The following is a 57,671-nucleotide window of genomic DNA, read 5'->3' as shown; positions in this document are numbered from 1 at the left end:
TCCTTGCCGCGGGCGTAATACATGTAGAGGATGCCGGGGGGCATAAAAAGCCCGCGCCGTTTTTCCGTAAACCCGAGAGAGGCATGGCTGCCACGATCACGGACATCGTAGGCTTCTGTTTCGATGATCCGGACGGCAAGCCACTGCTCACCCACTTTGTGACGTATCACTTTGCCCAATAAAGCACGGGCAAGCGCAACAGGAGGTTGGGCGAAGAATGCAGGAGAAAGTATCATAGGCGCAGAGTCCGGTTACGGGGCTACCCATTGTCATCAGGTAGCCCGACGGCATCAAGCCAGCCGGCCACACTGATGACTGACAGGGACTATGACATGCTCAGCTTCGACAAGCACACCGATCGCAAAGGCACCTTTAGCCAGAAGTGGGACAAGTACAAAGGCCAGGACATCCTCCCCATGTGGGTTGCTGACACGGATTTTGAAGTCCCCGAGGCCATTCGCAAGGCCCTGCATGAGCGCGTCGACCATGGGATTTTCGGCTACACCAAACCGCCTGCACAACTTACCCAAGTGATCGTCGAGCGCCTGGCAAAACTCTATCAGTGGGAGGTCAAACCCGAGTGGGTCGTCTACTTGCCGGGGCTTGTTCCCGGTCTTAACCTCGCCTGCCGCAGCCTGATCAGCAAAGAGCAGCGGGTGATTTCTCCCAAGCCTATTTATCCGCCCTTTATGAGTGCCCCACGCCTGTCGGAGCGCGAACTGCTGACCATTCCCATGAAAGAAAATGGGGATCGCTGGGTCATGGATCTGGATGAACTGGCAAAACAGCTGCGTGAAAATGAGCTGCAAGGCAGCCTGCTGTTGTTCTGTAACCCCCACAATCCGGGCGGCACCGTGTACACCCGTGAGGAATTACTGGCACTGGGCAAGCTCTGCGAAGTATTCGACTTAATTGTCTGTAGCGATGAAATCCACTGCGACCTGCTGCTGGAGCCGGGCCTTAAGCATATTCCGTTCGCCAGCTTAAGCGCGGAGCTGGGCGAGCGTACCGTCACGCTGATGGCCCCGAGCAAAACCTTCAATATCGCCGGTCTTGGCTGCTCCTTTGCGCTCATTCCCAATGCGACATTGCGCCAGAAATTTGAACATGCCGGTCGTGGCATTCTGCCGGATGTGAGCCTGCTGGCCCTGACAGCCGCAGAAGCAGCCTACCGCGAAGGCGATGCCTGGCTGGAAGATCAGCTCAACTATCTGCGCCGCAACCGCGATTACTGCATCGAGCGCATCAACAAGATGCCAGGGCTGTCACTCAAACCGATTGAGGCGACTTACCTGGCCTGGATTGATGCCACCGATACCGGCCTTGAGAATCCGCAGAAGTTCTTTGAAGAGCACGGCGTTGGCCTGTCACCGGGTCAGGACTTTGGCAACCCACGCTATGTCCGCCTGAATTTCGGCTGCACCTTCCACACCCTTAAAGAGGGTCTGGATCGCATGGAAAGTGCACTGAAAAACCACAATTAAGGCCTTTAGCCACAAGGGCCAAGCCCCCAGTTATTGAGAATGTCTGGACGCAGGATGACACTGATGAAGAACTCCACAGGAACCGGCTTTCTCTGGGGGCTCCTTGGCCTGATGATGCTTCCCACCCTGGCACTACATGCCTATGCCGAAGACAGCAGTAGCAGTAGCTCCAAGGAGCATATTGAGCACATGCGCGCCAAGCATGAGCATGATCGCTGTCTGGTGAAATTTGATGATGACCAGCCTGAGGTCGTCGCGGATTTTCGCGCACTGGCCGATGAAGTCAAAGTCACGGCGGATACACAAAGTAGCGGCAGTCTTTACTGCGCTGACCCGTCACACGCCGGAGAGGTACTGACGGATCTTCAGGAGGCAGGTTTCAAGCAGATATCCTGGGGAGGAAGCTATCAGGAGCTGCATGAGCAGACTGACAGCATGGATATTGATTAAGACGAGCGGTTATCGTCCTCGGACTCCTGCTCGCGCTTGTGCTGTAGTTCGCGCTGAGACCTGAGTAGCTTGATACTGCGAAGAATCTGCTCTGCGCGCTCGCGCCCTTCGCGGTTATAGAGATAGCCATTGATGCCCTGGGTACAGGGTGGATGATCATCATCGCCCTCCTCCAGACCAATGCAGCGAATCCGGATAATCTCCAGCTCCGGATCATGGTGCAGCGGACAACCCAGAAACATCACCCACTCATCGCGCCGGGTATATCCATCCACCACACCTTGCAGTAACTGCTCAATCTGTACGATCGAGGGGCGGTAACGCGGCACACCCATGCGGGTAAACACCCACAGGCAAAAGACGATAACGATCAGCGTCAGTAAAAACAGCACAACAAAATGCATGGTTCAGCCTCGCTCTGGCAGCGCAAAAGGGCAGCGACTTACAGCATAGGTGATCAGCGGGGTGCCTGACGCATCTGGAAGCTGGCTTCCTTCTGCAGATAGCTGATCGCGCGCTCGATGGCTGGACGCAGCTCTTCTTCCATCGCATCCATATCCGCCCAATGGCGGCGGCGATGCTTGAGATCCAGTTCAGTGAAAGCTTCCTTACGGGGAATATGCTCGGTGCGCGTCCAGACCTCTTCCAGTACTTTCAACTCCTGTCGCTCGAGCATACCGGGATAGGTGGTATCAAGCAGGCCCTTGAGGCGGATACAGCCTTCGGTCAGTTCACACTGGCCATCCTTCATCGCCGAGGTAATCACGCGCACGCTTTCCTGAATGTGTTGCTGTCGTTGCTGCTCCAGCTCGCGCAGCGTCTCTTCCGCATGACGGTTTTGCGCACTGCGCTCACGGTCTTCACGCCAGAGACGAATAGCCAGCGGAGTTAATAGTGCAATGGCAACAAGGCCAACCAGTAAAAGAGTGATCGTCATGGTATCTCCTGAAAAATAAAATCCTGTCTCTCCAAAAACGCGGTATCACACTGACGCGCTTTCGGTGTCCGAAACCTGTGTATTCATCGCCTCGGTCAGCCAGCGCCGACTCTCTTCGGCTTTCGCCAGAGGCGTACCCGAGCGGCCCGCCGAGTAGTGCACGTTGAATACCCGGAAATAATGTCGCAGCACTTCTGCGGCCGGCTCGCGGGCAATATTCAAAAGCTCAATGCCCACCTCAGCGGTACACAAATGATCCTCCTCCGCCGCTTCGCGAAGCTCGTAATCGGAGCTTGCTGCCGGAGTGATTTCAAGAATCGGCAGCTGCTGCAACCAGACACTGTGACGGAACATCCGCCGCGCCTGTCGCCAGGTACCATCAAGAATCACAAACACCGGTGTTTTGCCGTTATCGCGCTCGAAGGGTTTGAGGCGGGCCTGATCCTTGGTTTCATCGGCCGGGAAAATCAGGTACGGCTGATAAGCGGGATCCTGCAGACGCGCCAGCAAACTGGCCGGCGGCTGAGTGCGGTGCCATTCAAAGATCTGGGTCGAAGGCAGTACATCAGCGATCAGACGCCCGGTATTGGAGGGCTTGAACGCCTCTTCCCGATGCATGATCAGCCAGACCTCCACTCCCGCCGGCACCTGATGGCGATAAGCACAAATGCACACTTCTTTGGGCAGCCGGCAACTCTCGCAGCGAACCACGTTGGCGCCACGGGCACGAAAGGCTTTACGCGGAAGGTCTGCGGGCAATTCCACGGCAGGATGGTAGTTGTGCATGTTCAGGCACCGAAACGGCAAGGTAACAGGGGCCAACATGATAGAGAGCCCCCCGCGCCCTGACAATCCTCTTTACTTAACGCCAGGTCCCGTCCAGACCTTTCAATCCGTCAGCGCCTTATTGCGCAGGCGTCAAAATCGCCAGCATATCGGTCACGCCAACATCGACACCGGCCTGCGTCAGCAAGGTTGTCGCCTGTCCGCGATGATGAGTCTGATGATTGAAGAAATGCAGCAGCACCTCCTCAAAGGCAAACGCCTTGGACTCGCCACGGGTGTTGCGATAGTGCATCACCTGAGCAAATGCGGCTTCATTAAGCCCCTGAATCCAGTGAAGGATCATCTCATCCAGTCGCTGACGGTCATGGGCAAGCAGGGCAATATCGGCGTGGTATAACTCATCAAGCCTTTCCGGTGTGCGGAAGCTTTCCAGCGGCAGCAAGGCATCACTGGGCTGATGCTGATGAAAACGCCCAAGCCAGATCAGATCCGCCACCAGCAGATGATTGAGGGTGCCGAGAATCGAGCCAAAAAAGGCACCGCGCTCGGCAGCAATCTCTTCCTCGGAGAGGCTCATCACGGCCCCATAAAGTTTTGCATTCATCCACTGGTTGTACTGCGCCAGCCGCTCAAAGGGTAATGGATGAACGAATGGCTGATCTTCTGAATGGGACATGACGATGCCTCCCTCTGCGTGCTGATAGTGTCAGTGCGCGGTGTCAGAGAAGGAGCCAGACCGCGCTTTTAGTAGAAAGAACCATCGCCTGCGCCCATAAAAAAAGCCAGAACAGGTTCTGGCTTTTTGCGTTGGATCAATCCGGCCCGGTCAAACCGTCAGACTTATTCGCCTGAGCGCCATCCGGACGTGATCGGATAACGGCGGTCACGTCCAAAACCGCGCTGGGTAACGCGCGGACCAATAGCCGCCTGACGACGCTTGTATTCGTTGATATCAACCAGTCGTACCACGCGGTTGACGGTGGTCAGATCAAAACCCTGCGCCGCGATGGCATGAGCGCTGTAATCTTTCTCGATATACAGCTCAAGGATCGCATCTAGCTCTTCGTAAGGTGGCAGGTTATCTTCATCCACCTGATCCGGCGCCAGCTCGGCAGAAGGCGGACGATCGATGACCCGCTGCGGGATGACGGGTGAGAGACGGTTGCGGTACTCCGACAACTGGAATACCAGCGTTTTGGGCACATCCTTGAGGACGTCAAAACCACCGGCCATATCGCCGTAAAGCGTGGCATAACCCACCGCCATCTCACTCTTGTTACCTGTCGTCAGAACCAGATAGCCCAGTTTGTTGGACAGGGCCATCAGCAATACGCCGCGGCAACGGGCCTGCAGGTTTTGCTCGGTGGTATCGACCTGGGTGTTGGCAAAGCTGTCTGACAGGGTTTCCATAAAGCTGTTAAACATCGGCTCGATGGAAAGCACCTGATAGTTAACGCCGAGAGTCTGGGCTTCCGCCGCCGCATCCTCAAGGCTCATGGAGGAGGTATAACGAAACGGCATCATCACCGCAGAAACACGGTCTTTGCCGAGCGCATCGACAGCCACCGCCAGCGTGAGGGCTGAATCAATACCGCCTGACAGCCCCAGCACGATACCTTTAAAGCCATTCTTGTTGACGTAATCCCGCACACTGATCACCAGCGCCTGATACACTGAGGCCAGTTTGTCGGGCTGCTCCGCCAGTGACTGACCGGCGATACGGATTGTGTCATCCAGCGTGAAGTCGACCGGGAACAGGCCTTCTTCGTAACAGGGGCAGGAAGCGACCAGCTGGCCTTCTTCATTCACCACCATGGAGCCGCCGTCAAAGACCAGCTCATCCTGGGCACCCACAAGGTTGGTGTAAACGATCGGACAGCCAGCCTGACGGGCACGTTCGGAGAGCAATTTGCGACGCTCTTCCCACTTGCCGATATGGAAGGGAGAAGCGTTGATATTGATGATCAGCTCCGCACCGGCTTCACGCGCCTGCATAACGGGCTGTGGTTGCCACATGTCTTCGCAGATGGTGATGGCGACAGCGCGCCCCGCCACTTCCACCACGCAGGGCAAGTGGCCGGAGACAAAATAGCGCTTCTCATCAAATACCTGATAATTCGGCAGGCACTGTTTGCGATAGATGCCCTGAATCTGGCCATTGGCGATGTAAGCGGCCATGTTGTAAAGGCCTTCCGGCTCGCGCCAGGGATAGCCAATGATGATACCGATGCCCTGCACTTCATCCTGAAGGCGTTGCAGCGCTTTACTTACCCGCAGTTGCAAACTCGGTCGTAACAGCAGGTCTTCCGGCGGATAGCCAGTCAGAGTCAGTTCCGGGAAGGCCACCACATCGGCACCTAAGCGGTCACGAGCTTCATGGGCAGCATGAATGACTTTCTCGGTATTTCCGGGAATATCACCCACCAGAAAATCGAGCTGCGCCATGACTATGCGCAAACCAGGTTTCATAGGTCAGAATCCTTTTTCCACACCAGGTGCCTAAGGGGGGCTCATTTTCCGGGAAAAAGCCCCGCTTGGCAAAGTCTAAAGCCGTTCATAGAGCATTGAGGCGGCAGAAAAGCCCACCGTTGCCTGCCTAACCGCGGGCGTTGGCCGAGTTCTGGCGGGCGATTTTTGCCCGCTTTTTCATCCATTCGACGACGCGAACCAACAGTAGCGCCGCACCGATGGTGCCATAGAGCGCTGCCTCAAAGTAGCTGGAGCGCACCTGCCAGAGCAAATGAATCCAGGCCAGAATCAGCGCCAGATACACCAGATTGTGCAGCCGCTGCCAGTTCTTGCCGAGACGTTTCATCATGCCGCGGGTCGAGGTCACACCCAGTGCAATCAGAATCAGTAAGGCCGGAGCCCCCACGGTGATATAAGGACGACGTACCAGTTCTTCCCCCAGCTGGGACAAGTTTCCGCCAAGAATAAAGAAGATATAGGCAAGCAGGTGCAAGACCCCATAAAACAGGGCAAAAAGCCCGATCATGCGCCGGTGCGGCATCAGCCAGCCCCAGCCTGCGTAACGTCGAAGCGGGCTTACCGCCAGCGTCACCAGCAGAATCCGTAGTGCCCAGCGACCGGTTTCCCAGACGATGGTTTTGGCAGGATCTGCCCCCAGCTGGTTGGTCAGCGTACACCACACCAGCCACAGAAAAGGGATCAGCCCGAGACCGAAGACAATAAAACGCCGGGGCGTTACAGCTATCATGGCCACCTCATTGGTGATGCACTGCCTGAATCAGGCGGTGTTAAAACACAAGCGCGGGGAAAGCCGCAGAGTACAGGCATCTCCAGAGCGTCTCTGGTTAAAACCGACGCTCCGGAAGCGATTCGCTAACACCTGTTCATTAAAACCCGTTCATTAAAAATAGGTGCGAAGATCCATACCGCTGTACAGACTCGCGACCTGATCGGCATAGCCGTTAAACATCTGGGTCGGGATGATATTGGGACTGAACAGGGACGATGGCAGTCGGCGCTCACTGGCCTGCGACCAACGCGGGTGGTCCACCTTCGGATTAACGTTGGCATAGAAGCCATACTCCTGCGGCGCGATCTGGCTCCAGGTCGTGGGCGGCTCTTTCTCCGTCAGTTCGATCTTGACGATGGACTTGATGCTTTTGAAGCCATATTTCCAGGGTACCACCAGACGAAACGGTGCCCCGGACTGATTCGGCAGCGCCTTGCCATAAAGCCCGACCGCCAGAAGGGTCAGCGGATGCATGGCTTCGTCCATACGCAGACCTTCCACATACGGCCAGTCGATACTGCTGAAATAGCTGCTCTGCTCCGGCATCTGCTTGGGATCTTCCAAGGTGGTAAAAGCCACGTATTTTGCCCGCGAGGTAGGGTTGAAGCGCTTAAGCAGTGTGGCCAGCTGAAAGCCAACCCAGGGAATGACCATCGACCAGGCTTCCACGCAGCGCAGGCGATAAATACGTTCTTCGAGGGTGATGCCCTTGAGCAGATCCTCAAGGTCATACATACCGGGCTTATCGACCTCACCGGCAATCTCGACTTTCCAGGGATAAGGATTGAAATCCCCCGAGCGCTCTGCCGGCTCTTCCTTGCGATAGCCGAATTCATAGAAGTTGTTGTAGTGGGTGACGTTATCGTAAGGCGTCAGCTTCTCATCAGTGGTGATGACCCTGGGGGAAGCTCCGGCAATTTGCTGACGCAACCAGTCCGGACCACGGTCTTTCGCCTGATCGCTGACCTGGGAAGGGGCCGCCAGTACATTACCCGCCATCACACTGGCGCCTAACGCCACGGCACCGCGCATAAAATCACGACGGGCACGATAAATGGATTCCGGGGTAATTTCCGACGCGGGAATATCAGACGCTTTTTTGATCAGCATAATGCCTCCATCGAGCCCCAACTGCAGGTGCCACTCCAACCGTTGCTCATCCAGATGATGATGCAGTGGTGACAGCCTTATTGGGACAACCTTTCTCCGTTTGACCCTAATCAAGGAGAAAAAGTTCATGCTGATTAATCAGTGGAAAGGCAAGTCGACCGCCGCCTGCCTCAACACAGGCAGCGGTCACCAGGGATAACGGCGGGAAAAGGGGGTTTAGCTGCTCAGGAGATTAAGCAGTAACTCACCATCAAGAGAGTTAGTAACTTCCTGATTATTAAGCACTTTATCAGCAAGATCCCGTTTGTCGTGGTGCAGCGCAACGATCTTCTCTTCGATGGTGCCGCTGGTAACCAAACGATACACCGTGACGGGCTGCGTCTGGCCTAAACGGTGAGCGCGGTCGCTGGCCTGATCTTCCACCGCCGGATTCCACCAGGGGTCCAGATGGATGACCGTATCCGCTTCCGTCAGGTTAAGACCGGTGCCTCCCGCCTTGAGACTGATCAGGAACAGCTCGGTTTCACCGGCCTTGAAGCGACGGATCGCCTCCTGACGCGCCTGCGAACTGCAACCACCATCAAGGTAGGAATACTTGGCAGCCATCTCATCCAGACGCTCACGCAGCAGGGACAAGAGACCGATAAACTGACTGAAAATCAGCACACGGTGCTCACCGGCAATGGCTTCTTCCAGCAGGTTCATGGCTTCATCCAGCTTGCTGGAGGCGCCCTGATAACCATCGACGATCAAACGCGGATGGCAGCAAATCTGCCGCAGACGGGTCAGCCCCGTCAGGGTCGCCATCAGGCCGGAGCGGGTACGAATCTGCTCCAGGGTTTGCTGACGCGCGGCTTCGTAAATCTCCCACTCTTCCTCACTGAGAGCGACACGATGGGTAATCTCGGTTTTGGAAGGCAGTTCAGTCAGTACCTGCGATTTCATACGGCGCAGAATGAACGGCGAAACCAAGGTACGAAGGCGCAACATGCTGTCGGCATCACGACCGGCATCGGCGTACTTACGAATAAAGGCATTCTTGGAACCCAGCAGCCCCGGATTGATAAAGGCAAACAGGCTCCAAAGCTCCAGCAGGTTGTTCTCCACCGGCGTCCCTGACAGGGCAATCCGGCTTTCTGCCTTGAGCTGGAACAGCGTCTTGGCGCGCTGGGTGTTGGCATTCTTGATCTGCTGGGCTTCGTCCAGCACCGCAGTTGCCCACTCGCTACTGGCCAGCTCTTCCTCAAGACGGGACACCAGACCATAACTCATGACCACGACTTCACCGGCTTTTGCGCTTTGCAGACCGGCAAAACGGTCTTCCAACGTTTCCAGATCAATCATGTGCAGCTCAGGAGCGAATCGCTCTGCTTCCTGAATCCAGTTAGGCACAACGGATTTGGGCGCCACCACCAGTGCCGGGCCCTTGTCTTTACGAAGGCGCAGCAACGTCAGAGCCTGCAGGGTTTTACCCAGGCCCATATCGTCGGCAAGACAGGCACCAAAGCCGTGGCTGCAGAGATGGCTCATCCAGCGCACACCATCACGCTGATAACTACGCAGCTGTACCAGCATGGATTCATCCAGTTCCGGCTCTTCCTGCCAGCTGGCAGTGATGTCCTGCCAGTGCTGATCCGTCTGCACGCCCACGCTTTGAAGCAACTGCTGCAGCGGATAGGCAATACGCTGCTCGAACTTCATTTCCTCGCCAACCAGCGAATGCAGGGTCTGCAGGTACTGGCGCAGCTGATCACTCATCAGCATGACGTTGTCTTCATCCAGCACCACATAGCCCTGTGCCGCTTGCTGCATCAGCAAACGCAGCGAAGCCACCTGCTGCTGATCAATCGTCACCTGACCATCAATACTGAACCAGTCATGTTCCTGACCGAGACTCAGATGCAGGTGCGGCATATCAATCATTCGCGCCTGCTGGCTGCCGGTACGCCACTGCACCCAACCGGGGTTGGACTGCATGACCGGTTGCAGCGCCTGCAGAAGGTTCAGCGCCTCCTCACCTTCCAGATCCCAGCGGTTGTCATCCTGCAGTGGCAGTTGCAAAGTCTGCACCCACTCTTCACGCAGTTTGGCTTCTGCTTCAAGATCACGGCGATACCAGAGGGTATGATCGCCCCGCGCCTGCACCAGCTTATTACCCTGCGACAGAGGCAGCGGATAAGGCCAATCCAGATCAGGACGGGTCACCAGTTGCAGCACCAGACCGCCGGACTGCCAGTCCAGCAGGAAGCAGGGCTCGCTGTGCCAGCGCTGCAAGCGCACGTTGCCGTGCAGGTTTTCAAGATCGCTGTACCACGCCTGACGCGGCCAGCGGTCGATAATGCCCTGCAGTGTTTCGGTGGCTTCTTCCGGAATCGCACCGGGGGCCGCAAGCAGCGCCCGCAGCAGCCGGTCTGCGGCTTCGGGCAGAATATAGAATTGCCAGATGCCCTCGCCCAGCCGTTCCATGACCACACCACTTTTCAGCAATGCGGGAATGACTTCACAGCGCAGGCCATCGGGCTGTGCGGTAAAGCTCACCAGCGGAGTTTGCGGAATCAGCGATAGCGGTACGCCATCCTGAGTCACCACGCGGTTATGGCGACTCAGGGTCATCAGCAAGCCAGGGGTCAGACGCACCCGCTCGTAGAAATGCTGTGGGCGGATACCGCACTGTGCCAGCAGCAGGTAATCCTGCTCCTCCAGCATGGCACCGAATTGTTCGGGATAGGATTGCAACTGATCCAGCCGCACCTGACGGCCTTTACTCCACTGGCGTTTGCCCTGCTTCTGCACCTTGGCAGAGAGCACCTGATGGTCGGTGTCGACCACCCATACCAGTCGTTCCGCAGGCGGTGCCGGTGGCTCTTCGCGTGAGAGCACATCAACACGCTCAAGCCAGCCCTGCCAGGCCTGCTGCTGATCGCGCAGGTTCATCTGCAACACCGGATGCGCGACTTCCTCCAGCGCCAGTGACTCGGCGACCGCCGCAATCAGGCTATCCAGAGGTGAGATCTCGCGGTGGTCCTTCAGGCGCTTGAGCTCAGGCAGGGTTTTCCAGTCTTCGGCAAACTCAACGGGACGCTCAGACAGAATCACCAGTGCTTCAATCAGCCATTGCAGCTTGATGGGGAAGCCATCACGGCGGAAATACTCGCCAAACAGGCGCTCGGCCTCGGCGTTGGAAAAGAAGGAGTGAGTCTGAGTCGGCGTCGACGGCTGCAGGGAATCACTGTACGCCTTGATCCAGCGACGTGGCTGGGCCAAACGCTCAGGCAGGGTTTCCGCCGCCAGCAATTCAAGCCAGCTGATCAAACCAATGTGGCCTTCATCGCGGACATAGCTCAGCATCTGGCCGGCATGCTGACGGCAGGCTTGTCGATCACTCAGCCCAAGCAGCGCCAGCTCCAGCAAGGAGCGCAATGTCGGCAGATAGCCCTGCGTATGACCGGCGCTTTGCTGCCAGAAATAACGGGACTGGTACAGCGACTGCTCGGCACTCTGGAATTCCAGCTGGCCAAACCAGTGGTCTTCCACGTCCTTGTCCTTGAGCTGGCCAAGGGCATAGTCCTGACGCCAGGCCGATACCAGCGCCCGTCCCAGGCTCTCATCATTCATGGCGGAAACAGAAGAGTCATCCAGCGGCAACACATGGCCACCTTCCATCACATCATTCAGACACAAAATGCTGATCACGGCGCGCTGCCAGAACGCAGGCAATTCGCGCAGGTAGCTCAGAGCCACCGGCGTCTCGACATATTTCTGAATAACGATCTGCAGCGAGGCATCCTCACCGGCCGACTCATCCCCCAGCAAGGCACGCAGCAACAGACGCAAATCCGCATGCAGGTCATCCTCACCCCGGGATTTCAGTAACTGCTGAGGCAACTGCTGTTCGCGCAGGGCCTGAAATGCCTGCCAGACTCCCGCTTCTTCCAGAAAGTAACGCTGACCATCAAAGTAGAGCAGGTCGGCATCCACCATCAGCTCCAGCTCGTGATCAATATCCGCTGGACGCAGGTTGGTGTTCATCGTCTGGGTAAGGTACTGACGAATAGCCATACCAGAGGCTTCCGGAACGGCAAGCACGGCATGGTAGATATGAAGCTGAAGAGTCGCTAGACGCGCCATCGCTGGTGTCTGTTCCTTAATACGTGCAGCGCCCTTAACGGGCGCCGCTGCATACTACGTAGAGGCGGTTCCACGCCTCACTCATTCAATTCAGGGCCTGAAGCCAGAGAAGGCTCAGGATAATTTGCGACGAATCTTGCGAAGGTACAGCAAGGGTCCTGAGATCGCATAGGCCAGAAAAACAGCCCAAAGTACGGTGGGTGGCTGATAGGCGATAACCGCAAAGGCCAGCGCAATCACCATCAGCGTCATGACCGGCACCTTGCCTTTAAGGTCAATCTGCTTGAAGGAGTAATAGCTGACATTACTCACCATCAGAATACCGGCTGCTGCCACAATGAAAGCGCCGAGCAGCGCCATGCTGTGCTTGTCGATACCATAGTCGACACCCACCCAGACCATGCCGGTGACCAGTGCCGCCGCCGAAGGACTTGGCAAGCCGATGAAGTATTTCTTGTCCACTGAACCAATCTGCACATTGAAACGTGCCAGACGCAGCGCCGCCCCGGCGACATAAATAAAGGCAGCAATCCAGCCCAGTTTGCCCAGGGTATCCAGCGACCAGGTAAAGGCCACCAGCGCCGGAGCCACACCAAAGGACACCATGTCCGCCAGACTGTCGTACTCGGCGCCGAACTCGCTCTGGGTATTGGTCATACGCGCCACACGTCCATCCAGACTATCGAGAATCATGGAGACGAAGATGGCGATACAGGCATTAACGTACTCACCGTTCATACCGGCGATAATGGCGTAGAAACCGGAAAACAGTGCGCTGGTGGTAAAGAGGTTAGGCAGCAGATAAATACTGCGATTGCGCTTACGGGGTTGTTCGAATTCCTGATCCTGATGTTCTTCCACTGTGCTCTCCTGAAGCGGCTCATGGGAATCGTCTGATACTGCGGAATGACCGGGCAGCGGCGTGACATTGTCCGATGGCTGTTGGGATGGCAAAGGGGCCATTGGGCGTTCCTTATCAAATAGCGAAGAGGAAACATGATACGTCTCCACAAGCCAAAGGGAAATGCCGAGGTCACTTACTGTCACTTCCGATGGTCGGCCTTCGCCGGCAAGGCGCTGAATGCCGCAGCCAATGCGCAGTATTTGGGGATGAAATACGAAGAGAGAAAGCCCGCAGGTGCCGCACGATAACTCAGAGCATAGCGAGCACAGCTAACCCGGAGCAGAAGCACAGCGGATCTGAAAACATAAAAGCGCCTCATCCAGAGGCGCTTTGTGGTTACGCTACCACCTTGGTGTTTCTTGTCCCCCTAACTTACCGGACAACACGCCGAGGCAGGTTTGGTGCCCAAGCTCGCCGCCTGTGCGGAGGAGCTGAGGAACGTCCCGCTGGCCTTGGAGCCCAGGATGATCCCCTCAGCCGGTGCCGGAGCGCCACCAAACAGCCATTTGACTTCGCCTGAGCCGTGGGAGCTGGCCACCCAGCCCTGCAGCACCAACGGGGCATTCACCGACACGCTGCCAATACTGATCCAGCTACTGCCATCAATCGAGTAATAGCCGGTGGCCTTGTTGCCCTGTGCCTGCACCTCGAGGCGCAACCAGATGGGCGTATTGGCACTCACCCGCGAATGACCATTCACGCCATTGGGAATCACCGCATCGATGGCTGTGCTTTTATCCCCGGCAGCAGAACGACACTGCAGGCGAATCCCGTGGCTGCCAGTGCGCAGTACCGCGCAGTAGGCGGCATTCGCCGCTGTCGAGGCTCGCGCCATCAGCCCGCCCTTGATCCAGCCATCCACATGCGAGGCCGGATTGCCAACAAAGCCGGTGAAGGTTCGATCAGGAGAACCGCTCAGGTTATCGAACTGGAAATAGCCGCTGTCCTCTTTCGACCAGAGATCCCCGGAGTTCACCCGAATGGCAAAGAGCGCTCCCGGCTCGACCAGCGGCTCACCCTGATCCCCACCGAGGAAATCAAAGGGATAGCCGGTCGAGGGGTTATCCGTACGCGCCCACTCATCGCTGAAGGCATTCACCTTATTGGTGGTGAGATGATTCACCTGGGTTTGCCAGCCCTTGCACCAGGAAGACTGGCTATCCAGTCCATAAGCGCGGCTGATAAAACCCTGCTCCTGAATCGCCTGACCGAGCGAGGTATGGGATGAGCTCAGGTTAAACACCACAGCATAAGTAAACTGCAGGATCTGATCCGTGCTACTGATTTCCGGCGCCACAAAGGCCAGCCGCTGGTTCGCGGTCTTGCCGTTGTCGACGTACTGGTTAAGCTGAGAGTCAGGTGAGCTCAAATTGCCGGTGGTGCAAGCGAAGATAAACTTGCCCCGCAACGCCTCCAGCGATGGCCAGCCATGCTGCTGAATTGCCTGCTGCAAATCAGGCTCAGTGCCGATCAGATCCGGCGGCCCCCAGATTGCTTCACGCCCAAGACCTTCCACGAGCAGCTGATCCAGTGCCTCAGGCGTGTGATTGGTCGCCGTGAAATGGTCTTTAAGATCCAGCCAGATGGTCACCACCTCATGATCCGGCACCGCCAGATGAAAGGCGCGCAGCACCGCCAAGGCATCGGAGAGCTGGTTCACCGTTGAGCTCTGATCAACCACTGCGGCATGGTAGACATACCAGTCCCCCTGCAATGTCGGCCAGCCGGACGCATCATTACCGTTGTGGATATCAATCTCCAGCGAGCGAATCCGCCAGTACAACGCCTGATCAATATAGCCTTCGCTACGCTGATAGGAGTTGTGCGAACCTTTCTGGCGCACCGCACTGTAGGCTGCTTCTTCGTTCATCCTGATTCACCTCACGCTGTTTTAAAGTTGGTGGCAGCACCCCAGACGACATAGCCTGCGGGCAGGAAGAAACCGGCCAGAATGTAGCCTGCAATGGCTGTATCGCTGGTCGCCATGGATTTTGCTGTTTGCGGAAGCGTCGCCACCTTGTTCACCGTCTGATCCGAGATAAGCCCTTTACTGGCCGCTTTGGCCGCAATGGCCTCGCGCCCTGCCCAGGCCGATTTACCCAGTGAGGACACACCGCCCGACGCAGCACCGGAGGCAGCGCCACTGAGGGTCGATTTCAGCAATCCCTGATACCAGGGCTGATGCTGGGACACATTAGTCAGCACGGTTTTCAGGTCAGAAGTGATCGCGCTTTTAAGCGCTCCACTGGTGGCATTGATGGCCGCTTTACCCAAAGCCCCGCTCACACCCGTCATACCGGAGGTCATACTGTCTGTGACTGCGCCAAGGCCTTTGCCTAAGCCGCCACTGACCAGACCGGTCGCGGCGCCGATACCCACCGCTTCAAAGAAGCCTTTGGCGGTAAAGTCGCGGCCATGCTGGATGTCATAGCTGAGGCCACTGGTGCCGGCGCCCTGAATGGTCGACCCCAGCACATTGACGCCGATGGTGGACCAGCTGGTGGAGGCGGTTTCAGTGGCAGTTGCGCCTGCGGCCACTTCGGCCGAGGCCGAGGCCCCGGCAGCGGCTGAGCCTTCCGCTCCTGCGGCGGCAGCGCCTGTACCGACTTCAGTTGCGGCTTCTGCGCCCAGGGCTCCGGCAGCAGCTCCTTCTGCAGCAAGTTCACCACCTTCCACCGCAGCGGTGGTTCCCAGCAGAGCAGCATCGGCCGAGGCTGCCGCTGCATCCGAGGCACCACCGGTAAAGAGCGTGAGGCCAATGCCCACGGCGGTGATCGCCACCATCGCAATACCAATTCCCACCTGCGCCCACAGGGAAATTTCCCCGGTCGGATCCACAATGATCAGCGGACTGTTATTGGCGAAGACATAACCGCTGGCGAACTGACGACAGGGGTCGGGAGTCAGGAAGCGGCCAAGTTGCGGGTCATAAAGACGGGTGCGGAAGTCATAAAGCTCAAGCTCGGCATCCCAGAGCTGACCCTGGAATCCATAGGGGACCGGGTCCGAACCATGCACCTGCGACATTTCCCCGAAAGGCAAATAAGTACGGGCGCTGATGAGTTCCTGATCTGCCACCACGCCCCAGACGGAATCGGTGGTATCCGTCAGCAGGTAATAAGTGCGATCAGCCACCCAGGCCAGCAATCCGGTCGGGCCATGCACAACCACTGACCACTGGCCGTTGATCAGACTGGCCACCGGCACTTGTCCGGCGCCCATAAAGTCGACCTGCACCTCGCCACCGGACTGCTGTTTCACCACCCGGCGTTGTGCTGAGCCGTAGGCAAGGCGGGTCGTTTTTCCTTCGCGACTCACTGCCGTGGTCATCCCGGTGGCAGGTTCGTACTCGAATTGACGACCGGAACCTTCCAAAAGCTGACCACGTGCCGAATAGAGTAGCGTCTGCAGCGGAGCACCGGCCATCTCAATACTGCTCAGGCGATTACTGCCCGCCGGGTAGCCGAAGTGACTCGTCTCGCCAGCACGGGTGACCTGCCAGAGATTACCGTTCGGGTCGTAGCTGTCGTAGCTGACATTGGAGGAACCTTCTGCCCGGCTTAAACGCCGCTGTCCGTCATAACCAAAGGTGTCGCGGTAGCTCAGGGTGAAATTACTGAAGGCGAAATCGACATCCCGTTTGGACATCGCGCCATCGGCATCGTAGTCGAGGCTGAAGCCCAGTTTTTGCGAGGCATCGACGGTGGATTGTGTCTGCATCGACAAAATCCAGCCCGGCGAGTTATAGCCCACCACCCGTTGCCAGTCGCCGGTGGTCTGGATGACCGGATAGTTCTCGGCCGAGTAGACAAAGCTCGCCAGATCATCGCTACCGGCCTGCGAACCCAGACGAACGATATTGCCCTGATCATCGTAGCGGTAGAACACCTGCGCCAGTGGCGCACCTTCCGGCAGAATCAGACAGGTGATATCGCCCATCTGGTTGTAGCGATAGCCAAGGGTGCCGCTAGCTTCGGCATCGCCACTCACCTGCTGCGTCACCGCGACAATATTGCCCGCGACATCGTAGCCAAAGGTTTCGAGGATGCGGATTTCTTTGCTTCCGGCGACACTGGCGGGCGCCGCATTGATGGAAGTGGCTTTCCACTTCATGCCCAGCAACGAGGGCTGATCACCCTCACCGTCGTACTCGATGATGACCGTCGAGTGATAACCCGGAACAGCGGCCGAGGGCCAAGCCGGATCATCGGCATGCGCACGCAGTGCCTCACTATCCCAACTGGCAGTGAGAGTGCCTTCTTCGACCATGCGCCCGATGGCATCGTAACGATAGAAGATGAACCACTGCTCCCCCTGCCCCATGGCCGGTTGTACAAAGCGCAGGTTGCCGACGGTGTCATAGATGAACTGCATCTGACCGTTATCCGGGTCCGACAGCGCCAGGGTTTCCTGCAAGGCACTGGCGTGAGTCTCGCGGATGTAGTCTGCCTCACCGCTTTGCGGGCCGGACGTCAGCGCATTAGGCAGTTGCTGACGAATGGACGCGACCGGCCCCTCAGTCGGCGCCGCATAACTGCGCTCACCGGCACTCTGGTTGACCCGGCTGTGCTGATCATCAAAGAACACCGTCGCCACCTGCTGCCCCATCAGATCATTGATCTGGGAGGACAGGGTTTTCACCGCACTGGTGACATCCGACTGCAGGTATTTACCGGAGGGCAGCGCACCATCACCGCTGGTCGCAGCATGATAGGCATACTGCACTGTTTGCCGCTCTGCTTCAGACACCGACAGGTTGATGGCGTACTCGCGTCCCGGCTGGCTGGTTTCCAGTTTCACCGAGCGAGGTGAGGCCTCGTAACGCACGCCCCAGTAGGGATAGCCTTCATCATCGGAACGGCGATAGCCCTGATCCTGCTGGCCGGCGTAGTAATCGGCCAGATCACCCTGCATCACCCAGTCTGAACCGGTGGCCGCCAGAAAGGCTGCAACATCCACAAAGCCTGAGCGATATCCCAGCACCGGCACTTCGGCACCTGAGCCAAAGGAGCCGGGCGCGCTCTTGGTTGTCGCCACCTGACGGTCCAGCCCATCGAAGACCAGTTCACACAGGAGGCTGTCATCGTTATGCAGCTGGTGTACCTGACGCTGACGTCCACCGGCATCATTGTAGGAAAGCCCAAGGCGAATATCGGTAACGCCGGTCAGATGTCGCAAAGCACTGCCGGCACCGCTGAGGGTTAGGCTGACCTGAGCGTTCGCCGGAGTGAGTTTGTTACTGAAAAGCAGCTGACCATCAGCAAAGAACAGCGCCACTCCCTGACCAATCACCATCAGACAGTGAGTCGCAAGGGTGGGCGGTGTGGCCAGCGGCGTCAGCGCCTGACTGCCCAGCGCTCCGGACCAGCTCTGGCCATTCCAGCCAAAACGCAGATTGCCGGCGGCCAGACTGATTTGTGTTGCAGAGCCAGACTCCAGTTCACAATACACGGCGTAGGTTCCCGCTGGCTGACTCTGCCAGCTCAGCGCCGCCGGGTTATTCCCCGTGGCACGCAGCGCACCGTTGCTGACCTGCCATTGACCGGCCTGTTCAGGCTGCCAGCGGGTGGCCCACTGCCCGCCATCACGGAAGTCTTCCAGGATGCCGCCCTCAGTGGTGTGCAGAGTTAATTCAGCATTGGGCGAGGCACGGTCAAAGGCATCGTTGGCATTGCCCTGACGGGAGAGAAAACTCATGGAGATTTCGCGCACCTTGCCAGAGGCACCCACCGATACCGAGGGACGGCCGCTGCGGTCGTAGTAGGTACGACTGGTACGTCCGCTCATGTCCATGGAAGAAAGAATCTGCTGGGAATCAGGATCAAAACTGCGAATCGTGGCGCCAGCGACTTTGGGAGTGATCAGCACGGAGTCCAGATGCACATCACTGCCGGTGCTGTTATCCAGCACAACCTCCAGCGTCAGCGTGCCTTCAGGCAGACCGTCAAGTGCTACGGCCAGAGTGCGATACTGCCAGTCATTACCGGTATCGGCCCAGGGCAAGCTGACAGAGCTCTGCTGCTGGCCATTGATAAGGACGTTTACCGTCATGCCACTGCTGTTGGCAATGAATGAGGCTGGCGTCCGGTAACGGCAGCCCAGTACATAGGTCTGGCGTTTATCCGGAGTGATCACCGTACCCAGATGCGCATTGGCGGAGGCGGGCAAGCGTGCCGAGCGGGTGCCGCTGTAGGCATCATCCTCGTCGTACTGCACACCGGCCAGCGTCCAGCCCTCATCCGATTCGTACGCCTGAAAACCGAGATAGGCACAGCCGTCATGAGAGGCATTGGCAATACGGGCAATCGCCAGTTCTTCCTCAAGATCGTAGAAGGTCGCCGAGGGGTTGCCGAGTCCATCGACATTGGCGGACTCCTGCCCAAAACGGGTACGCCGAGTGGTTCTGGCACTCAGCAACCAGCCCTCTGGCTGCGATCCCGGAGTGTAGGCGGCAAAAGGAAAGTCCGGATTATTACTGCTCAGCACCGCGAAACCCGCTTCAGGGGCGGGCACCATCACACCTTCGCGGTCACTGTCCCAGCTGGCATAGGTGGTGGCATTGGAGGACAACAACGTCTGCTGACCGCCCTGCCCTTGCCAGTTCACAATCAGGGCTTCATCCGCCAGCGCATGAATGGCCACCAGCGAAGGATAAGAGGCGATGTCCACGCCGAAACGGGTCACGCTGATAAAGGACTCCTCGTTACCCGCGCCTGAGAAGTTCTGCGTGGTTACCGTCACCGGCTGGCCGCTATAGGAAAGGGACAAGCCCTGATTCACATACTCGGTGCGGCTAAGGCTGGTCACACCATCACTCATGGAGGTCTTTTGCTTCGCCGTCACCCAGCCACCGCGCAGGGTAATCGCCGGGGCCGAAGCATCACTTGGGCTGGAAGCCACACTCTCGACCACTTCCCAGGTGGTGGAATCACTGGCCACCAGAGTGCCGCTGGCATCATAGGTCTCGGTCGCCAGCAGCATGCCATCGAGCATGTCGTAGTAGTTATCGCCGGTCTGATCGGTGACACCGTTCAGATAGCGGCTGACCACATGACCATCGACGGCATGTGCCGGATCAAGGGTGCCGGGATAGACCGCATTCTGATAGAACTTGACGATAGTGCCGCTGGCATCGGCAGTGGCGGTTGTCGCATCCGGCAGGAACGCCGTGCTGACCGGATCGCCAAAGCCATCATCCATTTCCACCGCCATCACGGTGTAATGCTCAATCGGGCCACTGACGGCATAGCCTGCGTAATGGTGCAGGAACAGCGACTGGGCCTGATCAAAACTGCTGTAATGGGACGGGAAGGCGACAAAAACACCGGGGCCCTGAGGCGATACGCCCGGCCCCATCAGACCTGCATCGCTGCCAGCGGCCAGTTTTTGATCCGCAAAGGGCGTCGGCGCGCCCGCCAGACCGCCATTGGCGATAATCAGGGTCTGAACGGATTTGTCCGCCTGAGACTCAACGGTATAGGTGAGGAAGGCAGGCGCCGCATCCACCAGCGACTGGGACTGATAGACACCATTGGCCGAAGCGGCTTCACTGGCGATATTGGCCGTCGCGCTCTGGCTCATGACCTGCGACCAGTTGGTCGAGGTGCCGCGGAAATATAAGTAAGGCCCCACCACCGCCCAGTCATCGCCGCTGGCGGATGGCCAGTTATCGGCAGAGGTCGACTGATTCGGCAGGCTCTCACCCAATGCGGTCGGCCCGACCCACAAAGCGGGCTGTTCAGGATCAAAAGCCAGCACGTCTGCCTGAGCCTGACCCACGCCGGTGGTTGGCACCGTGACACGAATCACGAAATCCTCGCCATAGGCAAAGCGTGAAGTATGCCCCGCCGGCGGATTCGTGCCGGGGTTCATGGCTGTGCTTTGGCTCCAGCTCTTACCGTTGCGGCGGAACACATTACCGTTGGTCGCCACCAGCGTGTCGTTCAGTACCTGTGGAATCCAGGGCGTTGCCGGGTTACCGCTGCCGAACCAGTCAGTGAATGCGGCATAGGCACTCTGCGCCAGTTGATAGTCACTGTCCCAGTCCAGAATCCACTGCTGATAGCTGTTCTGCTGGCTATTGGCCGACGTACGGTTGGTGACCACGACCAGACTGCTGCCCGGCACCAGCACCGTGTCATTCAACGATGCCACCGACATGCCGTTCAGCGTCACTGTACCGGCACTGTTCCATTGCAGCGAAGCATCCAGCGCAAACAGCGAGAAGCGGCCGTTTCTGTCGAGCACGCCATAGTAATCGCCGCCCGCGGTCAACCAGCTGTATGTCGCCGTATTGACGGTCTGGGTCTCCCAGCTCTGGCTGGACCAGCGCCAGGTCAGCACTTCATAGCTGCCTTTCAGGCTGGAGGTATCCATCTGACTAACCACAAAGAAGGTACTGCCGCCCACAAAGGTCGGTACTGCATTTGTGCTGGCATAGCTCAGGGTTGGCGTATTCAGCGCCGTGGTCACCTGATTAATGGTTGCGGCACGCCACTGTCCGGGTCGGGCGCTATCACGCTCAAACACATAGACCGCCAGATCACCGGAGGTGCGGTTAAAGCGCAGGGTCAGAAAATCCGCTCCGGTCTGCACATTCAGGGTTTCAAGATTAAGGCCTTGGGTGTCGATCAATGGCGAGTCAGCCGAGAGCTGCCAGGTCAGCCACGAGCCAGTCCAGGTCATTACCTGCAGGGACAGTTCCTGTGAGTTCTGGTTGTAGTAACAGACAACGGCGTAGTCACCGCCAAAGAAAACTCGGGGCGTCGCACCTTCAGAAACCTGCGCCGGGCGCGCCACTTCCATGGAACGCTCAGCCAGCACCAGCTGCTGATCATTACTGTAGGTATAACGAGCCACGCCGCCCTGGGGATAGGTCACGGCTTTCAATGCACCGGGCTGACCGCCCTGCGTGTTCATCGCCAGATCGTAGTCAAACCGAAGTCCCGGCGAGGCGGTGCCATCCTGATTGTATTGAACAATCCCTGTCAGAAAGCGCTTATAGGTGTTGCCCTTCAGCTCACCGGCAAAGTCAGTGACATTGGCGACGGGGCTTGAGGCACTGGGGGCGAAGTCAAAACTGAGGCTGAACATGCGCTTGTCGGCCGCATCATCCACGGTGACAAGATCCAGATAAAAGGTTTCGTAGCAATCCTGATAGGGGCCTGGGTCATTGGAGGGCGTTGCCGAATGAGGGTCGTAGTATTCGCGGGGTGACTCAGCCGCAGCGTCCCAGAGCTTGGACTCGTAGTGAAAATTCACCTTGCGGCCGTAACTGTCTTCGATCTGGCTGAGATACACCGCCTTGGTGTAGGGCTTGCCTGCTATGCCGACTAACTGCTCCACCTGCGGCAGATAGCCCTGCTGATTACGGGCAAAGCTGTTGTAGCGGAACGTCACACGGCTGCCAAAGCGGTCTTCCATGGTATTGAGATACCAGGCGCGTGCGACCTGAATCTGGCCGCTGGTCTGATTACTCGCCCCCTTCCAGACCGGTGCGCCGGATTCATTGGTCCACCATACAGACCAGGCGATACTGTTATCGCTGGCAGTGGCAAAGCCTTCAGGGGTTGTCGCCGCCTGCCCGCCAAAACTGCGACGCACCGCCTGATCACTGACGATCAGCCAGCGCTCATAGTCGGGGTAGTAGAGAATCTTCCAGAACTGGTAATTCTGCAGCTGATAAAGCTCACCGCCATCATAGGCATTCAGGGCTGCGCCCTCGGTTTTCAGCACAAATTGCTGCTGCAGATCAGCATCATTCAGGGTCCATTCCGGCGCCGTACCTGCCACTTGTGTCTGTGCAGAAAGCGCAAGTCCGTGTTCAAGAAACTGGGCACGCACCTCCGCGGGAACCGGCATGCCATTTTCCAGTCCGCTGGCGAGCGAACCCTCCATAGCAAACAACACAGGCACGAGAGACTGACGCACCAACTGGTTACCCGAACCGTTGTCATACAGGGTATAAGACCGGTTTCCCGATGCGGGTGCTCCCTGATCTGTCGCCTCAATCCAGGTCAGCGGCAACTGCCAGCCGAGCCCCAATACCCCGGTCGGCGCATCCGCATTCCAGGTGGTGGCGGCGCGAAACACATTGCTCTGGTACTGCACGCTTAATGCGACGTCCAGCGCATTGCTTTGCGAGCGGCCTGGCAGGGTGAAAAGATTCTGGGAAAGGTTAACGTCGCCACGGAAGAGGTTGACCGAGCTGGCGAGGTTGCCCTGAGAGCTGCCGTCCATCTGAAAACTTCTGACGGCGGGAGTCTGGGTGCTACTGGATGACGTTGGCGCAGACATGGCGGCCTCCTGAAAATGGCATCACATCAGAAAGAAGACCGGCACAGGCCGGTCTCGGATTGAGATCACTCTCAGGAAAGGATCAGGAAGGAATAACGACGACCATCACGGACACATTGGAGTCGTTGTTATTCTGCTTGTGACCGGAGTCATCGGTAATAAAGGCACGGGCATTATCAAGATTCACCGCCGTACCTTCGGTCTGCCAGCCTGAGCAACCACCGCCAATGGTTTGCACATGGTGGTCATCGCTGCCAAAGGTCACCGTCAGGCTCTGCAGCAGGACAGCGGCCTCTTTAATGGTTTTGCCTTGCAGCTCATCAGTGAAATCCACCGCGAAACTGGCATCGGTTTGCTTGTTGGTTTGCGCCTTGGCGAAGATGCCGTTTTCAGTCGTTGCAGCGGTCAGTGCACCGCCATTGATCCAGCCACTAGCGAAGTTGCCGCTGGTATCAATCATGTGAGCCTGCCCGGTAATTTGCCCCATCGAACCACTCTGAGCGAGACCTGCCGAGGTAGAGAAGGTTTTCACATGGTGATCTGCATTCTGCTTCAGATCCCAGCCTGACAGGAATGCAGCGCCAATCGACAGGGAGTTGCTGGGCAGCGGAAAGGCAGGACTTTCTGAGCCCGAGGCAATACCGTCCTCATTGACCAGCGCTACATTCGCGTCCTGACTCCCTGTTACAGCAATACAGGTGACGTGAATGGTGGAAGCGCCCGAGTTGATGCCATGGCCTGTGTCATCATCCAGCTTGGCCGTGACCTGCGCGGTGACCTGACGAGTGGTGGGCTTGTTGGACTGGATGGAAAGCGCCAGCTCCTTGACGTGATGGTCATCGTTGCCAAATGAGAAATCCCAGTACGAGACCCCGACCACATAGGCCAGCACCGAGTCATCAAAATCGAAAGTCACGTTGCGGTTAGGGGCAGTGGTTTGGGTTTTGATTGAAATAGGCATCAGAGAACTCCCTTCATGGTTAGTTAAAAACCTCCATCGCAACAGGCTAAAGATGAATAAACGTCAGACGTTTAAAATCTTTTACAGAGGTCTGTTTTTCTCTGCCGCGATGGACGTCAACAAACCTAGACCCAGCGCTTATAAAAAGCCATCCACCCTAAAAACCACAGATTACGACATATTTTTCAGACTAACTTTTATTGACTTCTTAAAATAAGAAAGAAATTAAAAACCGATAAGTCTTGCTCATTTATATAGAGATATAAGACCGATGAGAGACAAAAGGCATAGCACCATCAAAAGCATCACGAATATGATTTCGAATTCTTAAGATGGAGTAAGGACTGAAGGACTGTTGTAGATAGCTCACTGGGAAGCTAGTCAGGAATGGAGAATGTTGCAGGTTGAAGATAACGCTGGTCTTTCCTTAATGCGTCAGAAAAATTCAGGTCTTAATAACCATTTAAGGATAAGAATTCTTTTAAGCCCCTTTAAAAAATATAAAAACGCCTTAAAAAAACCGTAGTTAATCAGTCGCTGAAAATAGTTTTATATCAATTAATCATATAAGACCAAGGTTAACTTATAATAAATTCCATCAAATGAAATATTTTTTCTGTCAGCAAAACCAATCTACTTAAGAATTCCACTCTCCACTTTCTTAAATAATTCCAGATAAACGTTCACACAGCGTTCAAATAGCCGTTAAAGAAGAATTCAGCTGTCGATAGAAAACAAAAAGCAGGACAAGCAGGCGTAATAAGTACAGTGACAACAGCCAAACTCCATGAGTCAGGCTGACTGCAAACTTGCTCGCGGCAGCTTTCTGCCATGGTAGCGTCGCCATACCCAGCCATAGAGCAGGATGTCAACGCCGAGCGTCAGCGTCATCACCATCGCCTCATGGGTGCCTCCAATAATGACCGGAAACACAGGAGTGATGCACAGAGGTAGCACACTCCACCAGCGCAGGGTTTTGAAAGCAATAGGCGCAAATAAGGCGCTTACCAGCATCCCGATCACATAATCCCAGGAGCGGGCACCCACCAGTATCAGCAGATCAGGCAGACCGCTATCGATAAAGGACATGAGCACGGGGTCGCCGTAATAGGTGGTGAATCCAAAAGCAATAAAGACGCCGATCCCTATACACAAAGAGACAAAGAAAATGACCACGCCATTTCGCTCTCCCTCGGGCGCACGCAAGGCATAGTGGAGAGAAGTCCCGAGCCAGAGCACCCCAAGCAGCCCGATCACTACTTCAGGCAGAGACCAGAAACTGCCATACAGCGTGGCTGCGCCCAGACCTGTCCAATAGAGCGTTTCGCGTTTTTCTGTCGTCATGATTCACCTCATCCCTGAAGTTCATACATAAAAAAAGGTGAGCATGTTGCCATGCTCACCCTTCTTGTAAAGCGCTAATCCGTCGGGATTAGTTGCGCTCTTTGTCGACCAGCTTGTTAGCCGCGATCCAAGGCATCATCGCACGCAGTTTCTCACCTACCTGCTCGATAGGATGCGCTGCGTTGTTACGACGGTATGCAGTCATGGATGGGTAGTTGGTAGCGCCTTCAGAGATGAACATCTTGGCGTATTCGCCGTTCTGGATGCGCTTCAGTGCATTACGCATGGCAGCACGGGATTCGTCGTTGATGACTTCCGGGCCAGTCACGTACTCACCGTACTCCGCGTTGTTGGAGATGGAGTAGTTCATGTTGGCGATGCCGCCTTCGTACATCAGGTCAACGATCAGCTTCAGCTCATGCAGACACTCGAAGTACGCCATTTCAGGCGCGTAACCTGCTTCGGTCAGGGTTTCGAAACCGGCTTTAACCAGCTCAACCGCACCACCACACAGAACAGCCTGCTCACCGAACAGATCGGTTTCAGTTTCGTCTTTGAAAGTGGTTTCGATGATACCGGTACGACCACCACCCACGCCTGATGCGTAAGACAGAGCAACGTCTTTAGCTTTGCCAGAAGCGTTCTGGTAGATAGCGATCAGGTCAGGGATACCGCCGCCTTTAACGAACTCGGAACGTACAGTGTGACCAGGCGCTTTAGGCGCGATCATGATGACGTCCAGATCCTTACGGGGAACAACCTGGTTGTAATGGATAGAGAAACCATGAGCGAAGGCCAGAGTTGCGCCTTTTTTCAGGTTAGGCTCGATCTCTTCACGATACAGCTGACCCTGGAACTCATCAGGGGTCAGAATCATGACCAGGTCAGCGGCAGCCACTGCGTCAGCAACGTCAGCAACACGCAGACCAGCAGATTCAGCCTTGGCACGGGAAGAAGAGCCCGCACGCAGACCAACAGTCACATCCACACCGGAATCTTTCAGGTTGCAGGCATGAGCGTGGCCCTGAGAACCGTAACCGATGATGGAAACCTTCATCCCCTGGATGATGGACAGGTCACAGTCTTTATCGTAAGAAACTTGCATTTTATTCCCCTAATACCGGGAGCCTCGCTCCCTCTTCTTCACAGTAAAAGTAGCCAGCCGCTAGCAGCTGGCAATTGATTCGTTGCGGTGTCAGATACTGAGGGTTTTCTCGCCGCGGGAAATGCCCGAGACCCCACTTCGTACCACTTCCATAATGCAGGCTTCGCCCACCGCCTTGATAAAGGCATCGAGTTTATCGCTGGCACCGGCAAGCTGCACCGTGTACAGGTTGGGGGTGACATCAACGATCTGGCCACGGAAGATATCCACCGTGCGCTTGATCTCATCACGCACCACACCACTGGCCTTGAGCTTGATCAGCATCAGCTCGCGCTCGATGTGCTCACCCTCGGTCAGATCCACCACTTTGACCACTTCGATCAGCTTGTTCAGCTGCTTGGTGATCTGCTCCAGAACACGATCGTTACCGTTGGTAGTGACCGTCAGGCGGGACAACGTACCGTCTTCGGTAGGTGCTACCGTCAGGGTTTCGATGTTGTAGTTACGCTGCGAAAACAGACCCACTACACGCGACAGAGCACCGGCTTCGTTTTCAAGCAGAACAGAAATAATGCGTCGCATGATTAGACCCTCTCTGTCTTGCTAAGCCACATGTCCTTCATCGTGCCGCGTGGCACCTGCATCGGGTACACATGCTCAAAGGGGTCGACATAGACGTTGATGAACACCAGCTTGTCCTTCATCGCGAAGGCTTTTTCCAGGCCAGGAATCAGCTCTTCAGGAGTGCGAATCGTTACCGCTTCATGACCGTAAGCCCGCATCAGAGCTTCAAAGTCCGGCAGTGACTTCATGTAGGATTGCGAATGGCGGGACTCGTAGTTCATGTCCTGCCACTGACGCACCATGCCCAGTGACTGGTTATTCAGACACAGTACCTTGACCGGCGCATCGTACTGCTTGGCGGTCGACAGCTCCTGAATGTTCATCTGGATACTGCCTTCACCGGTAACACAGATAACTTCGTCGTCCGGGAAGTTCAGTTTTACCGCCAGCGCCGCAGGCAATCCAAAGCCCATGGTGCCGAGACCACCGGAGTTGATCCACTGGTTTGGACGGTCAAACTTGTAGTACTGGGCAGCGAACATCTGGTGCTGGCCAACGTCGGAGGTCACATAAGCCTTGCCCTGAGTGACTTTATAAGCCGCCTCGATAACCGCTTGTGGCTTCAGCAATTCTGAATTGCTGGTTTCATAACGCCCGCCGTGCACTTCGCGCCAGCTTTCGATACTGGACCACCAGGATTTAAGGGCAGTCTGGTCAATCTCGCTCAAACGCGGTTTAACCTGATGAATCATCTCATCCAGCACAGGCTGTACGTGGCCTACAATCGGGATGTCGGCATAAATCGTTTTGGAGATAGAAGCCGGGTCAACGTCGATATGAATGATCTTCGCGGTCGGACAGAACTTCTCAACAGCGTTAGTGACACGGTCATCAAAACGCGCGCCGATCGCCAGAATCAGATCCGAATGGTGCATGGCAGCGTTGGCTTCGTAGCTGCCGTGCATTCCCAGCATGCCCAAAAACTGAGGGTCAGAACCGGGGAAGGCGCCAAGGCCCATCAGGGTATTGGTCACCGGGAAGTTCAGCATGCGCGCCAGTTCCGTCAGCTGCTCCGACGCCTGACCCAGCACCACACCACCACCTGAATAAATCACAGGGCGCTTGGCCGTCATCATCATGTCGACCGCTTTGCGGATCTGACCGGTGTGGCCTCGGTAAACCGGGCTGTAGGAACGCAGCTTGACGCTCTTCGGATATTCGTACGCGTACTTTTCAGTCGGCGCGGTCATATCCTTGGGAATATCGATCAGCACAGGGCCGGGACGACCGGTCTGGGCGATATAGAAAGCCTTCTTCACGACTTCAGGAATGTCTTCGGCACGCTTAATCGACAGGTTATGTTTAACCACAGGGCGGGAAACGCCCAGCATGTCAGTTTCCTGAAAGGCATCATCGCCGATCAGGTGACTCATGACCTGACCGCAAAGAATGACCATCGGGATAGAATCCATATACGCTGTGGCGATCCCCGTCACAGCATTGGTTGCACCTGGGCCAGAGGTCACCAGCACCACGCCTGCTTTACCCGTAGCCCGGGCATAAGCATCGGCCATGTGTGTGGCTGCCTGCTCATGGCGAACCAGGATGTGCTTTACGGCGTCCTGCTGGAATAGTGCATCATAAATGTGCAACACGGCCCCGCCTGGGTAGCCGTAGACATATTCGGTACCCTCATCGGCGAGGGCGCGAATAAGCATTTCAGCGCCGGAAAGTAATTCCACTTGTACCACCTTCAAAGAAGCTATAAACCGCGGTTATACGCAGCATGAATTAAAGTTTGAATTCGTGGGATCTTACGCGCGCAAAGCCGCGCGGTCTGTAACTCTGACCCACTTGGAAGGTGAATGCAAGACATCAAGCGGGCACGATGGCCGAGGCCTGATAAAGGCATAGCACTAGGGTCAGCCATCGAATTCAATGGACAGTATTCGCCAAGGGATACAGGACGAGTCAGATATCGGGCTCAACACAATTTCAGGGGTGGCGAAAAGCGTGTCGGCCCGATAAACGGATGACAACCTGGATCGGGTTGCCATCAGAGGCAGGGAGGTTCACTCCCAGAAAGGAAGCGCAATTCTTGCACGCTCATCTGTCCGGCGCAACCCGGAATTTCATTCTGGTTCACACTGTTGTTCTAATGCACGCAAATGGGGCGTTTTTCCTATTTACGGCAATTTTCTCTGTAAACGCGGGCTGGCGCCTCGCCGGCGCTGGGCGAGTGGAACGCAGCTTGCTATAGTCTGCCCAATGTCCATGCGTGACAGCTATTTCGTAGACGAGGAGTCGTTATGTCTTCTGTAAGTGCTGATATCCGTAAGCGGGACCGAATGATCGAAGAGCTTCGCGGCTTCATCAAAAAGGTTCTGATTGATCCAAGCATTGCCACACAGTCCCTGAATATCACCCGTGAACTGCTGAATCAGGATGATGCCTACAAGCAGATCGCCGAACGTATCTCAGCGACCACAACCATCAAGATTCCCCAGGACTTCAGCGATGCTGACAAGATGTATCTTGATCTGCTAAAAGAAGTCGTCCGCGACGAAAAAGCCCTGTACTGAGGCGGCTCTCGTCCGGTAACGAGGCTGGCGCAGGCTGGCCTCGGTGATTTCTGGGATATTTTGTGATCTCGCCACAGGTCTTTCTCGACCGAAATCCTTTCAACGCCCTTCCGCTTCTCTCACCCTGACTGACTTTTCCGGCACTTATCCCTGAACTGTTTGCTGACATCGAGCAGACTGTCGACCAATCGCCTCGATGACGTCACTTATTCAGGCAAATACGCCAAACCCCGCCAGTATTCAACGATAGTTGTAGCCTGCCCTATCAACTCTGTAACCCGAACGCAGTATGCTTAATCAGTTACCTTTGCTTGTCATTTTTGACAGCAAATAGACGAAAAACAGATTAACGAATAAGTTTCCTTGTTTGCAGAACTGTTTGAGTGTCTATCTTTGCCATGAGCAGTATAAAAACAACGCAGTCTCTGGGAGTTGACCATGTCACTGAAGTCCAAGCTTTTGCTGGCCTTTTCGCTGATTGCAGCCATTCCTCTGGCTATATCACTGGGTATTGCTACCTGGCTCGGAAGCCAGCAGGTGGAAACCAGCGTCAAAAATAAACTGACCGCACAGCTGGAGTCCTCCAATAACCTCAAAGCCGAAGCCATTGACCAGTACATGACACGCCTGAAACAGGAACTTAAGGCCTACATCAAACTCCCCGCACTGAGTACGGCAGCACAAGCCCTGGAAGAGGGTTTCGACAAGTCTGTCAAAGATCCGGGCAGTGAAGCCCTGCAACGTTATTACACCGACAGCTTTGGCAAACAGTTTGCCGAGATGAACGGCGGCCAGAGCGGCAACCCCAAGGCTATCTATGACGGGCTGGATGCTGAAACCCGTTATTACCAGAATCTCTACATCGCCCAGAACCCGAACCCGCTGGGTAAGAAAGACGCCTATGACAGCAATTGGGATGGCTCTGCGTATGACAAGGCACATCAGATCTATCACCCGACGCTGCGAAAATTCCAGCAGGATCAGCACTTCTACGATCTGTTCATCGTCGATAATGACGGTCGCGTGGTTTATACCGTGTTCAAGGAGCTGGACTACGCCACCTCCCTGAAAACCGGACCCTATAAAAACACTCTTTTGGGTGAGGCCTTCCGCCACAGTCTGAATGCTGCCAAGCCGGACCAGGTTTTTGTCAGTGACTTCGCCGCTTACTACCCTTCTTATGAGCAGCCTGCTGCCTTTATGTCGGCGCCCATCATGAAAGACGGCTCACAGATTGGTGTGCTGGTGGTTCAACTTCCCATCAATGAGATTAATAGCCTGCTGACCAACGACCAGCGCTGGGAGTCGGACGGCATGGGCAAGAGCGGTGAAAGCTATCTCGTGGGTGGTGATAAAAACCTGCGTACCGAAAGCCGCGCGTACCTTGAGCATCCGGAGCGGCTGATCCAGCGCCTCAAAGAGGCCGGACACGAAAAAGTCGCTGAACAGGTCACACGGCATAAAACCACGATTGATCTGGTCACCGTGGATACACCTGCAGTCAATGCTGCCTTAGGCGGCGAGAGTTCGGACTCCATTGGCAAGGATTATCGTGGCGTCAATGTCATTAGCGTCTATCGCCCTATCTCTCTGGGCAATTATCAGTGGGCGCTGATCAGCCAGATGGACACCGCAGAAGCCTTTGAAAGTGCTTATACCCTGCGCCGCCATATGATCATCATCGGTTGCACAACACTGGCCATTACCTTGGTTATTGCAATCCTGATTGGCTGGCTGATGGCCCGTAAGATGATTGCACCGCTGACCAAGGTCGTGTCTGAACTGGACGGTATCGCCCAGGGCGAAGGTGACCTGACAGCCCAGCTCAAGGAAGCTGAGCGCAGTGATGAAATTGGCCAGCTGGCTCGCAGCTTCAACACCTTTGTCGCTTATATTCAAAGCATCATGATTCAAGTCGAGTCTGCCAGTCAGGAGCTGAGCAAAGCCGCCGGCGAGCTGGAAGACGTTACGCACAGCACTGGCAAGATTGTTCGCGATCAGAAAGTGATGACCCAGTCACTGGCCAGTGGCATGACTCAATTCTCCTCATCCCTGCTGGAAGTTGCCGGCAACAGTACCCAGACGCTGGAAGCGGTGGAACATGCCCTGACCGAAGCGCAGGAAGGTAATCGCTACGCCACCCATGCCCGTCAGCAGATCGAGCAACTGGTCGGCTCCGTTGGCAATGCCAACCAGGCGATTCACCGCCTTGAAACAGAAGTGGATCAGATCGCGACTGTGCTGGATGTGATCGAAAGCATCTCCGAGCAAACCAACCTGCTGGCACTGAATGCCGCGATTGAAGCCGCCCGCGCCGGTGAAATGGGCCGAGGTTTTGCCGTGGTTGCTGATGAAGTACGTTCCCTGGCCGGACGCACCCAGACATCAACTGTGGAGATCAAGGACAAGCTTGGCCTGCTCAAATCCGTGGTGAATGAAGCTGTCTCCCAGATTCGTTCGGCCAATAACACCGCTGGCACCGGAATTGAGCAGGTGGAAGCCACCGCCGGACAGATCAGCCAGATTCTCGCCATCGTGGAGCGGGTACGTAACATGAATACCCAACTGGAATCTGCGGTGTCGCAGCAGCGTGAAGGAGTTGAGCTGATGGAGTCCAACGTGATCCAGATCGACGATGCCTCGGCCCAGACAGCCAGTGCATCTGCCGATGTCAGCACCTCAGCTTCCGAGCTCAACAGCACGGCGGCGACCCTGCGTAATATCGTCGGACGCTTCAAGCTGCGTTAATCGCTCTGAAGCCGCACAAAAAGGCGCAGCGCTTCGGACTGCGCCTTTTTTTGTTGTCCCGAAATACTTCCATTCAATCAAGACCAGATGCCCACGGCTCACTACCAGCTGTTTCAGCTCACCACTACGACCCCCTCTATTGAAGCCAATCTTTACACCACCTTGACAGCCTCAGCCCTATGATTAGCTTTCACCCGTTCGTTCCGAGCGGGTCTGTGAGTTAGAGGTACTCTCCATGAAAAAGGCAGCATTAGGTATAGGGCTTCTGTGCTGTAGCATGCTGGTTGCACCGGTCATGGCTGCACCACATGGTTTTGATCGCGGCCCCTCAGGCCATCATGGTGGCGGTGCGCCACGCCTGGGCGAAGTATTCTTTGGACTGGCCCTGGGTGGCATGGTCTACCACCTGATTAATGACCATGTGTACTACCAGGATGGCCCAACGTGGTATCTGCATGATCAGCGTCGCAACGCCTACGTGGTCGTTCAGCAGCCACAATCAACCACTCAGGTCGTGGTGAATCAGAGCCCGAGCTACAGTAACTATTCAGGGGATGTCCCCGCCGGTGCGGTCTATCCTTCACTGCCCAACGGCGCCGTAGCGGTGAATATCAACGGTATTCAGTATTTCGAGAAAACCGGCACTCTCTTCCTGCCCAGTGAGCAGAATGGTCACACCGTCTATGTGGTCGTTCGTAACCCCTAAGGGCGAACAACAGGGTGGAAGGAAACAAAAAAAAGAGCCTGCATCCTGCAGGCTCTTTTCGTTAGTGGGATTTCTTAACGCTCAGTACTGCCGGGCTTCCCGAGCCTGACAGTCCTCCAGTACCGGCATGCAGGCGATACCTGCACTAATGACCATCATCAGCAGGGTGTAGGCGATTTTTCCGGCCCAGGGGGCAAACACAACCATGCCAACAGCCCAGGCAATAAAGAGCGTGGTATACGCCGCCAGCTTGGCTCGCCGCGGCATCGCCCGGTATTGCTGCCAGGCATAGATGGAAGGGCCTGTCAGCCGGTGATTGAGCAAAGCCTGATAAACCCGGGGAGAGCCTTTGGCAAAGCAGGCCGCTGAAGCAAGGATAAACACCGTTCCGGGTAACCCCGGCAGAATGATGCCCAGAATTCCCATCGCCAGCGCCAACCAGCCCAGCACCAGCCACACACAGCGAGCCAGACGGGAAACAGGAGCAGGTGAAAGTGTCATCGCAGCATCCTCAGGGATCGAATCCATGGCGGTATTCCTAGAGTGATATGAAACCTCAGCGTGCCAGCCCTTATCATCAAAGCAAAATCAATTAACTCATCAGAAGCCATTGTTTTTAGCTATAAGAGACAATGAGAGCACTAGCGCAAGTATTGACCATCAGCCGTATGGCAGGACGTCACACTTGCCGCCGATCACGTCAGACCGGGCAACGCCATGGCGTTACCCGTTCCGTATCACTCAACAGAAATCCGCATTAGTGATCGTGGTCGCAGCCACAATCATCGGTATGCACATGCTGAACATCAGCCTCATGGGTTTCCACTTCAAGGTCGATGACGTTACAGGCACCCGGACGCACCACCAGCATGCCGAAGTGTGTTGGCTCTTCATCATCATCTTCGCCATCCGGTACTTCCAGGGAAATCTGCGACTTGCCTTCATCAATCGGCTCAAAGTTGATGATCAGCGGCAGGCCGTCTTCCCACTCGACCCGCAGCTCCGCCAGGTCAAGCTCGACCTCGTCGCCATCCGGGGTCATTCCAATAATGCGAGGCAATGTAGACATGTGTTTTACCTTATAAGGAGGAGGACTCAATCAGCAGTCAGACAACCGCTACTTTAGAAAACCAGACGCTGGCCATTGGCCTTGAACCAGGCGCGCATTCGTCGCCATTGTGGACTGTACTGACTCACCAGGGCCCAGAAAGGCGGCTGATGATGAAAGTGCACCAGATGCGACAATTCATGGATTAGAACATAGTCCAGTGCCGCGGCAGGCGCCATGATCAGCCCCCAATGAAGCTTGATTATACCCTCGCGGGTACAGCAACCGTAACGGCTCCGATAATGTTTGACCTCTACGCCACGAAACCTCAAGCCCATCTGCCTAGCCCAATACTCAAGACGGCGCGGCAGATAGTCCTGAGCCTGTTGCATGAGCCAGGGCCGAAGACTGTTCATATCCTGAGTGGTCTCAGGAACCCTTAGGGTTGCCTCCTGAATCTCAGGCGCCACCACCTCCGCTCGAATCAGCCTGTATTCCTGCCCGGCAACCCAGAGTGAGTCCGGCAAGTCGAGCAGGTTTTCCTGCGGCTTGCTGCGGGCCAGCTGGCGCAATACCCAGCCTCTCTGGCGCTCCAGAAAAGCCACAATTTCGCTTTGTGGCGTATGCATCGGTGCGCTGACGCGGACTTTGCCATCACGAACCTGCAGGGCAATCGTCTTTTTGCGACGGGCACTGCGGCGAATGTCGACATCAATATCGCGCATGAAAAACTCGGTCCGGAACGCTAAACAAGGTGAAAGTGCCGACAGCGCAAGCTGAGATCAGCGGGGAAATCACGTAAGATGGGCAAGCTTACCACATTACGAACGGGCCTTATGACCTCTCCCAGCTTTGAAATCACCGTTGCCACTGCCGGCCCCACGGCTATTGAATGGATTGCTTCCGTCAGCGAGCTGCCCAAGGCCCGCATCAAGGATGCCATGAACAAGGGTGCCGTCTGGCTGACCCGCAAAGGCCAGTCGGATAAACGCCTGCGCCGCGTTCGTTTTGTCCCCTGTGAAGGCGATATTCTGCGCTTTTACTACGACCCGGACCTGTTGAACCGAACCGCCCCTGAGCCGGTGCTCCTCAAGGAGTTTAAACAGTATTCCCTCTGGTACAAGCCACCCGGACTCTTATCACAGGGCACGGCCTTTGCTGATCATTGCAGCCTGCTGCGTCAGGTGGAAGTCAGCACCGGGCGTGAGGTTTACCTGATCCACCGCCTCGACCGCGAAGCTCACGGTCTGGTGTTACTTGCCCATCAGGGCCGTTTGGCAGCGCAGCTCTCTCAGCTGTTTCAGCAACGTGATGTGGATAAACGCTACTTCGTGCGCGTAGCAGGCACCCTGCAAAGCAGTGACTGGACACTGATTGACCAACCGCTGGATGGCAAGGCTTCCCGTAGCCAGATTCGCACCCTGTGTCACGAGAATGGCAACACCGTGCTGGAAGTAAAGATCGACACCGGCCGCAAGCACCAGATTCGTCGCCACCTTTCCGCCTTTGGCCATCCAGTACTGGGCGACCCACGCTATGGCAAGGGCCACAGTTATGAGGCGGGCATGCAATTGGTCGCCGCTGAACTGACCTGGCAATGCCCCATCGCCAAGATGGAGCGCCATGCCAAACTGGCAGAGCTGCACCCACAAGCGCTGTACGACTGGCCTGTCTGATTCCTTGCGCCAACATGCCACCTTGCCCGCACTGCGTCGTCTGACGCGGTGCGCTTGCCGATATAAAACCTCACCGCGGCGATGAATCCCTGCCAAGACAACGCCAGATAACTGTATTAAAATACAGTACTTTGAACCCTTAACAGGTCAGGTTATGGCGCAGCGCAAGATCATTCACTTCGACTGTGATTGCTTCTACGCATCGGTCGAGATGCGCGACTGTCCGCCGTTTCGCGATATTCCTCTGGCCATTGGTGGCCGCCCGGACAAGCGTGGCGTCATCTCAACCTGCAATTATCCTGCGCGCAAATTTGGCATCCACTCGGCGATGCCCTCCTCTCAGGCCATGCGCCTCTGCCCGGATCTCACGCTCATTCCCGGCGATATGGCCAAGTACAAAGCCGTGAGCCAGCAATTCATGGCGATTCTGCAGGAGTTCGCCGAAGAGGTGGAGCCGCTCTCTCTGGATGAAGCCTTTATCGATGTGAGCGAATCGACCGCTTTTAATGGCAGCGCCACCCTGATTGCCCGCCACATTCGTGAACGGGTTCGCCGCGAACTGGGCATCACCGTTTCAGCAGGTGTTGCGCCCAACAAGTTTCTCGCCAAAGTCGCCAGTGACTGGCATAAGCCGGATGGCATGAAGGTGATCACGCCAGCAGAAGTGGATGACTTCGTGAAGGCGCTCAAGGTCAATAAGCTCTGGGGTGTGGGTAAAGTCACTGCCGCCAAGATGAACCGGCTGGGACTTTTTACCCTGGAGGATATGCAGAAGTGGCGCGAGGAAGACCTGATCGAGCATTTCGGCAGCTTCGGAGCGCGCCTTTATCAGCTTTGCCGAGGGGTCGATCATCGCCCGGTGGCTGTTCGCGAAGAGCGCCTGTCCCTGAGTGTCGAGCACACTTACGATCAGGATCTGCCGGATCTGGCTACCTGTCTTGATAAGCTGCCCAGTCTGCTGAAAGAGCTGGAGGAGCGTCTCGCTCGCCGGGGTTTGAGTCAGCATGCCCAGGGCAATGTGCTGAAGATGAAATTCCACGACTTTCAGCAAACCACCGTGGAGCGCAGCCGTAACCGACCTGATCATGATTATGCCAGCCTGATGGCGGCGGCCTGGGAGCGTGGCAATAACAAGGCCGTGCGTCTGATTGGCGTGGGCGTACGCCTGTCGCAGGAAACCGCCGAGCGCCTGCTGCAACCCCAGCAGCTCACTCTGGCCTTAGATCAAGGCACCAGCCACTCCAGTGACTAACCCGCCAGCGGCGGCGTCAGACCGGGATCACCATTACCGGGATAGCAGCTTAACCAGCGGGCACAGTCGAGCGCATTCATGGCCGGCGCGATCAGATAGCCCTGATATTGATCACAGCCCGCCTCTGCCAGAAATGCCTGCTGCGCAGGGTTTTCCACCCCTTCGGCAATCACGGACAGGTTCAGGCCATGGGCCAGCGCAATGATGGTCTGGGCCAGATGCCGGTCTTCGTAGACCTCCGGCAGCCCGGCAACAAAACTGGCGTCGATCTTCAGGTAGTCCACCGGCAAATGCTTGAGATAGCCAAGGCAGCAAAAGCCCGTGCCGAAATCATCCAGCGCCACGCCCACCCCCAGCGCACGAAGCTGCGCCAGCCCTTCCTGAACGGAGGCAGCCTGCGCCGGAATAAAGCTGTCTTCGGTGATTTCCAGATCCAGCAACTGCGGTGGAATCTGGTAATAGTCGAGTAAAGAGCGAATGTCATCCACCAGCGTGGTATCGAGCAGATCCGAGGCGGACAGGTTCACCGCGATGGGTAAGTGCGGGCCGTCATGAGTGAGCCACCGTTGCAACTGATGGCAGGCAGTTTCCAGTACCCAGCGCGTGATACGCGGCATCAGCCCCAGCTGTTTGGCCAGCGGCAGAAACACCTCGGGCTTGCGCATCCCGTCCGGGCCAGGCCAGCGAATCAGCGCCTCAAGCCCGACCGGCTGCTGGTTCGCAAAGTGCAGTTTGGGCTGGTAATGCAGTTCAAAATCACCGTGTTTAAGCGCCTGATACATCGCCATCTCCAGACTGAGGCTGGCCTGACTGGCTTCCTCCAATGGATGACGAAACAGGCTAAAGCCGTTACGGCCATTGTCTTTGGAGCGGTACATCGCCGTATCCGCACGCTTGAGAAGCAGCTCAACGCTGTCGCCATCGTCCGGGTAACAGGCAATACCGATACTGCAGGAGAGATGCAGTGACTGACCATCAATCACAAAGGGGTCGGACATGGTCTGCAGAATGCGCTCGGCCAGATGATTCAGGCTCGCGGAATTCTCAATGGCCGGAATCAGCAGGGTAAACTCATCGCCACTCAGACGGGCCGCCGTGTCATTCTTGCGCAGCACCCGCGTCAGACGCTTGGCCACAATACTGAGCACCTCATCACCGACACTGTGACCAAGACTGTCATTGATACGCTTGAAGCGGTCCAGATCGAGGAACAACACCCCAAGACGCTGATGCTCCAGCCGTGCTTTCTCAAGCGCGCGCTCCAACCGGGCCTGAAACAGACGGCGGTTAGGCAGCCCGGTCAGTTCATCAAAATAGGCCAGTTTTTCGATTTGCTGCTCACGAATCTTGCGCTCGGAAATGTCACTGAAGATGGCCGCGTACTGGCGCACATGACTGGTGTCATCATAGATGGCAGTGATACTGATCCACTGGGGATAAATCTCACCATTCTTGCGCTGGTTCCAGATCTCCCCCTGCCAGGTGCCCTGCGCCAGCAGCTCTTTCCACATCGCAGCGTAAAAGGTGTGGTCGTGAAAACCTGAGCTTAGCAGGGCGGGCGTTTTACCGATGGCCTCTTCCGCGCTATAGCCGGTGACCGCGCTAAAACTTGGGTTGACCGCCTGAATCACCCCTTTGGGATCGGTGATGATGATGGCATTCAGGGAGGCTTCAATCACTTTCTCTGCCAGACGCAAACATTCCGTCGACTCTTTCAACGCCTGATTGCGCTGATCCAGCACCGACTGCAACCGCGATACATAGAGATATTCGATACTGCGAAGGATGTCGGAATAGCAGAGCAAGGCGATGATCTCACCCCCGCCATTGGTCACGCCCAGATGATTCAGCCCGGCCTGCTCCATGCAGTTGCGCGCCATCAGGAGTGGCGTGCCCAGAGCCACGGTAAGACAAGCCTCCTGCGCCAGTTCGCCAATAGCCAACTGAGTTTCAGGCTGCGACAGATAGGCGACCCAGTCGCGCTCGCAGGCAATGCTGCAGTGGCCGTCACCATGGTCGACCAGAAACGCTTCACGCTGCTCCCTGTGCATACGCTCAAACACGGCTTGCGCAGGAGAAGTCGCCGCTACGCGCATGGGTTCGCGGGTAATGGTGCTGTCGATTTCACGCAGGGAAAGGTAATACTCAACGCCCTGATGGCGGATCAGATCGCTCAGGCTGAACATGCCGCCTGGGTGTCCGTCGGCATCCACAATCACCAGATGCCGCACACCTTCACGCTGCATCACCAGACCCGCTTCACGCAGGCTTGACCCTGCCGCCAGGGTTTTGACCGGTGAGCTCATGTGATCCGACACCGGGGATTGCAGCTCCTGTGGACAGGCCGCCAGCCGCGTGGCATCGCGCTCGGTCCAGATACCGAGCAGCCGACCGTCTTCGACGATAACCACGGCGCTGCAATTGCCTTCAAACATCTGCCGCACCACGTCCTGCAGCGGGGTATTCGGCGCACAGGTCAGCAGAGCCCGGCGCGCCAGATGCCAGACCTCATGACTGTGATCGCTGGGCTCAATGTAACCGGCATCCTCCGCAACAGCGTCGCTGTGCGGACTTATCGCGCCAGTTGGGGATATTTTCACCCGTCATACTCCTGACTGTTATGACATTACTTGCTAGGGTCAGAATAATTTAGGGATTTTCCTTATTCCATGCGCCAAATCATGATTTGGGACCATAACGCGACCCCATAAAGCTGTGTAGAATGTTTCCAAGCCTTCCTCTGGAGTACAAGGAGTTGTCATGCCAGCCTATGCCTTTGACGGCAATATCCCGGTCGTGTCCCAGGGTAGCTACGTGCACCCTTCCGCCGTGCTGATTGGTGATGTGATCATCGGTGAGAACTGCTACGTCGGGCCGCTGGTATCCCTGCGCGGCGATTTGGGTCAGGTCAAGATTGACCATGACAGCCACATTCAGGACAACTGCGTGATTCATGCCGATGAAGGTGGCCGTGTTCATGTCGGCTCCCACTGTCATATTGCTGCAGGCAGCGTGCTATATAACTGCACCCTGGGACGCCGCTGCTTTATTGGCATGGGTTCGGTGATTCTGGACCGGGCGATTATTGGTCAGCAAAGCATGGTATCTCCGGCCTCTCATGTGCAGGCCGGGTTCAATGGCACAGAAAGCCAGCTGCTGGCAGGCAACCCTGCCTACCCCTGCGGCGCCGTGACCATGGCAACGCTGTATGCCAGACAACAGGCCGATCAGCGTTATCGTGAACTGGTGATACGCGCAAGACACACACTTCAGGAAGTGGATCCGCTGTCCACCGTTGCCCATCGCCACCACCGAGCGAGTCTATGAACCTGAACTCCCCTTCCTGCCGGCTCGGCCAGCCGAAAAATGAGGAACCAGGATGACGCTGCTGCGCCGCCCCGTCTCTGTCTTTTTTCTGACTGGCTTCAGCTTCCTGCTGCTGATGTTTGCCCTGCTCTTTGGCGCACGCATCATGATGGAAGACCAATACCACGACACGCGTACCGCGCTGCTGCAGGCCACGCTGTCGACCGAACTCGACAGCATGAAGCGACTGGTCGATAGCCAGGCACGCATCACCCGCGACATGCCTCACTTTTCCCCGGAAGGGACGGACCAGATGATTCAGCATCATCTGCAAAGCCTGCTGCAACCCGACCGTCTTGATGGCGCCATGCTGCTCAGTGCCAATGGCAACCCCCGGGATATCAAAATGCAGGTGGCCCTGCCGGACAGCCTGCGCCAGCATATTGATGAGCTGATCAGCGAGGCGGCTCAGGCCAATGACGGCCAGGCTCACAGCTATTATTTACGCGCGCAGGGTAAGGTTTGGGCGCTGGTGATCGCTTCTCTGCATGAAGCGTCACTCAGCCAGGCCCACGGCTATCTGGTGTACTGGCGTCAGCTGGATGACAACTATCTGGCGACACTGGCTGATCGCTATCACTTTTCTCTGCTGAAACTGCAGCTGCCGGCGGCCAATGACAGTGAACTGAGTTCCTCCCAAACCGTAATCACTCTGGATAATGGCCGTGCCGTTGTCGACTGGAACCACGAGACGCCGCCGTTTCGGCTGATCTATACCGCCATTGGTCTGGGGCTGATGCTGACACTGGCGCTGGCGCTCCTGGGTGTACTGCTGTTTCGTAATCTGCAGCGCGGCAATCAGGATTTCCGTACTCTCTTTAACCGCAATAAGGCATTGCAGCTACTGGTTAACCCGCTGGATGGCAGCATTGTGATGGCCAGTAAAACCGCCGCCGATTTTTACGGCCATACGGTAGCCACTCTGCAGCGCCACACCCTGTTTGATATTACCGAAGACAACCCCGATATCCTCGGACTGCTCAAATCCAGCAACCCGTTTCGTCTGCGCCAACGCACCGCTCAGGGAGAGGAACGTCTGGTCGAGATTCATTCAGGCCAGATCATGCTGGCTGGCGAGCCTCTGCTTTACCTCATCGTTCACGACGTGACCCAGAGCCACCGCGCCTCCCGCGCCTTGACGCGCAGCGAAGCGCGTTTTCGCGCCATCTTTGAAGATGCCAGTCTGGGCATTCTGCAGCTGGACTCCAATGGCCGGATTCTCGATGCCAACCCGGCTTTCTGTAACATGCTCGGCTATCCCGAGAATAATCTGCTGCGCTGGCACTGGAGTGATCTGGTCACCGGCGAAGAACGCGAAGCCACTGCCCGCACCTTTCAGGCCATGACCGACGGTGTCGTCGATAAGCTCAACCACCAGCAACGTTTTGTGCAGGCTTCCGGCAATGTGATCTGGACGCAGATGAACATCAGCCCCGTCAATATTCAGGGTGAAAGCACCACCTATGTCGCGATGGTGGAGAACATCAGTGAAAGGGTCGCCCTGCAGCAGCAGCTAAAAGAACTCGCCGCGCGCGACCCTCTTACCGGGCTACACAACCGCCGTTCGATGGAAGAACAAGCCTCCCGTGAGCAATCCTGGTCCCGCCGCCATGGACAGAACCTCTGCGTAATGATTGCCGATATTGACCACTTCAAGCTGATCAATGACAACCACGGTCACAGCGTCGGTGACATTGTGCTGCGTGAGTTTGCCATTATCTGTCAGCAGTACCTGCGTGAGTCCGACATTCTCTGCCGTTGGGGTGGTGAGGAATTTGTGATGCTGCTGACTCAAACCGATCTGAGTCAGGCGGCGATTGTCGCCGAACGACTACGACTTGCCGTGTCGGCCATGGAAATCAAGGCAGGACGGGAGCGTTTACAGCTCACAATCAGTCTTGGCCTGAGCGACTGGCAAGCCGAAGATGAAAACTTCACCGATGCCCTTGAGCGGGCAGACGGTGCGCTTTATGCCGCCAAACGCAATGGCCGCAATCAGGTGGTCAGCAGCCCGAAAGAGCCGCTGGAAGAGGTCTGAGCCCCCTCAGACCTCTCGCCCTCTCAGCCTTCTTCAAAGAGTGCTTTGGCACATTCCCCCAGACTGTCGCCACCTTCGGTGATGGCAATCAACAGACCATCGGTCCGGCTCAACCAGTGTTGGCAATAGAAACGCAGCATCCGGGTTTTGTGCAGGCGCTGGTCATCATGGTCGATGGCGGCCAGCGCACTTTTCAGCAATAACCAGCCACCACAGAGATAGCCAAGCAGCATCAGCCAGGGCACGGCGGCTGCCTGAGTGGCTTGCATTTCCCCCGCGCCGGCACGCTGAGCCAGCCATGTCGCTGCCGCTCGCGCTTGCTCCAGAGAACGCCGAACCGCACTGACATCCGCCTGCAGTTCAGCAAGCTCAATCGGCTTGAGTGTCGCATCCACCTCCGCCAGCAAAGCGCTCACCCCCACGCCCTTATCCGCCAGACATTTTCGCCCCAGCAGATCCAGCGCCTGAATCCCGGTTGTCCCTTCGTAGATGGTGAGAATGCGGGCATCCCGATAGCACTGGGCGATTCCCGTTTCCTCGATAAAGCCCATCCCGCCATGCACCTGAATCGCCAGCCCCGTGCACTCCTGTGCCAGTTCAGTCAGCCAGCCTTTAACGATGGGCGTCAGCAGATCCGCACGCACCCGCTGTGCTTTATCATGCTTGGCCTGATCCTCCGCAAAGGCGGCAGTCAGCGCCAGAGCACGCATGGCTTCCAACGCACTTTGTTGCATCAGCAGCATACGCTGCACATCCGGGTGATGATCAATACTGACGGTCTGCTGCTGGCGATCCGTCCCCTGTCTTCGCTCGGCGGCATAGGCTCTTGCCTGTTGCCAGGCCCGTTCAGCCACGCCCAGTCCCTGAACACCCACCGCCTGACGGGCATGATTCATCATCGTGAACATGCAGGGCAGCCCCTGATGCGGCTCACCAATAAGGTAGCCCAGCGCCCCGCCGTTATCGCCATAACTCATCACGCAGGTCGGGCTACCATGAATGCCGAGCTTGTGCTCAAGGGCCAGCGCCTGCACATCGTTACGCTCCTGCTTCGCATCATCCAGCCATTTAGGCACCAGAAACAGGGAAATGCCTTTTACTCCGGGCGGAGCCTCCGGCAAACGCGCAAGCACCATGTGCAGAATATTGTCGCTGCACTCATGCTCGCCCCAGGTGATGTAGATTTTCTGACCATAGAGCCGATAGTGCTCGCCCGCCGGTTCTGCTCGCATGTTGAGCAAAGCCAGATCAGAGCCTGCCTGCGGCTCCGTCAGATTCATGGTGCCGCTATAACGACCGCTGATCAGCCCCGGTAAATAGCGGTTTTGCAGCTCATCGCTGCCGTGACGCAACAGCGCTTCGATGGTGCTCTGGCTCAGTAGCGGGTTCAGCGCCAGCGCCAGATTGGCCGACTGCCAATACTCCGCCACCGCCGTTGCAATCACCTGTGGCAACCCCTGCCCACCAAAACTCTCCGGTGCACGAATCCCTTGCCAGCCACCCTCGGTAAATTGCGCCAGTGCCTCCCGACAAGCCTCCGGCACCTGCACTACGCCATCCTTTAACGTAGCCCCCTGCTTATCCGCCAGACGACTGGTGGGCGCCCAGACATCCGACGCCAGTTTGGCCGCTTCATTAAGCACAGCATCAATCAGCTCAGGGGATAACTCTTGCTGTTCCGGTAGCGAAGCCAGGGCTTGCGTACCAATCAGATACTCCAGCACAAAGCGGCTGTCTTTCATCGGCGCCAGATAGGGAGGAGAAGGAGGAATCGTCGACGAACCGCTCATAAGGCACCTCACAGCAACGGGCACTCTTGTACCCGTCGCGCCTGAGTCAGCCACGACCGGTGAAGAGCATGGTTATTTTCAGTGAGGATGCCGTTGTGATCAGGTATTCAACAATGACATTTACGGCCGAATCCACTGACAAAAGCCGCCAGTGCTTATCATCAGAAGTGGAAACAGGTTCAGGCGTAATCCTGCCAACGGGATTTTTGCCGGTATTCTCCCGGCGTCATGCCAGTCCATTTTTTGAAGGAGCGAAAGAACGCGCTGGGTTCATCAAAGCCCATCAGGGCGGCAATGTCGTTGATGCTGAGGTGGGGGGAGTTCATGTAGTTAACCGCGGCATCCCGGCGGCATTCATCCTTGATCTTCTGGTAGGAAGTATCTTCATCCAGCAGCCGTCGTCGCAAGGTGGATATCGACATATTGAGCTTGCTGGCGACATCATCCGCACTTGGCATTTCACGACTGAAGTCCTTGCCGAGAATCGCCACAATCTGGGACTTGAGGGTCTGGGCATCATCCACCATCACCATCAGCTGATAAGGCGCCGTCTTGAGAAAACCGCGCAGGGTTTCCTCGGTTTGCACCAGCGGCAGGTCCAGATACCGTGCAGGGAAAACGATGACATTATCGTGCTGGTTAAAGCGGATTTCGGCGTGAAACAATCGCCGATAGTGGTCTTCATCTTCCGGCGTATCAAAGCTGAAGTAGACCGCTTTCAGCTCCAGCCGACGGCCCACCAGCCAACTCAGAAAATGGTGCCAGACCGACAGAGAAGTACGAATGCTGACAGGGGGTTCTTCACTGATCAGGCTTTCCACCGTCCCCGCAGGCTGGGAATCGAGGGGGGCAAAACTCAGCTTGGCATAACGACCACGTTTGGTAAGCACAGGCTTGATCACTGAACCACGGCAGACTTCATAGAAATCACTGCAGCGTCGCAGGGCTTTTTCCAGCGTCTGGCAGTGCAAAATGCAGTAGCACATCATGCGAAACGTGCCGTTGGGCACCTTGCCGCCACTGAGCATGCCGAAGGACTCATCCTGCATCACCCAGATGATGCGCTGGTACAGCTGACCGAATTTCTCAGCAGAAAGATCCTCGCCTGCGGCAATCGCGGCCGGGGAGATATCCACAGAGGCTAATAGAGAGTCGACGTCATAACCTTGCTTGTCGACCATCCGCAGAAGATAGCCAACATAACCACTGGGGACGCTGATGGTACGCTCACTGCCTGTCATCGCCATCGTGTTCATCAACACCGCCCTGCCTTCTGTACATATAACGTACATTTTTGACCCAACGGAAAAAATATTTCAAGCCAACCTTGGTGGAATTATCTGATGAGAAATGTCAGCAAAAATTCGGAAACCACTTCGTACTTTTTCGCCACTCAAGCAGCTAATTTCAAAACGTACTTATGCCGAACGGCGTGATCGCGTTTTTATCCTTCACTGTTTCGCGTGGAAATGTCAGTGCAAATGGGCCATTTTGTCATTGCAGCGATGGGCAGAGCATCCAACACTCTCTCCCACGCGACTATCGCCAGACAGGCACTCCTGTCCTGTCGCTGGCCAGCTACTTCAGGTGATGCTCTATGACGACAAGAATAAAAAACGTCCAGTGCTTCACGCGCCGCCCGCTGGCGGCTGCGATCTCTGGTTTAACCGGTTTAGTACTGCTGCCGCTTTTAAGCGGACAGGCGCAGGCGTTTGAATTTACCCTGGGCGAGGTTCAGGGAAGGCTCGACTCGAACATTTCCGTCGGCGCCAGCTGGAGAACAGAGGATGCCGACCCCTATCTGATCTCCAAGGCCAACGGCGGCACCGGCCCAGGAGCCGGTAACGATGACGATGGCAACCTCAACTTCAGGCAGGGCGATGCCTTCTCAAAAATTATCAAGGGCGTGCATGACCTTGACCTGCGTTATGAAAACGTCGGCGCCTTTGTCCGGGGCAAATACTGGTATGACCTGGAGCTTGAAAATGGCTCGCGCCCCCACGGCAACAGCGGTAACGACTACGACCCCGGCGAGCCGCTGAGTGATTCAGGCTTCGATAACTACTCGCGTTTCTCGGGAGCTGCGCTGCTGGATGCCTTTGTCTACGGTGACTTTGATGTGGCTGAACACCCCCTGAGTGTGCGCCTTGGTCGTCAGGTGGTGAGCTGGGGCGAAAGCACCTTCCTGCTGGGCGGCATCAATACCATTAACCCGATTGATGCCAATACCTTCCGCCGTCCCGGCGCCCAGATCAAGGAAGGCCTGCTGCCCGTCAACATGCTCTATGGCAACCTTGGGGTTACCGATAACCTGAGCGCGGAAGCCTTCTATCAGCTGCAATTCGAGCCCAGTGTGGCGGATGGCTGCGGCACCTTGTTTTCGGATAACGATTACGCCGCCTCAGGCTGTAACAAGATTCGAATCTATAGCGACAATCCAAGCCTGAGCGCCCTGCCACCCTACAACGCCTTGAACTCGGATGATCAGACCTACTTCAATGACGGCAACTTTGCGATTTACCGCAACAGCAATGGCGTTCGTGAAGCCCCCGACAGCGGTCAGTTCGGTACGGCTTTCCGTTACTTTGCCGAGAACCTGAATAACACCGAGTTTGGTTTTTACTTCACCAACCTGCATAGCCGCCTGCCGGTGATCAGCGCGGTGAAAACCACAACCAACCCCAACACCACGGCCCTGAGCCCCACCTTGCAAAGTGCCACCGGCGGCCTGACGAGCCTGTCACAAGTGCAAAGTGCACTGGCAACGCTGACCTCGCTGGGCGCATCCAGCCCATCAAGCCCGCTGTACAGCCAGTATTCAGGCTTGCTCGGTGCAGCCCAGCTGCATGTGATTGATGCCGCCTCCGGCAGCAGTTATTTCACCGAATACCCTGAGGATATCCAGACACTGGGGCTGAGTTTTAACACCAACGTCGGTGAAGTGGCGCTCTCCGGTGAATACAGCTTCCGCCACGATGTGCCCATGCAGATCAACGGCAGTGCGCTTCTGACCTCACTGGCGACGCTGGGCAATGCCAACGTCAACAGCGGCATTGATTCGCGCGTGCGCAATACGGCGCTGGGAGGTGTGGTACGTGGCTATGACACCTTTGATGTCTCGCAGGTGCAGCTCACTGCCATCAAAACCTACTATCAGGTACTGGGGGCCAGTGAAATGGCACTGGTTGGCGAGCTTGGGTTTATCCATGTACATGGCCTAGATGACAGCGCCAATGCGATCAAATATGGCCGCAGCAGCGCCTTTGGCTATGAGTCAGGCGATAACGATGGTTTCGTGACCCAGAACTCCTGGGGTTATGTGGGCCGTGCTTCACTGACCTACCCGGATGCAGTAGCGGGCATCAACCTGACGCCGACCCTGTCGTTCAAGCATGACGTCAATGGTGTGTCGCCCCAGCCAGGTGGCACCTTCAACGAGGGCGCAAAATCTCTGGGCCTTAGCCTGAACGGCGAATACCTCAATAAGTACTTTGGCACCCTGTCGTACACCCGTTTCTTTGGCGGAGACTACAACACCCTCGAAGACCGGGACTTTGCCTCGTTAAGTTTTGGCATGTCATTCTGAGCCTGCGCAGAGCGCCTCCTCCGGAGGGCTCTGCTGTGTGATGATGCTCACTGACAGGAATGATGCAGATAAGAATAAGGACTGATGATGCGTACACTCGCCTTTCGTTCTCCCACTTCACCACAACGCCCGCGCCTGTGGCGTCTGGCACCCGTCAGTCTGGCGCTTTGCCTGCTCGGGCTATCCACTGCTCAGGCGGCTGTCTCGGCAGAGGAAGCGGCGAAACTCGGCACCACACTGACACCGGCCGGGGCCGTTAAAGCCGCCAATGCAGAGGGCACCATTCCCGCCTGGCAGGGGGGCATGAGTCAGGAGGGTGACCGCTATGCAGACCCTTTCGCCAGTGAAAAACCGATGCTGACCATCACCCCGGCCAATGTCGATCAGTACGCCAGCAAGCTTTCGCCTGGTCAGGTGGCGATGTTCAGGAAATACCCGGATTACCAGATGCATGTGTACCCCACACATCGCACGGCGGCGATGCCGGATCGAATCTATGCCGCCGCCAAAGCCAACGCGACATCAGCCCATCTGGTGGCGGACGGCAACGGTGTCGAAGGCTACAAGGAAGCAGTGCCCTTCCCGATTCCGCAAAACGGTCTTGAAGTGATCTGGAATCACATCACCCGTTACCGTGGCGGCGCCCTCAAGCGCACCATTTTGCAGGCTGCCGTACAAAGTAACGGGGCGTATAGCCCGGTAAAGCTGGAAGAAAGCTTCTCCTGGCCTGAGTACCTGAAAGATGGTGTACAGCCGGAGGATGCCAATATTCTCTCCTTCTTCACCCAGAACGTTATCAGCCCGGCGCGCCTGGTCGGTAACGTGCTGCTGGTACACGAAACCCTGAATCAGGTGTCCACTCCGCGTCAGGCCTGGGTGTATAACGCCGGTCAGCGACGTGTGCGCCGTGCGCCTCAGGTCGCCTACGATGCGCCGGGCACCGCCACTGACGGCCAGCGTACGTCCGACAATCTGGATATGTATAACGGCGCCCCGGATCGCTATACCTGGAAGCTGATCGGCAAGCAGGAGATGTATATCCCCTACAACAGCTTCCGTCTTGCAGATCGAAGCCTCAAATACGATGACATCATCCGCCCCGGCCATCTGAATACCGACTTGCCGCGCTATGAGCTGCACCGCGTTTGGGTCGTGGAAGCCAACCTCAAGCCGGGCGAGCGGCATATTTACGCCAAGCGCACCTTCTACATCGATGAAGACACCTGGCAGGCGGCAGTGGTGGATCATTACGATGGCCGCAATCAGCTCTGGCGCGTGGCTGAGGCCTATGAATTTCAGTACCGCAAGGCACAGGTGCCCTGGCTGACGGCTGAAGCCCTCTACGACCTGCAGTCAGGCCGCTATCTGGTTGGAGGTCTTAGCAACGAGGAAGGCAAAGGCTATGACTTCGACGTGCGCTTCAAGCACGATGATTTCACCCCGGCGGCTATCCGTCGCATGGGCGTACGCTAGTCCGCTGCAGTCCCCGTAACCACTTGCAACATACAAGTCTCTGGCGTCATTTTTTTGACCAAAGAGTTAAATTACTTCCCACAAAGGCCGCCCCTTCTGGGGTGGCCGCTTTTTTTACGCAGACCGTGCCCCATTTTCGCGCACGATTATTCACCCCTCCCGCCAAAAGCATTTTCTTAACTCTTTCGTCCGATTCTCTCTGTAGTAGGATTCTGCCGCCCAAATGCGCTAGATTATTAGCACCCTACTGTTCATGGAATGTGACAGTTTTCTCTTCAGGAAAAGGAGACCTCCTGTGGCACAAGATCGCGTCGAAGCCGTTGAGCGGGCACTGGTACTGCTGGATTGCTTTAATGAACAACAACGCACCCTGTCTCTGGCGGAACTCGCCACCACTTCCGGATTCTACAAAAGCACGATTCTGCGCCTGATGCGCTCACTGGAAATGTTCGGCTATGTCCAGCGCGATAATCGCGGGCTGTTTAGCCTCGGTGGCGCTGTCAGACGTTTATCCCGCGCCTGCAATGAGTCTACCGGCATTGAACCCATGATTCGCCCAAGCCTGCTGCAATTGCGCGAGCAATCCGGCGAAACCACGTCGTTCTATGTCCGTGAAGGCATGAAGCGTATTTGTCTTTATCGGGAAAATGCCCTGCAGGAAGTCAGGCATCATTTGGAAGAAGGCATTAGCCTGCCACTGGGTGTGGGCGCCGCCGGTCGCTTACTGCGCGCCTTTACTGATGATGACCCAATGGATCATCACATTCGCCGTCAGGGCTGGACCGTTTCACTGGGTGAGCGTATGCCGGAAGTGGGTTCGGTCGCCGTACCGACCTATAACCGTCAGGGTGATTTACTGGGCTGCCTGTCGATCTCCGGACCGATCAGCCGTTTTAGTGAAGAACGCTGTCAGGCCCATATCCAGACCCTGAGAGAAGAAGCCTCACGATTAAAGCTCAGACTGCTGTAATGCTCTATCGCTGAAGTTCACGCCCCTTGGGGCGGAGAGAACAGCAGCATCATGACTCGACGAACACAACTCACTCCCTTGTCAGACGGGGTGATGAGAAAACCAAGACAGCTTTTAGGCAAGCGCTCTGGCTTCAACGTTAGCCCCAGCGCCTACTGACGAAGGCTGATACCGAAACACCAGGGTTCATCCCGACTGATAGAAATCATCTCGGCGGTGACAGCGCCTTTTGAACACTGGTACAGCGCAGCCTTGCCCAGATTGATCATCAGGGTATCGCCCATCTGAACCATCTCGACCTTGTCTCTGGGGTTACCACGGAAACTGACGTCGGTGTGGTTACCCTTCACGTCCCAGTCCTCGACACCTTCAGCGCGAACAGACTGCATGGCGCACGACAACGCCTGCTGCTCAAACGCCTCGGTTGAACCCTGATAATGGAATGCCGTGACCTGACCGTCCTCAACCTGCACGCTCAGGTTCTGGACAAAGCCGTCCACATCCTGCTGACAGCTCCACTGTTCAGCGTGAGCTGTCGTCATGGTAAAGGTCATCATCACAGCGAGTGCGGATGCTTTCATAGGAGTTAACTCTCTCGTGCGCAACATCATCAACGCAGACGCCGCTCCCGGTGCGTACTTCTGCCGTTGGTTTCGGTGATTTCCAGAGTTAGTGTGCTGTGACATCCCTCACCAGCGCACCACCCAGATGTACAACAAATCCCTTTGCAGAGCGTTTTCCCTACGCGCCTTTCGCGCCCTTCGAGCGCTCACTGGCGTCTAGCCGCGTATCTCAAAGAGCGGCATCAACGTTGTTTCCAGCGATGCATCACAGGCCAACACCCCCATTTTTTCGCCCCGGGGTAAAGGTCGGTCAATATAGTTATGCCAGCCACCGGCCTCTTCGACGATCAACAAACCTGCGGCCACATCCCAGAGGTTAATGCGGGACTCAAAAAAACCATCGACCCGCCCATCCGCTGTACGCGCCAGCGCCAGTGCCGCACTGCCAAGGCGACGCTGATCCATATTACAGCTGTAGAGGTAATCCAGCCGCGCCTTGTACGCCGGCAAATCATTACGGGCACCAAAGCCCAGATAAATCAGCGCGCTGTCAGGAGCAACCGCCTCTTCCTTGCGCTTAAGAGGCTGATCATTCAGCTCCGCCCCCTGACCACGCACTGCGCTGTACAACAGCTCGTGAATGGGCGCATAAGTGACCCCCACCTGCACCTGGTCCTGCTCGACATAGGCCAGCACCACGCCCCAGTCCGGCAAACCCCGTAAAAAATTGGTGGTGCCATCAATGGGATCAATCACCCAGTAGCCCGCGGATTCACCGGGCTGCCAGCCTTCTTCCTCACCAAGAATACCGTCCCGTGGAAAGGTCTCTGCCAGACGGCTCCGAATCAGGGATTCCACCTCACGATCAGCTTCACTGACCCAGTCCTGAACCCCTTTGGCATCGACGGTCAGCTCATCTCGTCGACAAAAATACTCCATGGCCAGCATTCCGGCCTCGCGGGCCACATGACAAGCCAGTGCATGTCGCTGGGACAGATCATCCATCACTCTGCTCCTTAGGCTGCAAACACATTTCAAGGGCGTCCCCGACACCCGAACAACAGCCTTTTAAGGCCTGATAATGCACTGCACAATAGTTGATCAATCACTCAGGGGATAAAGACCCCGCCATTCGACAGGATATACGCCTGCTGCAACGCAACAGCTCCCTGACTGGGTGCCCCGATAGCCGGAGCAGTTCTACTTAAATTGTCCTTATTGATGCAACACCCTGTTGCCTTCACGGCCGTCTCAGAAGTTAAAAAACCCTGCTCATCCGGAATTGATGGGCTAACAGCCACTGATCCAAGCAATGCAAAGCCTTTGCCTAAAGTGCCCTTGGGCATCAAAGCCAGTAAAAACAAAGGCTTATGTTCCCAGCCTTGGCGATGGCTCCAACGTCGCCCCATCCCATGCCCTTTCTTGGTTCTGCTCAAACGTTCTTGAGAGCTATTGCACCACCATCAGGCGTACATGCGCAATTTCTACTTATTCATGTTCAGCGCCGCTCAAACCTCACCTAATGCGGCGATTAGTCGTCGCAAGCCGACAAGTGAACGTTTTTCACGAAACTTTGTAGAACGCTTTTCTACTATTAGAAGCACAGCTTTTTTGACTTATGTTTTTCATCAGGATGGGTTCTGCGATGGATTTCGGGCACCGCGATCTCACAATTTCGAGCGATGAACAGGACGCCCTGTCACACCACGGCGCGCTGTTGTTGAGTCTTCTTCAATCAGAAGGCAGTTCAACCCTGCTCGTCACCCAGCCCTCGGACGATTACCGGGTGGTGTTTGTTAACCGCGCAGCACAGGAGTTTTTCCGCCTCAACTCTGAGGAGATGAGCGGTGACTGGTTTCTGCGCAAATGGCAGGAGAACTTCGGCCAGCAAGCGCTGGACGATGCACTCGTGCGCCTGCGCCGGGATGCCAAAGTCCGTTTTCGCATGACTCATCAATGGCCCGATGGCAGCAGCACTCCTATTGAGATTGCACTCTTTCTCTTCAGGTTTCAGGGCGTGGAGTACATCGCCAACCACTGTCTGGATATCACCGAGCGTGTGCGTCAGGAAAAGGCCATGCACTCACTGCGGGCGCGCTCGATTATGTGGGAGCGGGACCGCCACTATCGCCATCTGTTTGAACAGATGCGTGATGCCGTCGTCCTTCTGGATGTGAATGAACTGAACGGCCGTCGTCGCCTTGCCCTGCATTGGCTGAACGCTGCGGCCAGCCGCATTCTCAACCTGGATGCTGACCGTCAGGCCGGCAAGCTGATGCGTGACCTGATTGGTCTGGGCTTTCGCGACTCCTGGCTCATTTACGAGCACCGCTGTGTGGAGCGTGGAGAAACCCTGCGTTTTGAAGATGCGCTGGAAGGTGATAGCGGGCTGACTTACTACGAATTTGAACTGATCCCGATTCTGCGAGAAGACGGTGAACTGGGCTCCGTCGCACTGGTGATGCGCGACATCAGCCAGCGTAAGGCCGAAGAAGATGAGCGCCACCATCAGGAACAAACCCTGCGGACCCTGTCGGATAACTCCCCGGATGTGATCATCCGCTATGACACCGACTGTCGCCGCATCTATGTGAACCGCACCTTCCTTGAGGCGACGGGCCTGAATGAAACTCAGAGCCTGGGCAAAACACCCTCGGAAGTCTCCTCGCTGGGCGAAACCGGGTCGCGTATTCAGGCCATGGTGCAACGGGTGATCAACACCGGCCATCCCGGCACGATGGATTTGCGTGTCGATAAGGAAGGTGGCTACCGCGTCTATGAACTGCGTGCGGTGCCTGAGCGTGACCGCTACCAGCAACTCACCAGTGTGCTGGTGATCGGCCGTGATTACAGCGAACGCCGTCAGGCCGAGGATCGTCTGCACGCCAGCGAACAAAGCTTCCGCACGCTGGTGGAAAACTCACCGGATCTTATTTGCCGCTTCAATACGGACTACCGCATTACCTACGCCAACCCGGCGACCTCACTGATCACCGGTATAGAAGAAGCCGAACTTCTGGGCATGCAGGCCGCCGATATTCGCGAAACCATGCACTCGCGTCACGCTAATGCGTTGGCCCCCCGCGAGTCCCGCCTGCAGCAGATGCTGGAAGAAGTCATGGCCAGCGAAACCACGCTGGAGTTTGATATTCAGACCCTTTGCGCACAGGGCGAGCTGATTAATCTGGCCCTGCGCCTGACGCCTGAGTTCGACCGCGAAGGCAAACTCAGCAGCATCCTGATGGTCGGTCGCGATACCACCGAGTTGAACCAGTATCAGGAGCGCGTGCAGCGTTTAGCGGCTTACGACAGTCTCACCAACCTGCCTAACCGCACCGCCTTTACCCAGATTATTGATCAGGTGCTGGGCAAAGCCGCTCATGCCTCGGATCAGGTCGGGCTGATGGTGCTGGATCTGGATCACTTCAAACATATCAATGACAGCCTCGGTCATCCGGTCGGCGACATGTTGCTGAAAACCGTGGCCAACCGCCTCTCCAACCTGGTCGACCCTTCCACCAAGATTGGTCGTCTGGGCGGTGATGAGTTCGGCATCCTGTTCCCGAAAGTGGAATCCCGCGAGAAATTGCTGGCTCAGGCGCAGTGGATCATGGATGCCATCAGCCATCCGGTTTATCTGGAAACTCAGGAAGTGGCGATTGGCGTCAGCATCGGCATCTGCCTCTTCCCGGAAGATGGCTTAGAAAGCCGCGACATGGTGCGCTATGCCGACTCGGCCCTGCACATGGCCAAGGCCAATGGCCGCAAGGCAGTACATTGCTACTCCCGCGATATCACCCTGCTGGCCAAAGAGCGGCTGACGCTGGAAAACGACCTGCGTCAGGCCATTCGTCAGAACCAGCTGGAAGTCATGTACCAACCCAAGATTGACCTGCATTCCGGCCGAATTACCGGTGCTGAAGCGCTGGTGCGCTGGCGTCATCCCACGCGCGGACTGTTGACACCGGAGCGTTTTATTCCGCTGGCGGAAGAGTGCGGGCTGATCAGCGCCTTGGGTAAAGATGTGTTGATGAAGGCCGCCAAAGCCACGGCGCGCTGGAATGAAGAACGCAGAAAGCCACTACAGATCGCCGTGAATCTCTCCGGCAAACAGTTTACCGAGCAAAACCTTGCCGCCATGGTGCGCGATGTTCTGGCGCAGACCCACTGCAAGGCCAGCTGGCTGGAACTTGAGATCACCGAAGGCGTGCTGCTGGGGGACAAAAGCTCAGTGCTGGCGATTCTGCGTGAGCTGAAAATGCAGGGTGCCAGTATCGCCATCGATGACTTTGGTACCGGCTATTCTTCCCTGGGTTATCTGGCCAAATTCCCCATCGACACCCTGAAGATCGACAAGTCCTTTATCCATGAACTGCTGACCTCACGCGAGAGCAAAGCACTGGTGCGGGCGATCATTTCCATGGCGCGCAGTCTGGATATGGATATCGTCGCCGAGGGCGTTGAAACCGAAGCTCAGGCGATCAAGCTGGCCACCATGGGCTGCCCCAAAGCCCAGGGTTTCTATTACGGAAAGCCGATGAGTGAGCTGGCTTTTGAAGCCATGCTGGATCAGGATATTGATCACCTGAACCTGCTGTAATGCGCTAAAGCCCCGGCAAAAACCAGAGTAAGAAACACTCAAAAAAACGCCTGAATGTCACCGCTTACCAGCAGATGACCTCAGGCGTTTTTCGTTTAAGCGCTCAGACCAAAATGAACAGCCGTGGGGTTAACCTCAGGGCTTGGCTTCCCAGACATCCAGATGGGATTTACGCATCGCATCTTTTTCCGCCGCGCTGGCGCCCCAGTTACCGCCGTAGACCTTGCCTTCCCAGTCACCGTACGTTGGGTTCGGCAGCATGATAAAGCGCGACCCGAAGTCCTTCTTGTGCGCATCCACCGCCGCTTTGCTCTCGGCCAGTGTTTTCACATCAAAGGCGCTACTGAAATCATTGAGGTTATCGCCCATCAGCAGGGCAATATCGTAATTCTGAGCAATCATTTCCCGGCGCGGAGACTTGTTGCTGGTGTCTGTGCGCAGCATCAGGTGGGCATCATCCACATAGGGAAACCCCAGCGCTTTAAGGTTTTTAAGGGTGCCTTCGCGCCCGACTTCCTTACGGTTGGTCACGTAGAAGACTTCGCCGCCGCGGGACTTCACGTAGTTGAGAAAATCCACCGCACCCGGCATGGCTTTGGCGTCGGCGGCCGCCATCCAGCGCTCCCAGGTTTTACTGGAATAGCCAAAATCCTTGCCAACCAGCCAGGCTTCAAAGGCCGAGTTATCAATGACGGTTTCATCGGCATCGACGACGACCGCCAGCTTGCGATTGCCCGTATGTGCAGCGCTGTACATGTCATAGCGAAGCTGCGCCAGATTGAACGCCTGATAGGACAAGGCACGAAACTCACCCGAGGCCTGCATCCACAAGGTCGCCAGCACCAGCTGCTCGTTAAGATCCTGCGTGGTGTACTGCGCAGCCTTCGGCGCCATAGCCTCATCAGCAAAGCCCGGTGCAGCGATGGCCAGACCAGCGCACAAGCCCACACCGAGGGCGAGTTGTCGGCCAAGATGTTGCCAGCGTGAAGCGTTGCGGGAGAAGACGGATGAAGAGTCAGCAGAGGTCAGAGGGCGCAGCAAGGGCATAGGGGTCTCCTGCCTTGGAAGGGGAATGGGGAAAAACCACGTGGAAGGACGCAAGTTCCATTCCACGTTTTAAACCAAACGATCTAAAAAGATCATTTATCGGGCGGCAGAAATCAACACCGTTCGAGTACGGTCGCAATCCCCTGCCCCATGCCAATGCACATGGTGGCCAGACCGAACTGACACTCTTTTTGCTCCATCACATTCAGCAAGGTGGTGCAGATACGAGCACCGGAGCAACCGAGCGGATGCCCCAGGGCGATGGCACCACCGTATACATTGACCTTGTCTTCCATCTGTTCACGCAGCTTGAGGTCTTTCAGCACCGGTAATGCCTGAGCCGCAAAGGCTTCATTCAGCTCGACCGCGCCCATATCCGCCGTACTCAGCCCCAATCGTTTCAGTGCCTTTTTACTGGCAGGCACCGGCCCGTAGCCCATGATGGAGGGATCACACCCGGCCACGGCCATGGATCTCACTACCGCACGCGGCGTTAAGCCAAGGCTGGCGGCACGTTCAGCCGACATGACCAGCATCACCGATGCACCATCTGCCAGTGCCGAGGCATTGCCCGCAGTCACTGAACCCACCTTGGGCAGAAAGGCAGGTGGCAGGGCGGATAATGACTCCACACTGACGCCTTCACGAATGACTTCATCCTCACTCATCAGACACAGATTGCCCTGGGCATCATGGCCTTGCAGAGGCAGGATCTCGCGGCGAAATGCCCCGGAGCGTGTCGCTTCCAGCGCCCGGGCATGAGAGCGTGCAGCAAAGGCATCCTGTTCTTCACGGCTAATACCGTGCATCTTCGCCAGCATCTCGGCGGTAGCGCCCATCATCATCGCGGCTTTGGCCGCGTGTTTACTCATCTGTGGATTAATATCAACGCCGTGAT

At 56.4% G+C, this 57,671-nt stretch carries 42 protein-coding genes (2 of these 42 running past the window's edge); 15 read left to right on the top strand and 27 right to left on the bottom strand.

Going from position 1 to position 57,671, the window contains the following annotated elements; translation table 11 throughout:
• Positions 1–236, bottom strand: the 5' portion of a protein-coding gene (locus tag ACKC9G_RS08490; RefSeq protein ID WP_411404513.1) for a DNA-3-methyladenine glycosylase. Its footprint begins 445 nt before the window's first position; the window shows 236 of its 681 coding nt (coding positions 1–236); it begins with the start codon at positions 234–236; its stop codon lies off the left edge, out of view.
• A gap of 96 nt (positions 237–332) precedes the next feature.
• Between ACKC9G_RS08490 and ACKC9G_RS08485 the strand changes: the two genes are divergently transcribed.
• Both ACKC9G_RS08485 and ACKC9G_RS08480 read left to right on the top strand, forming a co-directional pair.
• Complete coding sequence (locus ACKC9G_RS08485) at positions 333–1,484, top strand: MalY/PatB family protein (RefSeq protein WP_411404512.1); 1,152 nt, start codon at positions 333–335, stop codon at positions 1,482–1,484.
• Positions 1,485–1,547: 63 nt separating this feature from the next.
• Positions 1,548–1,934: a hypothetical protein gene (locus ACKC9G_RS08480; protein WP_411404511.1), complete on the top strand. Its 387-nt coding sequence runs from the start codon at positions 1,548–1,550 to the stop codon at positions 1,932–1,934.
• Here ACKC9G_RS08480 and ACKC9G_RS08475 read toward each other — a convergent pair.
• The 9 genes from ACKC9G_RS08475 to pssA all read right to left on the bottom strand — a co-directional run bounded on the left by ACKC9G_RS08475 (position 1,931) and on the right by pssA (position 13,117).
• A complete protein-coding gene (locus ACKC9G_RS08475; RefSeq protein WP_411404510.1) occupies positions 1,931–2,338 on the bottom strand; it encodes a hypothetical protein in 408 nt (135 codons plus the stop codon). The genes ACKC9G_RS08480 and ACKC9G_RS08475 overlap by 4 nt on opposite strands.
• Positions 2,339–2,391: 53 nt before the next feature.
• Entirely contained in the window at positions 2,392–2,871 is a 480-nt protein-coding gene (locus ACKC9G_RS08470; RefSeq protein ID WP_411404509.1) for a DUF2489 domain-containing protein, read from the bottom strand.
• A 45-nt stretch (positions 2,872–2,916) separates the two neighbouring features.
• Positions 2,917–3,657, bottom strand: a complete 741-nt coding sequence (locus ACKC9G_RS08465; RefSeq protein WP_411404508.1) for a tRNA-uridine aminocarboxypropyltransferase — start codon at positions 3,655–3,657, stop codon at positions 2,917–2,919.
• Positions 3,658–3,775: 118 nt separating this feature from the next.
• Entirely contained in the window at positions 3,776–4,333 is a 558-nt protein-coding gene (locus ACKC9G_RS08460) for a DinB family protein (RefSeq protein ID WP_411404507.1), read from the bottom strand.
• Positions 4,334–4,497: 164 nt separating this feature from the next.
• Positions 4,498–6,126 (bottom strand): NAD+ synthase, encoded by a 1,629-nt coding sequence (locus ACKC9G_RS08455; protein ID WP_411404506.1) that lies wholly within the window; start codon positions 6,124–6,126, stop codon positions 4,498–4,500.
• Positions 6,127–6,253: 127 nt separating this feature from the next.
• On the bottom strand, positions 6,254–6,874 hold the full coding sequence (locus ACKC9G_RS08450) for a sulfite oxidase heme-binding subunit YedZ (protein WP_411404505.1): 621 nt from the start codon (positions 6,872–6,874) through the stop codon (positions 6,254–6,256).
• Between the two features lie 153 nt (positions 6,875–7,027).
• Positions 7,028–8,026, bottom strand: coding sequence for a protein-methionine-sulfoxide reductase catalytic subunit MsrP (gene msrP, locus ACKC9G_RS08445; RefSeq protein ID WP_411404504.1), 999 nt, complete (start codon positions 8,024–8,026; stop codon positions 7,028–7,030).
• A 216-nt stretch (positions 8,027–8,242) separates the two neighbouring features.
• Positions 8,243–12,154, bottom strand: coding sequence for a DEAD/DEAH box helicase (locus tag ACKC9G_RS08440; protein ID WP_411404503.1), 3,912 nt, complete (start codon positions 12,152–12,154; stop codon positions 8,243–8,245).
• A 114-nt stretch (positions 12,155–12,268) separates the two neighbouring features.
• Positions 12,269–13,117 (bottom strand): CDP-diacylglycerol--serine O-phosphatidyltransferase, encoded by an 849-nt coding sequence (gene pssA, locus ACKC9G_RS08435; RefSeq protein ID WP_411404502.1) that lies wholly within the window; start codon positions 13,115–13,117, stop codon positions 12,269–12,271.
• Between the two features lie 33 nt (positions 13,118–13,150).
• Between pssA and ACKC9G_RS08430 the strand changes: the two genes are divergently transcribed.
• The gene (locus ACKC9G_RS08430; RefSeq protein ID WP_411404501.1) at positions 13,151–13,306 is read left to right on the top strand and encodes a hypothetical protein; all 156 of its coding nucleotides are present in this window, start codon (positions 13,151–13,153) and stop codon (positions 13,304–13,306) included.
• A gap of 119 nt (positions 13,307–13,425) precedes the next feature.
• On the opposite strand, the gene ACKC9G_RS08425 is transcribed toward ACKC9G_RS08430, so the two are convergent.
• The 3 genes from ACKC9G_RS08425 to ACKC9G_RS08415 all read right to left on the bottom strand — a co-directional run bounded on the left by ACKC9G_RS08425 (position 13,426) and on the right by ACKC9G_RS08415 (position 24,315).
• Entirely contained in the window at positions 13,426–14,928 is a 1,503-nt protein-coding gene (locus tag ACKC9G_RS08425) for a Ca2+-dependent phosphoinositide-specific phospholipase C (protein ID WP_411404500.1), read from the bottom strand.
• Positions 14,929–14,939: 11 nt separating this feature from the next.
• Positions 14,940–23,354 (bottom strand): RHS repeat-associated core domain-containing protein, encoded by an 8,415-nt coding sequence (locus ACKC9G_RS08420; protein WP_411404499.1) that lies wholly within the window; start codon positions 23,352–23,354, stop codon positions 14,940–14,942.
• An 82-nt stretch (positions 23,355–23,436) separates the two neighbouring features.
• Positions 23,437–24,315, bottom strand: coding sequence for a hypothetical protein (locus ACKC9G_RS08415; RefSeq protein ID WP_411404498.1), 879 nt, complete (start codon positions 24,313–24,315; stop codon positions 23,437–23,439).
• 394 nt (positions 24,316–24,709) lie between these two features.
• Between ACKC9G_RS08415 and ACKC9G_RS08410 the strand changes: the two genes are divergently transcribed.
• Positions 24,710–24,841, top strand: coding sequence for a hypothetical protein (locus ACKC9G_RS08410; RefSeq protein ID WP_411404497.1), 132 nt, complete (start codon positions 24,710–24,712; stop codon positions 24,839–24,841).
• A gap of 266 nt (positions 24,842–25,107) precedes the next feature.
• Here ACKC9G_RS08410 and ACKC9G_RS08405 read toward each other — a convergent pair whose 3' ends face one another.
• The 4 genes from ACKC9G_RS08405 to ACKC9G_RS08390 all read right to left on the bottom strand — a co-directional run bounded on the left by ACKC9G_RS08405 (position 25,108) and on the right by ACKC9G_RS08390 (position 29,070).
• Entirely contained in the window at positions 25,108–25,659 is a 552-nt protein-coding gene (locus ACKC9G_RS08405) for a hypothetical protein (RefSeq protein WP_411404496.1), read from the bottom strand.
• A gap of 88 nt (positions 25,660–25,747) precedes the next feature.
• A complete protein-coding gene (ilvC, locus tag ACKC9G_RS08400) occupies positions 25,748–26,764 on the bottom strand; it encodes a ketol-acid reductoisomerase (RefSeq protein ID WP_411404495.1) in 1,017 nt (338 codons plus the stop codon).
• A 90-nt stretch (positions 26,765–26,854) separates the two neighbouring features.
• Positions 26,855–27,346 carry an acetolactate synthase small subunit gene (gene ilvN, locus ACKC9G_RS08395; protein WP_411404494.1) on the bottom strand — a complete coding sequence of 164 codons (492 nt, stop codon included), beginning with the start codon at positions 27,344–27,346 and terminating at the stop codon, positions 26,855–26,857.
• 2 nt (positions 27,347–27,348) lie between these two features.
• Complete coding sequence (locus tag ACKC9G_RS08390; protein ID WP_411404493.1) at positions 27,349–29,070, bottom strand: acetolactate synthase 3 large subunit; 1,722 nt, start codon at positions 29,068–29,070, stop codon at positions 27,349–27,351.
• A 567-nt stretch (positions 29,071–29,637) separates the two neighbouring features.
• On the opposite strand from ACKC9G_RS08390, the gene ACKC9G_RS08385 reads away from it, so the two are divergent.
• The 3 genes from ACKC9G_RS08385 (at position 29,638) to ACKC9G_RS08375 (ending at position 33,364) form a co-directional block, all read left to right on the top strand.
• Positions 29,638–29,910, top strand: a complete 273-nt coding sequence (locus tag ACKC9G_RS08385; protein WP_411404492.1) for a hypothetical protein — start codon at positions 29,638–29,640, stop codon at positions 29,908–29,910.
• A 438-nt stretch (positions 29,911–30,348) separates the two neighbouring features.
• Positions 30,349–32,658 carry a methyl-accepting chemotaxis protein gene (locus ACKC9G_RS08380; RefSeq protein WP_411404491.1) on the top strand — a complete coding sequence of 770 codons (2,310 nt, stop codon included), beginning with the start codon at positions 30,349–30,351 and terminating at the stop codon, positions 32,656–32,658.
• A 235-nt stretch (positions 32,659–32,893) separates the two neighbouring features.
• A complete protein-coding gene (locus tag ACKC9G_RS08375) occupies positions 32,894–33,364 on the top strand; it encodes a DUF6515 family protein (RefSeq protein ID WP_411404490.1) in 471 nt (156 codons plus the stop codon).
• An 81-nt stretch (positions 33,365–33,445) separates the two neighbouring features.
• On the opposite strand, the gene ACKC9G_RS08370 is transcribed toward ACKC9G_RS08375, so the two are convergent.
• From ACKC9G_RS08370 to ACKC9G_RS08360, 3 genes are all read right to left on the bottom strand, one after another.
• A complete protein-coding gene (locus tag ACKC9G_RS08370) occupies positions 33,446–33,892 on the bottom strand; it encodes a YbaN family protein (RefSeq protein WP_411404489.1) in 447 nt (148 codons plus the stop codon).
• Positions 33,893–34,121: 229 nt separating this feature from the next.
• Positions 34,122–34,433 (bottom strand): hypothetical protein, encoded by a 312-nt coding sequence (locus ACKC9G_RS08365; protein WP_411404488.1) that lies wholly within the window; start codon positions 34,431–34,433, stop codon positions 34,122–34,124.
• Positions 34,434–34,486: 53 nt separating this feature from the next.
• A complete protein-coding gene (locus ACKC9G_RS08360) occupies positions 34,487–35,137 on the bottom strand; it encodes a M48 family metallopeptidase (protein ID WP_411404487.1) in 651 nt (216 codons plus the stop codon).
• A gap of 111 nt (positions 35,138–35,248) precedes the next feature.
• Between ACKC9G_RS08360 and ACKC9G_RS08355 the strand changes: the two genes are divergently transcribed.
• Both ACKC9G_RS08355 and dinB read left to right on the top strand, forming a co-directional pair.
• Positions 35,249–36,088, top strand: a complete 840-nt coding sequence (locus ACKC9G_RS08355) for an RluA family pseudouridine synthase (RefSeq protein WP_411404486.1) — start codon at positions 35,249–35,251, stop codon at positions 36,086–36,088.
• A gap of 154 nt (positions 36,089–36,242) precedes the next feature.
• Positions 36,243–37,340, top strand: a complete 1,098-nt coding sequence (dinB, locus tag ACKC9G_RS08350) for a DNA polymerase IV (protein WP_411404485.1) — start codon at positions 36,243–36,245, stop codon at positions 37,338–37,340.
• Here the strand turns inward: dinB and ACKC9G_RS08345 are convergent.
• Positions 37,337–39,940 (bottom strand): EAL domain-containing protein, encoded by a 2,604-nt coding sequence (locus tag ACKC9G_RS08345; protein WP_411404484.1) that lies wholly within the window; start codon positions 39,938–39,940, stop codon positions 37,337–37,339. The two genes, dinB and ACKC9G_RS08345, sit on opposite strands and share 4 nt — an antisense overlap.
• 160 nt (positions 39,941–40,100) lie before the next feature.
• Between ACKC9G_RS08345 and ACKC9G_RS08340 the strand changes: the two genes are divergently transcribed.
• Positions 40,101–40,667 (top strand): phenylacetic acid degradation protein PaaY, encoded by a 567-nt coding sequence (locus ACKC9G_RS08340; protein WP_411404483.1) that lies wholly within the window; start codon positions 40,101–40,103, stop codon positions 40,665–40,667.
• Between the two features lie 52 nt (positions 40,668–40,719).
• The gene (locus ACKC9G_RS08335; protein WP_411404482.1) at positions 40,720–42,744 is read left to right on the top strand and encodes a diguanylate cyclase; all 2,025 of its coding nucleotides are present in this window, start codon (positions 40,720–40,722) and stop codon (positions 42,742–42,744) included.
• A gap of 23 nt (positions 42,745–42,767) precedes the next feature.
• On the opposite strand, the gene ACKC9G_RS08330 is transcribed toward ACKC9G_RS08335, so the two are convergent.
• Positions 42,768–44,534 (bottom strand): acyl-CoA dehydrogenase, encoded by a 1,767-nt coding sequence (locus tag ACKC9G_RS08330; protein WP_411404481.1) that lies wholly within the window; start codon positions 44,532–44,534, stop codon positions 42,768–42,770.
• Positions 44,535–44,713: 179 nt separating this feature from the next.
• Positions 44,714–45,790 carry an AraC family transcriptional regulator gene (locus ACKC9G_RS08325; protein WP_411404599.1) on the bottom strand — a complete coding sequence of 359 codons (1,077 nt, stop codon included), beginning with the start codon at positions 45,788–45,790 and terminating at the stop codon, positions 44,714–44,716.
• A 341-nt stretch (positions 45,791–46,131) separates the two neighbouring features.
• On the opposite strand from ACKC9G_RS08325, the gene ACKC9G_RS08320 reads away from it, so the two are divergent.
• The 3 genes from ACKC9G_RS08320 to ACKC9G_RS08310 all read left to right on the top strand — a co-directional run bounded on the left by ACKC9G_RS08320 (position 46,132) and on the right by ACKC9G_RS08310 (position 50,563).
• On the top strand, positions 46,132–48,120 hold the full coding sequence (locus ACKC9G_RS08320; RefSeq protein ID WP_411404480.1) for a DUF1302 domain-containing protein: 1,989 nt from the start codon (positions 46,132–46,134) through the stop codon (positions 48,118–48,120).
• An 87-nt stretch (positions 48,121–48,207) separates the two neighbouring features.
• Positions 48,208–49,593, top strand: coding sequence for a DUF1329 domain-containing protein (locus ACKC9G_RS08315; RefSeq protein ID WP_411404479.1), 1,386 nt, complete (start codon positions 48,208–48,210; stop codon positions 49,591–49,593).
• A 295-nt stretch (positions 49,594–49,888) separates the two neighbouring features.
• A complete protein-coding gene (locus tag ACKC9G_RS08310) occupies positions 49,889–50,563 on the top strand; it encodes an IclR family transcriptional regulator (protein ID WP_411404478.1) in 675 nt (224 codons plus the stop codon).
• A 152-nt stretch (positions 50,564–50,715) separates the two neighbouring features.
• On the opposite strand, the gene ACKC9G_RS08305 is transcribed toward ACKC9G_RS08310, so the two are convergent.
• Positions 50,716–51,144 carry a hypothetical protein gene (locus ACKC9G_RS08305; protein ID WP_411404477.1) on the bottom strand — a complete coding sequence of 143 codons (429 nt, stop codon included), beginning with the start codon at positions 51,142–51,144 and terminating at the stop codon, positions 50,716–50,718.
• A gap of 198 nt (positions 51,145–51,342) precedes the next feature.
• Complete coding sequence (locus ACKC9G_RS08300) at positions 51,343–52,131, bottom strand: inositol monophosphatase family protein (RefSeq protein ID WP_411404476.1); 789 nt, start codon at positions 52,129–52,131, stop codon at positions 51,343–51,345.
• A 640-nt stretch (positions 52,132–52,771) separates the two neighbouring features.
• Between ACKC9G_RS08300 and ACKC9G_RS08295 the strand changes: the two genes are divergently transcribed.
• Positions 52,772–55,726 (top strand): EAL domain-containing protein, encoded by a 2,955-nt coding sequence (locus tag ACKC9G_RS08295; RefSeq protein WP_411404475.1) that lies wholly within the window; start codon positions 52,772–52,774, stop codon positions 55,724–55,726.
• 135 nt (positions 55,727–55,861) lie between these two features.
• Here the strand turns inward: ACKC9G_RS08295 and ACKC9G_RS08290 are convergent, their stop codons facing one another.
• On the bottom strand, positions 55,862–56,773 hold the full coding sequence (locus tag ACKC9G_RS08290; RefSeq protein ID WP_411404474.1) for a 5'-nucleotidase, lipoprotein e(P4) family: 912 nt from the start codon (positions 56,771–56,773) through the stop codon (positions 55,862–55,864).
• 113 nt (positions 56,774–56,886) lie between these two features.
• Positions 56,887–57,671: the 3' portion of an acetyl-CoA C-acyltransferase FadA gene (gene fadA, locus ACKC9G_RS08285; RefSeq protein ID WP_411404473.1), read on the bottom strand. Its footprint extends 391 nt past the window's final position; only the last 785 of its 1,176 coding nucleotides appear in the window; its start codon lies off the right edge, out of view; its stop codon occupies positions 56,887–56,889.

Origin of the sequence: Pokkaliibacter sp. CJK22405 (assembly GCF_046614695.1) — a bacterium.
Lineage (GTDB): Bacteria > Pseudomonadota > Gammaproteobacteria > Pseudomonadales > Balneatricaceae > Pokkaliibacter.
Note: the sequence above shows the minus strand (reverse complement) of the source record. Positions and strands in the feature narration are given on the sequence as shown.

Bases quoted from the DNA above. Each gene is read 5' to 3' on its own strand.
- ACKC9G_RS08485 (WP_411404512.1), top strand. From the start codon at position 333: ATGCTCAGCTTCGACAAGCACACCGATCGCAAAGGCACCTTTAGCCAG.
- ACKC9G_RS08480 (WP_411404511.1), top strand. From the start codon at position 1,548: ATGAAGAACTCCACAGGAACCGGCTTTCTCTGGGGGCTCCTTGGCCTG.
- ACKC9G_RS08475 (WP_411404510.1), bottom strand. From the start codon at position 2,338: ATGCATTTTGTTGTGCTGTTTTTACTGACGCTGATCGTTATCGTCTTT.
- ACKC9G_RS08470 (WP_411404509.1), bottom strand. From the start codon at position 2,871: ATGACGATCACTCTTTTACTGGTTGGCCTTGTTGCCATTGCACTATTA.
- ACKC9G_RS08465 (WP_411404508.1), bottom strand. From the start codon at position 3,657: ATGCACAACTACCATCCTGCCGTGGAATTGCCCGCAGACCTTCCGCGT.
- ACKC9G_RS08460 (WP_411404507.1), bottom strand. From the start codon at position 4,333: ATGTCCCATTCAGAAGATCAGCCATTCGTTCATCCATTACCCTTTGAG.
- ACKC9G_RS08455 (WP_411404506.1), bottom strand. From the start codon at position 6,126: ATGAAACCTGGTTTGCGCATAGTCATGGCGCAGCTCGATTTTCTGGTG.
- ACKC9G_RS08450 (WP_411404505.1), bottom strand. From the start codon at position 6,874: ATGATAGCTGTAACGCCCCGGCGTTTTATTGTCTTCGGTCTCGGGCTG.
- msrP (WP_411404504.1), bottom strand. From the start codon at position 8,026: ATGCTGATCAAAAAAGCGTCTGATATTCCCGCGTCGGAAATTACCCCG.
- ACKC9G_RS08440 (WP_411404503.1), bottom strand. From the start codon at position 12,154: ATGGCGCGTCTAGCGACTCTTCAGCTTCATATCTACCATGCCGTGCTT.
- pssA (WP_411404502.1), bottom strand. From the start codon at position 13,117: ATGGCCCCTTTGCCATCCCAACAGCCATCGGACAATGTCACGCCGCTG.
- ACKC9G_RS08430 (WP_411404501.1), top strand. From the start codon at position 13,151: ATGATACGTCTCCACAAGCCAAAGGGAAATGCCGAGGTCACTTACTGT.
- ACKC9G_RS08425 (WP_411404500.1), bottom strand. From the start codon at position 14,928: ATGAACGAAGAAGCAGCCTACAGTGCGGTGCGCCAGAAAGGTTCGCAC.
- ACKC9G_RS08420 (WP_411404499.1), bottom strand. From the start codon at position 23,354: ATGTCTGCGCCAACGTCATCCAGTAGCACCCAGACTCCCGCCGTCAGA.
- ACKC9G_RS08415 (WP_411404498.1), bottom strand. From the start codon at position 24,315: ATGCCTATTTCAATCAAAACCCAAACCACTGCCCCTAACCGCAACGTG.
- ACKC9G_RS08410 (WP_411404497.1), top strand. From the start codon at position 24,710: ATGTTGCAGGTTGAAGATAACGCTGGTCTTTCCTTAATGCGTCAGAAA.
- ACKC9G_RS08405 (WP_411404496.1), bottom strand. From the start codon at position 25,659: ATGACGACAGAAAAACGCGAAACGCTCTATTGGACAGGTCTGGGCGCA.
- ilvC (WP_411404495.1), bottom strand. From the start codon at position 26,764: ATGCAAGTTTCTTACGATAAAGACTGTGACCTGTCCATCATCCAGGGG.
- ilvN (WP_411404494.1), bottom strand. From the start codon at position 27,346: ATGCGACGCATTATTTCTGTTCTGCTTGAAAACGAAGCCGGTGCTCTG.
- ACKC9G_RS08385 (WP_411404492.1), top strand. From the start codon at position 29,638: ATGTCTTCTGTAAGTGCTGATATCCGTAAGCGGGACCGAATGATCGAA.
- ACKC9G_RS08380 (WP_411404491.1), top strand. From the start codon at position 30,349: ATGTCACTGAAGTCCAAGCTTTTGCTGGCCTTTTCGCTGATTGCAGCC.
- ACKC9G_RS08375 (WP_411404490.1), top strand. From the start codon at position 32,894: ATGAAAAAGGCAGCATTAGGTATAGGGCTTCTGTGCTGTAGCATGCTG.
- ACKC9G_RS08370 (WP_411404489.1), bottom strand. From the start codon at position 33,892: ATGGATTCGATCCCTGAGGATGCTGCGATGACACTTTCACCTGCTCCT.
- ACKC9G_RS08365 (WP_411404488.1), bottom strand. From the start codon at position 34,433: ATGTCTACATTGCCTCGCATTATTGGAATGACCCCGGATGGCGACGAG.
- ACKC9G_RS08360 (WP_411404487.1), bottom strand. From the start codon at position 35,137: ATGCGCGATATTGATGTCGACATTCGCCGCAGTGCCCGTCGCAAAAAG.
- ACKC9G_RS08355 (WP_411404486.1), top strand. From the start codon at position 35,249: ATGACCTCTCCCAGCTTTGAAATCACCGTTGCCACTGCCGGCCCCACG.
- dinB (WP_411404485.1), top strand. From the start codon at position 36,243: ATGGCGCAGCGCAAGATCATTCACTTCGACTGTGATTGCTTCTACGCA.
- ACKC9G_RS08340 (WP_411404483.1), top strand. From the start codon at position 40,101: ATGCCAGCCTATGCCTTTGACGGCAATATCCCGGTCGTGTCCCAGGGT.
- ACKC9G_RS08335 (WP_411404482.1), top strand. From the start codon at position 40,720: ATGACGCTGCTGCGCCGCCCCGTCTCTGTCTTTTTTCTGACTGGCTTC.
- ACKC9G_RS08330 (WP_411404481.1), bottom strand. From the start codon at position 44,534: ATGAGCGGTTCGTCGACGATTCCTCCTTCTCCTCCCTATCTGGCGCCG.
- ACKC9G_RS08325 (WP_411404599.1), bottom strand. From the start codon at position 45,790: ATGAACACGATGGCGATGACAGGCAGTGAGCGTACCATCAGCGTCCCC.
- ACKC9G_RS08320 (WP_411404480.1), top strand. From the start codon at position 46,132: ATGACGACAAGAATAAAAAACGTCCAGTGCTTCACGCGCCGCCCGCTG.
- ACKC9G_RS08315 (WP_411404479.1), top strand. From the start codon at position 48,208: ATGCGTACACTCGCCTTTCGTTCTCCCACTTCACCACAACGCCCGCGC.
- ACKC9G_RS08305 (WP_411404477.1), bottom strand. From the start codon at position 51,144: ATGAAAGCATCCGCACTCGCTGTGATGATGACCTTTACCATGACGACA.
- ACKC9G_RS08300 (WP_411404476.1), bottom strand. From the start codon at position 52,131: ATGGATGATCTGTCCCAGCGACATGCACTGGCTTGTCATGTGGCCCGC.
- ACKC9G_RS08295 (WP_411404475.1), top strand. From the start codon at position 52,772: ATGGATTTCGGGCACCGCGATCTCACAATTTCGAGCGATGAACAGGAC.
- ACKC9G_RS08290 (WP_411404474.1), bottom strand. From the start codon at position 56,773: ATGCCCTTGCTGCGCCCTCTGACCTCTGCTGACTCTTCATCCGTCTTC.